We start from the raw sequence: 54,589 nt of genomic DNA, 5'->3' as shown, positions 1-54,589 counted from the left end.
CAGGATGCGAGCCTGCGCGCCCGTGTCGCCGCGTGGGAGGAGCGGCTTCTGCCGCTCGCCGAGACCATCCCGACCGCAACGCCTGCGCCGGAAACCTGGGCTGCCATCGAGGCGAGGACCGGTGGGGCGCGCGAGGAATTCGAACGGGCTCGCCTGGCCAAGCTCGAAAGGGGTTTGCTGCGCTGGCGGTTCGCGGCGGGGGCGGCGACCGCTCTGGCGGCCGGACTCGCCCTGTGGATCGCCATCGGCCCGCGCCAAGCGGTCGATGAAACGCGGTATCTGGCAGTGGTGGATCGGGGCGGTGCGCTTCCGGCCTTGATCGTGACGGTCGATCTCGGGGGTGGCACGGTTCAGGTGCGCAGCCTCGCCGCCGAAACGCCGCGGGATCACAGCCTGGAGCTTTGGTATGTCGGTGCGGGTGCCGCGCCGCGTTCGCTCGGGCTCGTCACGGATGCGACGGCTCGCCGACCGATTCCGGCTGCTCTGCGGGAAGGGGCCGAGGGCGGAAGCCTTGCTGTGTCGGTGGAGCCGAAGGGCGGCTCGCCGACCGGGGCCCCGACTGGGCCCGTGATCTATTCCGGCAAGCTCGTCCGCGAATGAGTGGGGCGGGCCCCGGTGAAACCGGGACCCGCGGCCGGATCAGGGCAGCAGCACGCCGTTGATGACGTGGATGACGCCGTTGGACTGGCGCACGTTCGGAATGGTGACCTTGGCCGTGTTGCCCTTGGCATCGGTGACCATGACGGCCTTGCCCTTGGTGGTGACGATGAGCGGCTCGCCCTGCACGGTCTTCAGCTCGGCCTGGCCGCCACCCTGCTTGACCGCAGCCATCAGCTCCTTGGCACCGTAGACGCCCGGGACGACGTGGTAGGTCAGGATGGCGGTGAGCTGCGCCTTGTTCTGCGGCTGAACGAGGTTTTCGACCGTGCCTGGCGGCAGTTGCGCGAAGGCGGCGTTGGTCGGTGCGAAGACGGTGAAGGGGCCGGGGCCGGACAGCGTGTCGACGAGGCCTGCCGCCTTCACGGCCGCGACCAGCGTGGTGTGATCCTTCGAATTGACGGCGTTCTCGACGATCGTCTTGTTCGCGTACATCGGCGCGCCGCCGACCATTGGGTTCTTGGCCATGGCCGGGGCGGCGGCGAAGGCGAGGCCGAGGGCGAGGCCGACGCGGAGAAGGGTCTTGGACATAGTGGCTCCCTGAATGAAGCGCCCGCATTGGGGCGTCAGGGGCGGTACGGAGGAAGGCCGCCGGAAAGTTTCAGCGGCCTTGAAAATTTTACGCTGCGGGAAGCTGGCTCGCGATGGCCGTGATGATGCGCGCATCGGATGGATCGACCGTGTGCGGGAACGATGCGAGCAAACTGCCGTCGCGGGCGACGAGGTACTTGTGGAAGTTCCAGCCTGGTGCCGAGCCCGGCTTTTCCGTCGCTGCCCAGCGATAGAAGGGATGGGCCGCGGGGCCCTTCACATGGACCTTCGACACGACGGGAAAGGTGACGCCATGGTTCTTGCGCGCCGCCTCCGCGATGGCGACGCCGTCCAACGGCTCCTGATTGCCGAAATCGGGTGACGGCACCGCGATCACCATGAGACCGCGCGACCCGAACCGGGTCCAGAGCCCCTGAAGCCCGACGAATTGTCCTGCATAGCCGCAAGCCGTCGCAGTGTTCACGACGAGGATCGGCTTGTCCGTGTAATCCGAGAGCGGCAGCACCCCGCCTTCTGGCCTTTCGAAGGAAAAGGTCGTCGCCTTCGTCTCGCCCGCCATCGCGCGGCCGACGCCGCCTGCCATGGCGGCGCCAACGAGGAGAAGCGCCTGACGGCGCTGGACGTTACCGGATACGAATGAGGTCATGGCTGGGCTCCCCGATCGTTTGGGATGCGCTGCTTTGCCTACAAAATCTAGGCGAGTTCCAGGGTCTGGCCAGAACCCGCGACCGCCGGTCACCGCGCCTTCGCAGCGGCCAACGAACCGGCGACGAGATCGGCGAGGATCGCCTCTGCGCCCCGCAAGACGGCTGGACTCGCCGTGGCGGGGCTTCCCGCATCGAACGGGGGCTGCGGCGCGTATTCCGCTACGAGCTGCGCAGTGCGAGCATACTCTTCCCCGCGCAGCCGCGCGGCCAGGGCCAGGGCGAAGTCGAGCCCCGCCGAGATGCCCGCTGCGGTGATCCGGTTGCGGTCGGTGACGATCCGGTCCGCCACGGGAATGGCACCCAACAGGGGCAGCACGCTGTCACGTACGCACCAATGACTGGTGGCGCGGTAGCCATCGAGAAGTCCGGCCGCGCCGAGGATCAACGATCCGGTACAAACGCTGGTGATGTAGCGAGCGCGGCTCGCCCGGTCGCGCAGGAAAGCGAGCGTCGGAGCGTGGCGCATTTGCGCTGGCGTCCCATCGCCGCCGGGCACGAAGAGGACGTCGAGGTCGCGCGGGCATTCCTCGAAGCTCGCGGTGGCGACCAATCCGAGACCCGTATCGCTCTGGATCGGACCCTTTATCTCCGCGACCAGAGTCAGGCTGCCCGCCGAAAGACCGGCCAGCAATTCCTGAGGTCCCACGAGATCGAGGGCCGTCATGCCGGGATAGAGCAGCATGACGATCGAGACCGGGCGCTCCTCCGCCCTCGCCGGCCGTGCCGCCAGCACGCTTGCGGCAGCGAGAGTCGCTGCGATCTCGCGGCGGCTCGGGGATGAAGCCATGCTGCACCTCAGGCTGCGGCCCGGCTACGCTCCGTCCGCTGGTCGAGGAGAAGGATGGTCGCGGCGAGCAGCTTATCCAGGGCGTCACAATCGCCTGGTGTTCCGGCGTAGGTGCCCTCGCGTCCGGCCGTCTCGATGGTCTTAAGCCGCTCGACCAGAATAGATGCGCCGATATTCGCGCTCATGGATTTCAGGCTGTGTGCCGCCCTCGCGATGGCTTGCTGGTCCGAAACGGCCACCGCCTCGCGCAAAGCTGCGAGAGCGACGGGTGTTTGGCTGCGATAGAGACCGACGATGCGGCTGAGGAATTCGCCATCCCCAAGGCTGAGCAGACTTTCGAGAACCTCCTCGTCCAGCAGCCCCTCCGGTTCCGCCCGCCCCTGCGGCGGCGTGACGACGATGCCTGAGTCGGCGTTCGCCCCCTCGGCATAGCGTTCGAGCAGGGCTGCGAGCTGCTTCAGCGTGAAGGGCTTGGCGAGGATCCCGTCCATCTGTGCTGCCTCGACGGCTTCAGCGGCATCGGCGAGAACATGGGCCGTCAGGGCGATGATCGGCGTGCGGCGGCTGCCCCAGGCGGATTCCTGCTCTCGGATGGTGCGGGCGGCGGTGAAGCCATCCATCACCGGCATGCTGCCATCCATGAGAATGAGATCGAAGATCTGCGCCCCCACAGCCGCGACGGCGGCGGCACCGTCCTCGACGGCTACCACATCGGTCACGCCGCAGCGGGACAGGGCTTCCAAGGCGACCTCGCGATTGACGGCGCTGTCATCGGCCACCAGCACTCGCATTCCAGGGAAGCGAGGCAGGACATCGGCTTGTGCGATGCGCGTGCCCGGCACCGCGAAGGCGCGGCCTTCGGCCAGAGCGGAGAGAACCGGCTGCCACTCCGCCTGTGTGACCGGCCAGCGGAGGATCTCGTCGGCGAGGCCTTGCCGCAGGGCATCGTCCGCCGCGCCCTCCCCCGGCTGTCCGAGGACCAGGATACGCGCTGCACCATCCGGCCGCCTGCGCCGGGCGACCAGGGCTTTCGCGTCGAGAATCCAATGGGCCGATCCTTGCCCGTCCATCTCGGTCGGAGCGAAACCGGCGGCCTTCAGGCTCGCCTTGAGAACCGCCCGCGTCGCGGAACCGCCCGCCTGAACGACGACGTTCATCGGCACATCGGGATGGCGCGCGATGTTCGCGGGCGCCTCGACCGGGTCGACGGGAATCCGGGCGAAGAAGGTCGAGCCGACGCCCACCTCACTGGTGACGCCGACGCTGCCGCCCATCGTCTCGACGATACGCTGTGCGATGGAGAGGCCGAGTCCCGTGCCGCCGAAGCGGCGGGTGGTCGATTGATCGGCCTGCGAGAAGGCCGAGAAGATGGTCGCGAGCTTGTCCTGCGGAATGCCGATGCCCGTGTCGGTGACGGCGAGTACGAGGAAGCCGTCGGCAGGATCGATGTCGAGCCGCAGGGCGACATGCCCCTGGGCGGTGAATTTCAGCGCGTTCGAGACGAAGTTGCTCGCCACCTGCCCGAGTCGAACCGGGTCGCCGAGAATCGCGCGGGGGACTTCGGGCGCGACATTCGCCGCGAGGTCGAGTCCGGCGCTGCGGGCCCTCTCGGCGAACAGCGTCACCACCGTGTCGGCCACCTCGGACGGGCTCACCGGCACGCGCTCCAGTTCGAGCTTGCCCGCTTCGACCTTCGCGAAGTCGAGAATATCGTTGATGATCGCGAGCAGCGATTTGCCGGAACGGGCGATGACGTCGGCGTAGCGGCGCTGGCGGGCGGGCAGGTCCGAACTCGCGAGGAGTTCAGCCATCACCAGCACGCCGTTCATGGGGGTACGGATCTCGTGGCTCATCGTCGCGAGAAAGGTCGACTTCGCGGCGTTGGCGCTTTCGGCCACCTGCTTGGCTTCGCTGAGGTCCGCCGTGCGGGCCCGGACCTCCTGTTCGAGATGGGCGCTATGGGCGGCAAGACGATCATCGCGCTCGTTCACCGCCGAGAGCAGGTCGTTGAAGGTGCGCGCGAGGCGCCCGACCTCGTCGTCCGCCGAGATGGGGGCGCGACGGGTGTAGTCGTGGCGCAGGCGCACGGCGTCCATGGTTCCCGCCAGTTGCGCCAGCGGGCGCGTGACGCTGCGCTGCATCTGCAGGGACACGCCGATGCCGATCGCCACGGCGAGCAGGGCGACCAGCAAGGTGCTCCTGGCCGCTTCCTTGATCCGGTCCGAGATGTACTGGGATTCGTTGATGAGGATCACGCGGCCGATGACGGCGCCGTTCTCTTTGATCGGCGCCTCGACCCGCAGGGTGCGCGTTCCGAACAGGCTCATCAGCGAGAGGTCATGGCCGTCGAGCGCGGCGTCCGAGCTCAGGCGCAGACCGAGGCCCTGCTCTCCCAGCACCGAGCCGTCCGGGCGCTCGATCGCTCCGTAGACGATGCCCTGCCGTCCGCCGATGGCACGCAGCGTCGCGTTCGCGGCGGCGGCGTCGTTCTCCAGGGCGGCGCGGGCGCTGCCGGCGGCGAAGACCTCCGCCATGGTGGTCAGGGCCGTTTGCTGCTCGTCGCCGATTCGGTCGAGTTCGCGCCAGACCGACAGGATCGAGGTGAGAACCAGAGCCGCCGTGACCGCCGCCGTCACGACGAGGGCGATGCGCCCGGCGATGGAGCGTCCCGGCTTCAGCCACGCCCGCTTCATGCTCCGCATTCGCCCGGTCCCGTCTCGTGAGTGGCATCGCCCGGGGGCGCTGGTCTCAGGCAGCCTGCGCCCAGGTTTTTTCGACGTCGTCCCACCCTTCGAGGAAGGCCGTGACGCAGCGCGGATCGAAATGCTGGCCCGATTGCTCGGACAGGAAGGCGCGCGCCCGCTCCAGCGGCCAAGCCTTCTTGTAGGGGCGCTCCGAAACCAAGGCGTCGAAGACATCCGCCACTGCGACGATGCGGCCGGAAAGCGGGATCTCCTCGCCCTTCAGGCCGCGCGGGTAGCCGGTGCCATCCCAGCGTTCGTGGTGGCTCTCTGCGATCTCGGCGGCGAGCTTCACGATGTCCGACTTGCTGCCTTCGAGGATCCTGCGCCCGCGCTCGGCGTGCTTCTGCATCTCCTCCCGCTCCTCGACGGAGAGCGGGCCCTGCTTGAGCAAGATGGAATCGGGCACGCCGATCTTGCCGACATCGTGCATGGTGGAGGCGAGTTTCAGCGTCCGCAGCCGATCGGGGTCGAATCCGAGGTTGCGGGCGATCACCCCGACATAGGACGAGACGCGGGCAATATGATCGCCGGTATCGGTGTCGCGATGCTCGGCGGCGCGCATCAGCAGGGCGATGATCTCCTGCTCGCGGGATTCGATCACCGCCACCGCCTTCGCCACCTCGCGGGCGAGCCAGGCGGCACGGTCCTGTTCCTGGCGATGGGCGGCGCTGATCTTCATCAGGTTGGTGATGCGAGCCTGAATCTCGATCGGATCGCAGGGCTTGCCGAGGAAATCCGTCGCCCCGGCCCGCAGCGCCTGGTGGCGCAGGCTGCGCTGGTCGAGGCTCGTGACCATGACGATCGGCACATGCGCGAAGCCCGGCACGGCCCGCGCGGCGGTGATGACGTCGAGGCCGGTGAGCTTCGGCATGTCGTAATCGGTGATCACCACGCCGATCCTGTCCGCGTTCTCGCGCAGATAGGCGATTCCCTTTTCCGGGCAGGTGAAGGTCACGGGCTCGCAATCTGCGACCGGCTTCAGCGCCTGCACCATCAGCAGGTTATTCATTTCGGCGTCGTCGAGAATCAGGGCCTGCACCACGAGCCTCCCGTCAGTCCGGCCGCGTAAGACAGCATCATTGCGACAGCACCACCCTGCCGTTGAGCGGGCCCACACCCTTTGGGACGGGTACGCTGGTCCCCTCGTAATTGGCGTTCAGATACAGGTTCGGTCCCTCGTAGAGATTGACCTGCCGGGCCACGACGACGGTGTAGGCCGACTGATCCGAGACCGGCCGACTCGCATCGATCACCAAACGGCCCGCCGGCAGGTATATCGTGCCGAGCATTGTGCGAGCATTGTCACTGATGATCCGGTAGTTGCGCATGGGCGTCGTGCTGCCGAGCGGTGGAGGCGTCAGCGAGACGGGATTGATCGGCAGAAGGGCGTTCAGGAGGATGGCCGGATCGAGGATGCTGCCGACCTGGGTATCCTCCATCATCAGGAGCCCGGCCATCACGCCCGTGGTCGGCGCCGTCAGACTGATGGTGCTGCCCTTGTTGAACAGCAGGCCGGTATTGTTGCCGCTGAAATAGAAGCCGACATCCGTGCCGCTGAACGTGGCCGAATTGGTCACGAGAAGCGGCCCTTCCTTGATGACGTAGATGCCCGGCTTCAGCGTGACATGCGCGTTGCCCATCACGTAGATGCCGCCGCAATAGGTGCCCGGCTCCAGGGTCGTGTTCGAGAAGATGCGCATCCCGCCGAGAAGCGGAGTCAGCAGTCTCGCCAGGGTGGAAGATGGGCACGAGGCAGACGGGGGTACGGGCCGGTCCTTGAGCGGATCGGCGATGGGCGGGCAACTCGTCTGCGGTGTCGGCGAGAAATTCGCGCGCACGCCGAGATAGCCGCCCGCCGAGCAGATCGTCTCGGCCCGCGCCATCGAACTGTCGCCGCCGACCATCCCGGCGGTGTTCTCGGAATCCGAATAGAGCGAGCAGCCCTGCGCGGTGACCTGAGCGTTCTTCTGCAGATTGAACGCGCCGGGCGCCATCGGATCGAGAGTGAGCATGCACAGGCGCATCTTGCCCACGATGCTCACCTTCGCCTGAGCCGCGACAGTCTGCGTGCCGAGGCCGACGAAACGGCCGAAGGACAGCGGTACGCTGTCGACGGCCCTGGCGAAGACGCTGGTCCTGTCGCCCCCTACCTCGACGGTGATCGTCAATTCGCGATCAGACGGCGTCCGCGCATTGGTGACGACCATCTGCTCGACGACGCCTTTGACCGAGGCGTCACTGGACGATGCGAGCTTGAGTGCGTTGCCGCCCGCCAGCACGCCCGTATCGACGGCGTTCTGCAATTGGGACCGCCGCGCGACGAGCGTCGCGTAGTCGATACCTCCGCCGACGAGACCGAGAAGCACCGGAAGCGACAGGCCGAAGATCAACGCGACTCCGCCGCGCCGCTCGCTCGCGAAGGCCTTGGTGGACGCGCGCGCGCGCCGGACGAGGTCCGGGAACGCGCCCCTCACACCCTTAGCGACACCCATCATCCCCACGATCCGGTTCGGAACCCCGGCCTCGTCATTTCATGGAAAGGTGGTGCGCTCGTTAATTGGGGGCATTGAAGGCGAAGTTGCGAACCGTTCTTTGAGCTATCTCCACAGCATTAAGTGCCACGCCTCTTTGCTCCGACGAATGGTTTCACGCTCTCGAACCGTGCATGACTTCGAGAAGCGCCAAAATCCCTGGGCGCCACATGGATACAACTTCAAGATGAAGTGAGGCGGCCGGCAACTTCGTTGCGCCGGAGGAATGGGATTGCGAAAGGCGGGTCGTAGCCGAGGAAGAAGGGTTGGCAGCACAACTTCTGATGAGCGGCGTTCAGCACCTCAACGAGAATGCGTTCTTGCTCGGCCCTGACCTGCGGCGAGGCGGTGCCGCTGAAGCGCAACGCGGCGATTCTTTCCGGCGGCACCTGCACGAGGCGCACGCCCGGCTCCGTGGGCGCGGGAGCTCCCGCTTCGGCCACATCACGCGGCAGAAAGAAACGCATCGTCCCCGATGCGCCCTGCTCGACCGGTACGGTCATGGCGATGCGTTGTCCGCTCGCCTCGACGGGCGCGGTCATCGCGATGCGTCCGCCCGTACGGTTGGCGCCGGTGATGTAACGGAACAGGCGGCCGAACGCCTCGCTATCCCCCTGTCCTCTCGCTTCGGTCTCGACCGCAAGCCGCCCCTCATAGGCTCGGGTCTCGACGCCCCGGTCGAGCCGCTCGACCACGGTGTAGCGCGGCTGCTCGTAGAGGGCCCGCACACCGAAGACCCCGAGCACGGATTCGAGCAAGGTGAGCGCGTAATAGAAGAACTTGTCCATGGCCGTGACATCCTGCGGCAACGGGCGAGGATGTAGGGTTGCGTTCGGCCTTGTCCCGACTGTGCGTCAGCCCGGCCGCGTGCCTGCGACGAGGGTCACACGCTCCGGCAGCGGGGCTTCCAGGGTGAAGACCACGCCGCCTACCGCATAGTCGATCTTCGCCGTGCCGCCGAGCTCAGCGGCCAGGGCACGCTCGATGAGGCGTGAGCCGAATCCGGTGCGCGCGGGGGCCGTGACGGGTGGTCCATCGACCTCTTCCCAACGCAGCATCAACTGGGCCGGATCGCTGCCCTCGACCTGCCAGCGCAGGGTGACGCTGCCGCAATCCACCGACAGGGCGCCGTACTTGACGGCGTTGGTGGCGAGTTCGTGAAGGGCCATGGAGAGGGCGAGCGTCAGACGCGGTGGCAGCCACACTTCCGGTCCCTCGACATGGAAGCGTTGTTCGGCGCCGCCGAGGAAGGGACGCAGGGCCGCGTCCACGATCTCGTTCAGCGGTGCGCCGACCCAGCTGATCCGCGTCAGGACGTCATGCGCCAGGGAGAGCGAGCGCAACCGCGCGTCGAGGGTCTTCTGCGCATCCTCCAGCGACCCGGCGTTGCGGAGCGTCTGGTGCGCGATCGATTGCATGGTCGCCATCGAGTTCTTGACCCGATGATTCAACTCGTCCGCGAGCAGCGCTCTGTGCTCCTCGGCGCGCTTGCGATCCGTAATGTCGATCGAGACGCCCGCCATGCTGACCGGCGTGCCATCCTCCGCATAGGAGGGCTGACCGCGGATCTGCACCCAGCGCACCTCGCCGTTCGGACAGCGGATCCGGTACTCGATGTCGTAATCGGCTTGTCCCGCAAGGGACGCCTCCACGGCCGCCTGCATCCTCGTCCGATCCTCGGGCAGGATGGCTGCGAGCAACTCCTCGTACGGGAACGGCAAAGCCGGATCGCGGCCGAAATTCAGCTTGCATCCCTCGGACGCGATGAGCTTCAGCCCGTCGATCTCCAGGGTCCAGGATCCGAGGCGGCCTGCCTCGAGGATGAAGCGAAGCCGCTCTTCGCTTTGCGTCAACTCGGTCGTGCGCCGCTCGACCTCCTGCTCCAGGGCGTCCCGATCGCGCTGGATGCGGGCCAGCTTGTCACGCTCCAGGGTCACATCGAATTGCGAGGCGAAGAAATAGGTTAGCTCACCGTCCCGGCCGAAGACCGGCGAAATGAGAAGGCGGTTCCAGAAGAGTTCGCCGTCCTTCTTGTGATTCAGCAGGTCGATCTCGATCGGCACACGCTGCTCGATTGCTTCGCGAATCCGGGCCACGTCGGCCTGATCGGTCTCCGGCCCCTGCAAGAAGCGGCAATTCCGTCCGACGATCTCCTCCCGGCTGTACCCGGAAAGACGCGAGAAGGCATCGTTGACGAAGACGATCGGGTTGTCCGGCTGGTGCGGATCGGTGATCACCATCGGCATGCGCGTGGCACGGACGGCCGAGACGAACGGGTCCGAACTCGCATCGCTACGGGCGAATTCCGTTTCGAAACGGGTACGATCCGGGTGGTTCGTCAAACTCCGCCGCCCCCCGCGCGACGACCGGCCAATGCACGTCGCCGCCGGTCTAGCGTGGCCTTATCGCGGAACGGTGAGGTTGCGCGCAAGCTCCCTGCGAGCACGATGCGGTGGATCGGCCCGAACGGGTGCGAGGGGCGTCTCGATGCGGTTTTACTTTATTTCCGCGACCCTTGTCATTGCGCCGCTGCGATAACTTGAGGAAGTGCCGGCTATTTGCATTCTGGCCTGCATGTTCAATCTCAGCTTCAAACCGGTGAGGATTCCGGCTGCGCGCAATTGTCCTGGGTCTGGGATCCAGATGTCTGCGGGGGCCACGCGCATGACGCGCTCCACGAACGCACGTGGGAGGCCGGCGGCTTGGTACGCGGCTCTCTCGGGCGCCGGATCGACTGCGAGCTTCCGTCCATCCGGCCCGATCTCGTAGGGCGCATGGAAGCCGAGGCGGCCCTCCGGCCCCAGGGTGCGCCTGCGCCCTTGCAGGAAGATCAGCGTGCAGGCCGAGGCACAGGCATCCGCGACATGCGTGGACAGGTGACGCTTGCGCACCAGTCGTCCGATATCGATGGCTTCCTCCACGAGCCCGCCATCACTGTCGAGGTGAAGGCTTTGGACCTCCGGATGCGATGACAGCAGGGCCGCGACCCGCACGGCGACGCCCTCTGTCAGGTCCCCGCTCAGGTGTAGCTCTCGCCCGCCGGGGGCGAGATCGAGGCGCGCTGGCACCTCGCGATCCTCGGGCGCGAAGGTGCTCGCCGGGGGCGGCACGGCAAGAGCAAAGTGCTGCGTTTCGGGCGGCGCAAGATGGCGGTTGTTCGTGGGAACGAGGGCGGCGAGCGTGAGCCCGAGGCCGAACGCAGCCACCCGAGCCGGGCGAGCCCGGCCGAGAGAGAAAATAGACATGGGAAAGAGTCCCTCAGCGGGCGGGAGAGGCCGAAGCGGGGCCTACTGAAGGTAGGAGACGAACATCTCCGAGACGGCGCGAGAGGCGTAGCTCTCGGGGCTCTCACCCCATCGCACCGGGAAAGCCTCGGCGACCCGGCGGCCAGCAAGGATGCGCGACACCTCGTCGGGCATCAGCCCGTCCTCAAAAGCGTTGGCGAGGGCGGCGCGCTCGAAACGCGGGTGAGTGTGAATAGCCTCCGGCAGAAGCGCGCCGGGGTCGAAGATCAGTTCCTGGGCGAAGTCATGAGACGGCATGATGGCGGTTCTCGTGTCGATGATGCTGCGAAATCTGGTTTTTCTTTTGCGAAGGCATGCAGGCACGACACGAGAATTTAGACATGGTCATCTCGAAACGGATCATCGTTCTTTCCTCTGAGGCCGACTAACTGTCGACACACAAAGAGTAGCCATAAGAGCTGAGAAAGTGCTGCCAAATGCAGGCTGGCGGCGAGGGAAACTCATTCGCCGACGCCGCAAAACGGAGCATAAGCGTCGGGGGGCTCAAAGCCGCACGAAGAGCGTCGTCAGCCCGTCCGAAGCGGCAGTCGATCGAGCGTGCGGCAGCGGAGAAGCGCGTCTGCGCGAATTGGATCATCAGCACGCGGCCGAAGACCATCAGCATCACCGCCGCAAGCAGCTTGAGGGGCGGAGCGGCAGAATGCACGGCGTCAGGAACGTTAAAACCCCGCGAGGATGACGAGGTTGCGGGGCGCGAAGGTTGCGTCAGCCCTGCGCCGTGCCGCTGAGAGGGTTGTCCGGGTCCCAGCCGTAATGCAGCGTCTCGAAACGCATGGAGCGGGCATCAACCATCAGGAGACGCCCGACGAGGGGTTCGCCGAAACCTGCCACGGCGCGGATCACTTCCATCGCCATCAGCGAGCCCATCACCCCCGCCAAGGCGCCCAGCACGCCAGCCTCCGCGCAAGGCGGCACCGTGCCGGGCGGGGGCGGGCTCGGGAAGAGGCAGCGATAGGTCGGGTTCGGGCGCCCATCCGCACCCTTCTCATGGGCACGGAGCGTCGTCAGCGTGCCATCGAACCGGCCGAGAGCCGCCGTTACGAGCGGGCGGCGAACCTGGAAGCAGGCATCCGAGACGCAATAGCGCGTGCCGAAATTGTCCGAGCCATCAGCGACGACGTCGTACTGCGCGATCAGGTCGGCAGCGTTGCCGGGGTCGAGCCGCACGGCATGTCCCTCGACGCGGACATGGGGATTAAGTCGGGCGACAGCCGCAGAGGCGCTCTCGATCTTCGGCCGACCAATATCGGGGGTGCCGTGGATCACCTGCCGCTGCAGGTTCGACAAGGACACGATGTCGTCGTCGGCAATCCCGATCGTGCCGATCCCCGCCGCCGCGAGATACTGAATGAGCGGCGCGCCGAGACCCCCGGCGCCGACCACGAGGACCCGCGCCGCCTGCAGCTTCGCCTGCCCCGGCCCACCGACTTCGGCAAGGACGAGATGGCGCGCGTACCGTTCGATCTCGTCGCTGTCGAAAGCCATTGAGCTCGGAATGAGGCTCGAAAAGATCACGCGCCGTCCGGGGGGACGGCGCGCCCTGCATGATGAGGCGACGCGATCAGCGCGGCGCGAGAATCATGATCATCTGGCGGCCTTCGAGCATCGGCTCGCTCTCCACCTTCGCGATCTCGGCGGTCTCATGCTTGACGCGTTCGAGGAGCTTCAGGCCCAGGTCCTGGTGCGCCATCTCGCGGCCGCGGAACCGCAGCGTGACCTTGACCTTGTCGCCTTCCTCGAAGAAGCGCTGCACCGACTTCATCTTGGTGTCGTAGTCGTGCTTGTCGATGCCGGGGCGGAGCTTGATCTCCTTCACCTCGACCGTCTTCTGCCGCTTGCGGGCCTCGTTCTGCTTCTTCTGTTCGTTGAAGCGGAAGCGCCCATAATCGAGCAGCTTGCAGACCGGCGGTACGGAGTTCGGCGCAATCTCCACGAGATCGAGGCCGGCTTCCTCAGCCAGGGCCAACGCGTCGAAGAAGGGCACGACGCCACGGTTTTGCCCGGTATCGTCGATCAATTGCACGTCTCGCACCCCGCGTATGTCGCGGTTGGCGCGCGGCCCATCCTTCTGCGGGGCCGGCATGGCTCTCATCGGTCTACGAATGGCTGTGGTCTCCTGCTTCAACGACAAACGGCGGCCGAGCTGAATCCCTCCCGGAATCCCCTGACCGCCAGCCGTTCCGGTCTTTCCCGGAAAAGACACCTTGACGCAACCGCACCAAGTGTCAACGGGGTTGCGTGACGAATTGGCTCACCGATCAGCGCGCGAAACGCTCATCGGTTCCACCGCATTCTTGATGTGTGGCCTGAGCGAGCGTGCTGCAAGGTTCGGCGTCAGCCGGTACGGCCGAGCAATTCCGCGTAGACCGCCAAGGTATCGCCCACCATCCGCTCCAGGGAAAAGTTGGTTTCCACATGAGCTCGGCAGCGGCGAGCCAGCGCATCGCGAGCGCTGGCCCCGAGCGACAAAGCGTCCGTGAGCGAGGCGGCGAGCGCAGCGGCGTCGCCCGCAGGCACGCGCCAGCCGGTCCGTTGGCCGGTGGGGACGTCGGGCGGGGCAAGAACCGTTTCCGGCACGGCACCGAGATCCGAGACGACCACGGGCGTGCCGAGGGCCTGCGCCTCGACTGCTGACCGGCCGAACGCCTCGGGCTCGATGGACGGCACCGCCACCACCGAGGCTGCGCGGAAGGCGGCGGGCATATCGGTGCAATGGCCCACCCGTCTCACGATGCCGTCGAGGCCGCGCGCCGCGACGAGGGCGTCGATCTCCCGCTCGTAACTGGTACGTCCCTGGGGGTCGCCCGCCAGGACGATAGCGAGATCCTGCACGCCCTGCTGGCGCATCAGCGCCGCCGCCTCGATCAGACAGCGATGTCCCTTCCAGGCGGTGAGCCGGGCAGCCAGAAGAACCACACGGTGATGCGGCTCCACGCCCCAGGCGCGGCGAAGGGCTTCCACCCGGCCCGGCCCCACCGCGTGCGGATTAAAGGCGCCGAGATCCGTGCCACGATAGATCACTCGCAACCGGTCCCCGGCCTCGGCAGGGTGCAATTGCTGAATGAGTTGCGCCGTGTAGCGGGAATTGGCGATCACCACATCGCCCCGCGCCATGACGGAATTGTACAGAACCTTCACGCCGGTCCGGCCGGAATAGCTGCCGTGGTAGGTGGTGACGAAGGGGATGCCGAGGCGGCGCGCGGCGCCGAGCGCCACCCAGGCCGGAGCGCGGGAGCGGGCGTGGATGAGGTTCACCCCCTCGCGACGGCACAGGGCCGCGAGGCGCAACGTGTTGATCGCCATGCGCAGCGGGTTCTTAGCGGCGGCCGGAAAGCGCAACCAATGGCCGCCCTTGGCCTGCAATTCGCCGACGAGACGCCCGCCCTCGGTTGCGACGAGCGCCCGTGCTCCCGCCGCAGCGAGCCCGGCGGCGACATCGACCGTTGTCCGCTCGGCACCGCCCGCATCGAGATCGGGGATGATTTGAAGCACGGTCGCCCCGGCAAGGCGGCCCTCGCCCATGGGAAAGCTCGGCGTCGCCCTCGCCTCCTCGGTCACACCCGGTCCTCCCGTGAGAAGCCGCTCAAAGGCGGCTGTTCGCTGCCACGTATCCACGTAAGAACCTGTCCCCATCGGCGCAGCATGGCGGTTGCGATTTACGGTCCCGTAAACGGACTCTGAAGCTCAACCGTTCGTTTCACATCTAATTCGCAAAGGAACCCGGAATGGCTGAATCCAGCGTCACGATGACTGTCGAGGGTCATGGCCCTGCGCGCGAGATCGCCGTGCGGGTGCGGGACGGGGCCGGTCCTCCGGTCGTGTGGCTCGGCGGCTTTCGATCGGACATGAACGCCACGAAGGCAGGCGCCATCGATGCCTGGGCGGAAAAGGCCGGGCGCCGGTTCGTGCGCTTCGATTATGCCGGCCACGGCATCTCAGGCGGGCGCTTCGAGGATTATGTCATCTCGTCCTGGCTGGACGATGCCCGCGCAGTGATCGCGGCCCATGCCGACGAGACGCCGGTCCTGGTCGGCTCATCGATGGGCGGCTGGGTCGCCTGCCTTGCCGCACGGGAGCGGGCGCGTCAGGGCAAGAAGACCGCAGGTCTGGTACTGATCGCGCCGGCGCTCGATTTCACCGAGGAACTACTGTGGGCCTCGATGGACGAAGACCAAAGAAGCGCGATGCAGGCGAAGGGCGGCATCAGTGTGCCGAGCGAGTACGATCCGCGCCCCACCGTCTTCACCATGGGACTGATCGAGGACGGCCGGAACAACCTGATGCTCGGTGGTCCGGTCGAACCGGGCTGTCCGGTCCACATCCTCCAGGGAGGGCGCGATCCGGACGTTCCCTCGTCTCACGCGTTCCGCTTACTCGAGCGCCTGCCCGCCGAGGGCACGGTGCTCACCTTCATCGCGGATGGCGACCACCGCCTATCCCGGCCGCAGGATATCGAGCGGCTCGTTTCGGCGGTGGCCGGAATTGCCTGAGCTTAGTGCAGGCTGACCGTGTGCAGGTCCTGCGCAAGGGCGTTGGCCAACACGGTCTCGCGGGAATCGGCGAGCATGATCGGCGCGCCGCTCGCGGAGAGCAGAGCGAACAGGTCCAGCCCAGGTGTCAGGGCCGGTGCCTGCGGGAAGAAGCGGCGCACCTCCTCAGACCGAATCGGGCGGACATAGGCGATGTGTCCTTCGCCCAGGACGGCGAGATCCGCCGGCTGAAAAGCCGATGCGTCGAGGTCGGCGGGGGTCAGGGGTGCGGTGTTCAGTTCGGACATGGATGCCCTCCTTCGAGGCAGAGCGTCGGTCCCGGCCCCAGATGGCGACCGGGGGGTACGATCCCGATGTGGGGACGGCCCCCGATACGATCAATCTCCCCGCGTTCAGTCGCGGGCGAGGATGTCGATCCGCCGCACGACCCGCTCCGGCTCCGGCCGCACGAGGTCGATGGAGAGCAGGCCATTCGAGAGGTCGGCGCCCAGCACCTCCATCCCGTCGGCCAGGAGGAAGACCCGCTGGAACTGGCGCGCCGCGATGCCACGGTGAAGAAAATGGCGCTCCCGCTCGTCGACCTGACGACCGCGCACCACGAGTTGATTTTCTTCGAGCATCACATCGAGCTGGGCACGGGTGAAACCCGCCACGGCCAGGGTGATGCGCAGACGCTCCGGCTCCTGCTCAGTCCGAGCCAGCCGCTCGATATTGTAGGGTGGATAGCCATCGCCCGCAGCCTTCGACACCCGGTCGAGGGCCTGTTCGATCTCATCGAAGCCAAGCAGGAAGGGGTGCCCGAAGGGCGACGGTCGTGACATCGCGGGACGTGTTCCCTCAGTGCGAAGCCTCAGACCTGCGGGCGTCCCGCGCCCGGCAAGCCGGTGAGCGCTCCGGCGCCACGGAGCCCGCGCAAGGCAGCACTCCGCCCGGCGGGCCCGCCGGGACAGTCGAGATATGGCCGAGCGGTTCCGGGCCATCAAGGGATCGCCCGGTCGCTGTTATGCGTCTCCGAGCGAAAGGCGGGAAACCGACGCAAGGGCCAGCGGCGCTTGAGGAATTCGCGGGGTGAAATCGGCCGATTGCCGAATGATCCCGCTAACAGTTTGGAACCGCTCTGATTTTTGCTCCGGCCCTTGATGCGCCGACCCGTTCCCGATACCTCCCGAACCGCAACGCGGCGCCATCCCCGGCCGCTCTTTCTCAGGAGGTGCGATTGCAACCGTCGATCCCGCCTACCAACAATCCGATGCGCCGGGTCGCCGAGGCCTGCCGGGATGAGGCCGAGATCCTGGCTCTGTCCGTCGCTCGATTCGTCGCGGCGGGATACATGACAGGGGATATCGCCTGCTGGGATGCCGCCTTCAACGGCGCCGAGGAGTTGCTCGGTTCGCACGAGGGCGGCCGCTTCGTGGCCGGCATGGTCGGCATCGTGCGCGCCCTGCGGATCGAGCGTGACGGCGACTGGTCGTTCATGCCCGCGAGCTGCTGCCGCCTGACCGGCCATGAATGCGCGCTCGTCGCCCTGATCGGGCGCGGCCGACGCGGCGCTTGGGACGAAGTGGCGCAGGACGCTGCTGCCCTGGCCGGGCGAGAGGCGCCGCGTCTGACGGCCGCCGTCCGCGCCGCCGCCGGAACCATCGATGCGGCGGCCACTCGCCTCGCACCCACCTATCCCCGGTCGAGCGTCCTCCATTGAGGCGGGCCGGATCTGACAAGAGGACCTTTCGACCGTGATTGACCGGAGTTTCTCGTCCAGCCGCATCGGCGCGGCGCTCGTTTCGGGCTTCGTCGCGATGGCTCTCGCCGGTCCAGCGATCGCCCAGGAAGCGGCGGCCGACAAGGCCGCGCCGGTCAAGCTTCAGCTCAACAAGACTGAAAGTGCGGGCGACGCGTGCCGGATCACCATGGTGGTCGACAACAGCAAGGGTCCGGCGATGAAGACCTTCAAGGTCGATCTCTTCGCCTTCGACACCGACGGCGTCGCTCAAAAGCGCGTGGCCGTGGAACTCGCGCCGATCGCTTCGAATAAGACCAGCGTCAAGATCTTCGACTTCCCCGGCATCGCCTGTGGGAAGGTCGGGCGCATCCTCCTCAACGACGTGCTCGCCTGCGACGGCGGCGAGGGCGCGCGCGAAGCCTGCCTCGCTCGGACCGAGACCGAGAGCAAGGCCGGAATCTCGTTCGACCGCTAGCGCGGTCGAACCGACACGATCACCCCGGCGTCCGGGCGGCTTCCGCGCGGGCGCAGTCGGCTTTGACGGCGCACGAAGACGTGGGTCGCAGGGCCGGTCGCAATCACCCGACGTGAGGAGCCCGACATGGATCCGACCCAGGCCGCCCCGATCGAAGCCCACGATTTCTCGTTCCTCGGCCTGTTCCTGCAAGCCGACCCGATCGTGAAGGGCGTGATGATCCTTCTCATCGTCGCCTCCATCGCCTGCTGGACGGTGGTGTTCGAGAAGATCGTGCGGCTCGCGGCGGCGCGTCGCCAGGCCAAGGCATTCGACACCATGGTCCGCTCCGGCGGGGCGCTGGATCAGACCTTGAAGGGCGTGGCCGGGCAGGTGGTGTCGGCGGCGATCGAAGCGTGGCGTGATCAGGACTCGACCGAGACCCGCGCCGAGCGCCGGGAGCGGATCGAGCGGGCCATGCGCGTTGCGCTCGGCATCGAGATGAAGCGCCTGCGCACGGGCCTTTCGCTGCTCGCCACCTCGGGTTCGACCGCGCCGTTCGTCGGCCTGTTCGGCACGGTCTGGGGCATCATGAACTCGTTCTCGTCCATTGCCCGCAGCCAGGACACCTCGCTCGCCGTGGTGGCGCCGGGCATCGCGGAGGCCTTGTTCGCCACCGCCATCGGCCTTGTCGTCGCGATCCCGGCGGTGATGGCCTATAACAAGCTGACGGGTGACGCAGGCAGCATCCAGAGCTCCTTCACCTCCAGCATCTCCATCCTCGGCAACCGCCTCGCCCGTGACCGGGCGGGCCAGCACCGCGCCGCGGCCGAATAAGGCCGACTGAGCGGCAGCGCGACGGAAGCTTGGAGGACAGCCGATGGCAATGGGATCGATCAAGGCGGGCAGCGACGACGAGGACGGCCTCGACGCGGCCCCGATGGCCGATATCAACGTCACACCCATGGTCGACGTGATGCTGGTGCTGCTGATCATCTTCATGGTCGCTGCGCCACTGATGACGACCGGCGTGCCGGTGCAGCTGCCCAAGACGAGTGCGCAGAAGGTCGCTCAGGCCAAGAAGCCGCTGGAAATCACCGTCGATAAGGACGGCAATCCGTCCATCGCCAAGGAGGTGTTCACGATGGACAGCATCGTGCCGCGCCTGCGCGAGATGGCCGCCGAGAACAAGGACCAGGTGATGCTGGTGCGTGGCGACCGTGATGTGCCCTACGGCAAGGTGATGGAAGTGATGGGCCTCGTTGGGCAGGCGGGCTTCTCCAAGGTTTCGCTCATCGCCCAATCGCCCGGCGGCGCCGCGCCCGCCCCCGCTGCCAAGACCGCTCCCTGATCGAGCCGATGACTTCGCTGACTTCGACGTCCTTGCCTCCGCGCCGCCCGACCGGGTTGGTTGCCGCCTTCCTCGTGGCCATCGGCCTGCATGCCCTGGCCCTGGTGGGGATGATGTTCATGCGGTTGACGCCCCCGGCGCCGCCCGGCGAGCAGCAGGTGACGATCGACCTCGCCCCCGTGATGACCGAGGCGCCGACCCAGGCTCCGGCGGAGCAGGCGGCCATGGCGGCCGCACCGCCCGAGGCCAAACCGCTCGAGGAGCCCATCGAGGAGGCGACCCAGCCACCCCCGCCCACCGAGATGGTGCAGGCGCCGCCGGAGGAGAAGCCGATCCCGCCGGAAGAGACGAAGCCGGTGGAAGCCGTCGAGGCGAAGCCCATCGAGCCGCAGGATCAGGTCGTCACCTCGACGGCCGAACAGGCCGAGCCGCTCGCCGCGCCTCCGGAGCAGATTGCCAAGCCGGTCGAGCCCGAGAAGCCGAAGGTCGACCTTGCCAAGCTGAAGGCCGAAAAGGAGGCCAAGCTGCGCAAGGCGCGCGAGGAGAAGCGCAAGGAAGAAGAGCGGCGCGAGCGGCTGGAAGAGATCCGCGAGGCCAAGGAGGCGAAGGCCAAGGCCGCCCGCGAGTCCCGCACGAAGGCGGCTCAGGCGCGCCAGGGTGAGACCCGCGATTCCGCTGCCGCCTCGCGGCAGAGTTCGCAGGGACGCGCTGCCGCAGGCAGCGACCCTAGCGCCATGCGTCAGTGGACCGGGGCGATCAGTGCCGCGATCCATAGCCGCATGAACCCCGGCGCGGCTTCCGGCACGGCGGGGGGGACGGCGGTGGTGCGCTTCACCGTGATGCGCTCCGGCTCCGTGTCGGCAGCCGGGCTCGCCCGTTCGAGCGGTGTCGGCCAGATCGACAGCGCAGCTCTTTCGGCGGTGCGCGGCAGCCTTCCGGCGGCCCCTGCCGGAGTGACGCAGCAGAGCCTTTCCATCACCATCCCACTGAATTACCGGGTGCGTTGAGCAGTCTTCGGGGCTTGGAGGATTCGCCAGACCCCGTGCCGGCATGCTAAAGGCTTTAACATTCCGTCTCGAAAGGGCCGTCACCCGGCGGTTTTGTAGAGGCGGACCATCCGGCCATCCCTCTGCCCTCCTCGAACCGGCCGGGCCCGCCCTGATAGCCGCGCCAGCCTCGATGCGGCTTGCACCCCTTGAGCGGGACGAAAGGGACACAATGAGCGACGACATCGAAACCGACCTCGACGAGGCGGAAGAGATCCGTGCGGCGGAGACCGAGGCGCGTGTGAAGGCCGAGAACAAGGCCGAGCGCGCGGAACGGGCCGAGCGTATGGCCCGCGAAGGCGCCCAGGCCATGGCCGAGCATCTGGCTTCCCAGGTGGCTGTCGATGAGCGCACGAAGCGCCTGCGCGCCCTGCGGCTGGCCAAGGAAGCGGCCGATGCCCAGACTGCCGCGACTGCCAAGAAGGAGGCCGACGAGGCCAAGGCGGCCAAGGATCGCGCCCGGAAGACCGCTGCGCGCAAGTCGGCCAAGAAGGATTGAGACCTGCCATGGTGGAGAGCCGCGACCGCCGCCGCCCAACCGACGCCCGTGCGGCGGCCGAGGCGGCTTTCCGCAAGGCGACCACTAAGCCGGCCGCCGCCCCTGCGCCAGCGGCACCCGCTGCTGCGGCGCCGGGTGTGCGCGAGATGGTGAGCTTACGCCTCGACAGTGCTGTGCTGGAGCATTTCCAGAAGGACGGTCCTGGTTGGCAGGACCGCATCAACACCGCTCTGAAGGCCATCATCGCCCGCGAGGGTTGAGGCCACCCTCCCCCACAGACCAAACCGTCTCAACGAGCGCGGGCGGCCTTGAGTGGCGCCGCGTTCGTGCTGTTGGCCGCCTCGGCGAGAGCCGGGCCGCGTTCCAACGTGGAGACCGCCTGTGGCGCGCCCCGTCCCCGCAGGGCATGCGAGCCCAGCGAGCGGGCGCGAATATTGGCGGGGAGGCCCCCGAGCCGATCCAGCAGATCCTGCGAGATCAGGATGCCGACGCCGAGCGGCCGGCACAGGGCCTCTATTCGCGACGTCACGTTCACGGCATCGCCGAAATACGCGATCTTGTGCCGGTCGACCCCGACTTCAGCCGTTACCACCGGGCCGCCATGCAGGGCGGCGCGCAGACGCGGCACCGTGCCGAACCGCGCCTTCCACGCCTCGGCATCGGCTTCGATCCTGTCGAGGACGGCGAAGAGGCACGAGACGCATTTGGCGTCGGCCAAGCCACGGTCCATCGGCCACGTGATCATGGCGAGATCGCCGATGTAATCATCCACCGATCCGCTGTGCCGCCGCACCGGCTCCGCGAGCGCCGCGAAGACGGCGCCGAGATATTCCTGCGCCCGGAGATCGCCATGGGCCTCCGCGAAGGCGGTGGACCCGACCACGTCGAGGAAGAGGAAGATTCGCTCCTCCTCCACGGGGCGGTGGTAGCGGCCGATCATGAAGTTCACGAAGACCTCGCCGCCGATGAGGTCGCGCATACGGATGATGAAGACGAGCATCGCCGAGACGCCCAGCGAGTAGGCAAGCACCCGCGGCGTCAGCTTCGTTGCGGTCGAAAGGTCGTCCGTCGTGAGCCCGAGCGCCCAGACGACCAAGCCGCCGAGCGCGCAGCCCGCCGCGATCATCAGCACGTAGGCCGCCTCCGCTGCCGGGACGTAGGCCCATGCGGGCCAGCGGCGGATTCGGGCCTGCAAGCCGGCCAAGATGAGCCCCCGGTCGAAGGCGAGCACGGCCACGCCCATGCACAGGCCGTAGGTGAGCCCGGCGAGCGGCGAGGCGCCCGCCGCGAAGATGAAGTTGTAGAGGAGCCCGGCTGCGCCCGCCGCAAGGACGATCAGCACCCAGAACCAGCGGTGAGGCGGCAGCATCAGCGCACCTCGCGATTTGCGTCGAGCGCAGAGGACACGGCTTCGACCCTAGCCTAAAGTCTACGGATGCGCGTAGCGTCGGGTTCTTGCTCACCCGGCCATGATGGCGTGAGTAAGGCGCGACGGTAAGCCGCCGTTCGAGCGGTGGATCGGGGAGACGGCGGCATGCACGCGAGGGGCTTCGGGGCGGCACGCGTGTCGGTGCCGGTCATCGGCCAGGGTACATGGCGGATCGACGGCGCCGACCGGGCAGAGGCGGTGCGGGCCCTGCGCGCGGGCGTCGATGCGGGCATGACCCATATCGACACCGCCGAAATGTACGGCGAGGCCGAAGCCATGGTCGCCGATGCCATTTCCGATTGCCGGGAGGAGATCTTTCTCGTTTCGAAGGTGGTGCCGAGCAATGCGACGCGCCGGGGCGTGGTGCGAGCCTGCGAGGCCTCGCTTCGCCGCCTAAGGACCGACCGGATCGATTGCTACCTGTTGCATTGGCCGGGAAGCCACCCGCTGGCCGAGACGGTGGCGGGGTTCGAGGATCTCCGGCGCGACGGCAAGATCCTGTCCTGGGGCGTCAGCAATTTCGATGTCGATGACCTCGAACAGTTGCTCGCCATCGCGGGGCCGGACCGCATCGCCTGCAATCAGGTCTACTATTGTCCGACCGAGCGGGCCATCGAGCATGCGGTGCTGCCCTGGTGCACGGCTCACGGCGTCGCGCTCGTCGGCTATTCCCCGTTCGGCAGCGGCGACTTTCCCGAGCCTGCGAGTCCCGGCGGGCGCGTCTTGCAGAGCATCGCCGATGCGCATGGCACCTCGCCCTACGCGATCGTGCTCGCCTTCCTGCTCCGCCTGCCGAACACCTTCACCATTCCGAAGACGGTGCGGGCCGAACGCGCCGTCGAGAACGCGGCGGCGGCCGAGATCCGCCTCGACCCCGCCGAGATCGCGCTGATCGAAAGCCACTTCCCACGCGGGCCCAGGCCGCGCGTGCTGCCGATGCTGTAGATCGCATTCCGACGAAGGGGATACCGGTTCGTCGCAAGACTGCGCGTCACAACCACGAGCGAGCGCCGTCGGCCTGATGCGATCAGGTCGGATACGGCTCTCGTCAGGATCACTCGTTGATGCCGAACAGCTTCTCGAAGAAGTTCGGCTCGGCGCGCTGCTGCCGCTGGCGGCGAACGGGGGCCTCGGGCTGAGGCGCGGGGGTCAGGCCGTCGATGATCTGGCCGATCACGTCAGCCGGTCCCGCATTCGCGACCGAGGCGGTCGTCTCCGGCGCCCTGCGCCAGCGGTTGATGTTGGGCAGCGGCACCGGGTTCTGACCCTTCAGGGCCTGGACCATGTATGTCTTCCAGACCTCCGCAGGCAGGTTGCCGCCCGTCACCTTCTTGGTCAGTTCGCCATCGTCGTTGCCGAGCCAGACCCCCGTGACGAGGCTGCCTGAGAAGCCGATGAACCACGCGTCCCGGTAGTCCTGGGTGGTGCCGGTCTTGCCGGCAAGGTCCCAGCCCGGGATGTCGGCCTTCTTAGCGGTGCCGCTGACGAAAGTCTCATGCATCATGGCGTTCATCATGCCGTCGGCCTCCGGGCTCATGACCCGGCCGAGACCGCTCTCGGTGCGCTTGTAGAGGAACTTCCCGTCCGACCCCTTCACGGAGGCGACCACATAGGGAATGACGCCCGTGCCGCCGTTGGCGAAGGCGCCGTAAGCTCCCACCATCTCCAGAAGCGTCACTTCCGACGTGCCGAGGGCGATGGAACCGTTGGCCTGCAACGGTGAGGTGATCCCGAGCCGTTGGGCGGTCTGAACGACGGCCTTCGGGCCGACCTCTTGGCCAAGTCGGACCGCGACCGTGTTCAGAGAATGGGCTAGCGCCGAGCGAAGGGTGACCGCGCCCTCGTAACGGTGCGAGTAATTCTCCGGCGCCCAATTGCCGATCTTGATCGGCGCATCCTCACGCACCGAGTCGGGCGTCGCCCCGCGCTCGACGGCAGCGAGGTAAACGAAGGGCTTGAACGAAGAGCCGGGCTGGCGCTTCGCCGTGGTCGCCCGGTTGAACTGGCTCTGTGCGTAGTCGCGGCCACCGATCAGCGCGCGGATCGCTCCATCCGGCCGCATCGAAACCAGGGCGCCTTGGCTGACGTTGAAGCGTGAGCCCTGCTTGTTCAACTCATCGACCAGCGACCGCTCGGCCGTGGCCTGCAGCGAGGGATCCACCGTGGTCTGCACGGTGATGTCGCTCTCGAACTTGCCGACGTAATCGTCGAGCACGTCCATCACGAGGTCGGCGACATAGTTGGCGGATCCACCGCCACGCACGCTCGCGGGCCGGGCGGGCTGAGCGAGAGCGACCTTCACGTCCTGGGGCGCCGCGAAGCCGAGTTCCTGCATCGCCGCCAGCACCTGGGCCGCGCGTGCCTGCGCTGCGGGCAGGTTGCGGTTCGGCGCCAGCCGCGACGGCGCCTGGACGAGGCCGCCGAGCATTGCGGCCTGGGCGAGGCTGACATCCTTGGCGGGCTTGCCGAAGTAACGCTGCGCCGCTGCCTCGACGCCATAGGCGCCCGCGCCGAAATAGACGCGGTTGAGGTAGAGCTCGAGGATCTCATCCTTTGTATATTTGTGCTCCAACCAGAGGGCGAGAATCGCCTCCTGGATCTTGCGGGACGCGGTGCGCTCCTGCGTGAGGAACAGGTTCTTGGCGAGCTGCTGCGTCAGGGTCGAGCCGCCCTGGGCCACGCCCCGCCGGGTCAGGTTCTGGCCGATGGCCCGTACGATACCGACGGGGTCGATTCCCATGTGGCTGTAGAAGCGCCGGTCCTCGATCGCCACGAAGGCGCGCGGCAGGTAGGGCGGCAATTCCTTGATCGAGACAACGCGTCCGCCCGTCTCGCCCCGGTTGGCGAGGAGCGTGCCGTCGCTCGCCAGGATGGCGATGTTCGGCGGACGCTTCGGCACGGAAAGCTGGTCGATCGGCGGAAGTTGCGACGCGTGATAGGCGATCAGCCCCGCAAGACCGATCACAGCCCACAGGCCCAGCACGACGCCGCCATAGACGATGCGACCGAGCCATGAGCGGCGGCGCTTCTGGCTCCGCCCGCCGCCCCGGCCCGACGAGCCCCTGCCCCCGGACGAACCGCGGGATGGAGAGGATCGCTTGCCCGTCTGCTTGCTCACGCGACCCTCGCTCCCTGTGCCGCCGCCGCCCGCCCGGTCCTCCCGGGAGAGGCGCAGGTCGAGGTCGCCGCGCTGTCCGGGCCGACCTTCCGGCACGTCGAAATTCGGCTCGGCCCTGCCACGCTTCTGCGCCATCGACACCCGCTACGAAGCTCGCTCGCCCGCGCACGAGACCGCGCAACCCGAGGTCGAAACGACATCGCGGCGGCCCTTCGGACGCATTCTGAGACGCTGTAAATGCGGCGGTTTAAGGGGCCGTTAAGGGAGCCGAACGCGATGCAAAAAGCTTCGGATTTTGTGGCTCGTAGCAATATTCGGCAGGCCGCCTCTGGTTTCGGCGAAAGTCCATCCGTATGGTGCCGCGCGTTTCAGAGGGGGAGAACGGACTGGTGCGGGCAGCAATCCTCGTCGCGGCGGCGGCCATCGGTTTCGGGAGCTTTCCCGCGCTCGCCGAAATCAAGCTGGATACGGTGAACACCGTCCCCTGCGCCGAAGAAGGCGGCGTCTGCAAGATGCCATACCCGACGAACGTTTATTTCGGCGTGCCGGGGAAAACCAATGGCCGCCCCTTCCCCCAAGGCGGTTCGGTGCCTTGCAACGTCCAGAGCTTCGGTGACCCCGCTCCCAACCAGCGCAAGACCTGCTGGTACGCGCCGCGTCTGACGGACAGCGGCGGAGTCGGCCGCTATCGCAACGATGACCGTGGCCGGGACGATGGCCGTTACCGCCGCGATGAGAGGGACGATGGCCGGTTCCGCGACGGCTACCGATCGCGCGACGGCTATCGCGACGACGACCGCCCCAGCCGCGACTACGAAAGGGATTACGACCGCCCGCGCCGTTCCTACGACGATGACGGGGCGGTGCGCCGCCGGTATCGCACCGTGCCGGACGATGAGTGATCCGGCCGCGCTGCCGGATCGGCGCTGAGCGAGGCAGATCATGTCCGAGGAACGGCGCGGTTCGTACCGTCGCAATGCCTTTACGTTCGGCGCTGTCGAGGGTGAGGACGGCGAGATCGATTGCCTCGTCTGGGACGTGACCGAGGCAGGCGCGTTGATCGAGATCGAACGATCGGTCGATCTGCCCGAGCAGGTGTTGGTGCGCCTCTCACCGGAGACGGCGATGCGCGAGGCTAACGTGGCTTGGCAGCGTGGAAAGCGGGCGGGGCTGATTTTCGTCTCGTCGTGATTCAATCCCTCCGCCGTCCGCCCCTCCGGTCCCGCGTCATGCGGGTCGGGGCGTAGAAGTCGTCCGGTTTCGTGCGGACCCATTCCACGAAGCGCGCGAGTTCCGGGTCCGCCCGTAACGCATCGACGTCGGCGAGGCGCCGGGCGATCTCGGCTTCGCTGTAGCGGGCGTGGATCGCCGAGTGGCAGACTTGATGCAGCCGCACCGTGCCGCGATGCGTCCCGCCCTTCAGCTTGGGCGTCAGGTGATGCAGGCTGGATTTCGCGCCGTGCGGGATCGGCCGCTCGCAGAGCGGGCAGATGACCGGCGGCGCGGCCTGGGGCCCATGCGTCGTCGGATCGTCGTCGCGCCACAGGCGGTCGCGTCTGCCCAAGTCGTTCCCTCCATGAGGCGTCCGGTGGGCGAGGACAGGGCGCTGTCACTCGGCTCCACGCGGCGGCATTGACAAGACAAGGCAAACCTCGGAGGTTCGAACCGTTCCGAGGGGGGCCCGTAAGGGGCTGAGATTGGGCGGAAATGCCCTGACCCTTGAACCTGATCCGGTTCGTACCGGCGGAGGGACAGGAACTCTGCGGCTTCTTCGGCGAGGCCGCACCTTCTCCCTATCGTCGTCGCGCAATTGGACCGCTCCAGCGCCAGGAGAGGCCAGATGAACGCACCCGTGCTGCCCAAGGATGTGAAGGGAAGCCCCGAGACCGTGACCACCGGTCCGGTCACCGGCTCGCGCAAGGTCTACGCGCCAGTCGCCGGCCGCGAGGATATCCGCGTCCCCTTCCGAGAGATCGTGCTGACCGATCCGAAGGAAGCGCCGGTGCGGGTCTACGACCCGTCTGGTCCTTACACCGAGACCGACGCCCGCATCGACCTCGCCGCCGGCCTTCCGCAGGTCCGCGCCCCGTGGATCGAGGCGCGCGGCTACGAGGCGGCGACGCCCCGCGAAGTGAAGCCCGAGGATAACGGCTTCGCCTCCGCCGAAAAGCTCGTCGCCCCCTGCCCCGCCGAGCGCGTGCTGCGCAAGGCGGCACCCGGCCAGATGGTGACGCAGTACGAGTTCGCTCGTGCCGGGATCATCACCGAAGAGATGATCTACGTCGCGCACCGCGAAAACCTCTGCCGCGAGCAGATGTTGGAGCGGGCCGAGGCGGCCCTCGCCGACGGCCAGAATTTCGGTGCCTCGGTGCCGCCCTTCATCACGCCGGAATTCGTGCGGGACGAGGTGGCACGCGGACGGGCCATCATTCCGGCCAACATCAACCACACCGAACTTGAGCCGATGGCCATCGGCCGCAACTTCCTCGTGAAGATCAACGCCAATATCGGCAACTCGGCCGTGACCTCGTCCGCTGCAGAGGAAGTCGAGAAGCTGGTCTGGTCGATCCGCTGGGGTGCGGACACGGTGATGGACCTCTCCACCGGCCGCAACATCCACAACATCCGGTCCTGGATCGTCCGTAATTCGCCCGTGCCGATCGGCACCGTGCCGATCTATCAGGCGCTCGAGAAGGTCGGCGGCGATCCGCTCAAGCTCGATTGGGAGGTCTTCAAGGACACGCTCATCGAGCAGGCCGAGCAGGGCGTCGATTACTTCACGATCCATGCGGGCGTGCGGCTCGCCCATGTGCCGCTCACCGCGCGCCGCGTGACCGGCATCGTCTCCCGCGGTGGCTCGATCATGGCGCGCTGGTGCCTCGCCGGGCACCGCGAATCGTTCCTCTACGAGCGGTTCGATGAGATCTGCGACATCATGCGGGCCTACGACGTGTCGTTCTCGCTGGGTGATGGCCTGCGCCCCGGCTCCATCGCCGATGCCAACGACGCCGCTCAATTCGCCGAGCTGGAGACGTTGGGTGAACTCACCAAGATCGCCTGGGACAAGGGCTGTCAGGTGATGATCGAGGGCCCCGGCCACGTGCCGATGCACAAGATCAAGGTGAACATGGAAAAGCAGCTTCGCGAGTGCGGCGAGGCGCCTTTCTACACCCTCGGTCCGCTGACGACGGACGTGGCTCCCGGCTACGACCACATCACCTCCGGCATCGGTGCGGCGATGATCGGCTGGTTCGGCACGGCGATGCTCTGCTACGTTACCCCGAAGGAGCATCTCGGCCTGCCGGACCGCGACGACGTGAAGGTCGGCGTGATCACCTACAAGATCGCCGCCCACGCCGCCGACCTCGCCAAGGGCCACCCCGCCGCGCAGCTGCGTGACGATGCGCTCAGCCGCGCCCGGTTCGATTTCCGCTGGGAGGATCAGTTCAATCTGAGCCTCGATCCGGATACGGCCCGCGCCTACCACGACGAGACCCTGCCGAAGGACGCTCACAAGGTCGCGCATTTCTGCTCGATGTGTGGTCCGAAGTTCTGCTCGATGAAGATCACCCAGGATCTTCGTGCCGAGGTGCTGGCGATGGAAGAGGCGGGTCAGGTTATCGGCCAAGCCCCCGCCATGTCCAAGGCGGAGGCGGAGGCCGGGATGCGCGAGAAGTCTCGCGAGTTCCTGGCCGAGGGCGGCAAGCTCTACGTCGACGCGGCGGAGTGAGAATGGTCGACGCGCCCGTCAGAGGACGGGCGCGTCACACCGGGGTTTGACGGTTTTCGTAGCAAACTATGATTTATCGCAGGCGCGATAAAGCGGATTTGACTTGGGTCGGTAACCCGATCTTCATCGCGAGTCTGGAACCCGCTGTCGAAGACTGGCGCGGCACGCGGGCATTAAGCCCCGCTTAATGCGATAGGCGCGTAATCCGTCCATCACAGGATCGTAGGAGCCTGTCATGGATGTTCGAAGTGTTACCAGTCCGGCCTCTGGACCGCAGGGCCTCGAAGCCCTCGGCGCCACCGCCGCCCCTCAGCCCCGTGAACCCGAGACGCCTTCAAAGGCGCTCGAACCCGCGGTGAAGCTCGATATCGGGACGAATTCGCGGGAGACGCGGTTCATCCGCGACACCGATACCCGTGCCATTGTCTTCCAAGTCGTGGATCCCGGATCCGGGGACGTGCTGGCGCAGTTGCCGAGCGAAACGGCCCTGCGCAACCGCGCCTATGCGAATGCAGGCACGCAGAACACCGCGAACGGCAACGTCACCCGCGTGGCCTGAATCCGTTCAGGCCGTTCTCGCTGTGACCGGCGAGGCGGTGACGGCGTTGCGGCGTCTGTCGCGCAGCTTCGTCAGCGCGCGGATTGCCACCAGCGCGATGCGTGCGAGGCGGATCTGCCCCGGCAACTGGCGCGGGCCGATCGGGCTGTAGGCGAGTCGTGGACTGGCCTTTTCAGCCTCGGAGATGGCATGGCCGAGGGGAAGGCCGGCGATGCGGGCAGCATCCGCTTTGGAGAGGCCGAGCCATTCGGCCCAGGCGCTGTCCCGCGCAAGGGCGCCGGTCGCGTGCAGATGCCGAAATTTCGCCCGCCACAGGTAGCGGCGCACGCACCGGGGGAATGTCTCCATCCGCGCGTCGCACAGGGCGTCGGGCTCCTCGCAGCGCGACCGGATCGTATCTGCAACACCGCCCGGCGCCCGGCCGGTGAGCCGCGCCGAGATCGTTACGCACACATCTGTCGCGTGTCGCACGCGCTTCCCATGCGCGATGAGCCTCGCGATGAAGGCGCCGTCCTCCCCGAGGGGAATCTCCGGCATGCCGCCGACGGCCAGATACGCCTCGCGGGTAACGGCCAGCGTCGCGCCGATGGTGGTCCGGTGACAGGGCCAGGGATCGTGCGGATCGGGATCGATCCGCGCTTCGGCTTCGGTGATCAGGGCGTCATAGATATCCTCCAGACGACCACGTGCATGAAGCATATCCGGCAGGAGCTTGCCCTCTTCCACGTCGAGTTCCACGCGTCCCGCGACGGCGTCCGCCCCGGCGGCGATGGCGGCCTGCGTACGCGCCACCCAATTCGGCGGGACCCGGCTGTCGGCGTCGGTCGAAAGAATCGCCCCACCGGCTTCTCCGAGCCACGCGGCGGCGGCATCCATGGCCTTCCGTCGCGCCCACCCGGCATGGGCGCCGGAATAGTTCTCGTTCAGCACTTTCACCGGCACCGAGAGGGTCGGGACCAGATCGGCGACGATCGACTCCGTCCCGTCCGTGCAATTGTTCAGGAACAGCACCACCCCGAGTGAGCCGGGGCTCAGGCCTTCCTGCGCATCCAGAGCGCGCAGGCATGCGGTGATCCGCTCGGCCTCGTTGCGCACCGGAACCGCGACCACGGCGGTGGGATTCGACATCGGACTTGTCTCGTCAGCGCCGACGATGGCGCGCGGTCGCTTATCCTCCGGACGACCTGAACGGAAACCGAAAGCCGCCGATCAATGCGTCTTCTCGACCAGACCCTCGATCCATTCGGGTTGGGTCTCGCCGACGGAACGGCCAACCTCGGTCTCGCCTTTGAAAGCGATGAGGGTGCTCTGCATCCGGGCATTGAAGGCCTTGAGCACATCCTTGCGGCTGTCGAAATCGACGTCGAAGACCAGAAGATCCTTGAAGCGCGGATCCTGCGTCAGCTTCGCGATGATAGGCTTCTGCGCCTTGCAGATCGGGCACCAGGGTGCGCTGACCTCAATGAGGATCGGCTTGCCCGCCTTCTGCGCGGCGTCGAACGCCTCTTGCTGGAATGGCACAGGATCGACCGCCATGGCGGGGGAGATCGACAGGGCGAGCCAAGCGACGGCGAGGAGTTGGCGGCGTGTGGTCATGGGCGTTTCCGTGGACTCTTATGGTCTTGCCTCGATCCTACACGCGAGAATGAACGGAACGCATCGCCATCACGCCGCACCCGGCGAGCCTGCCTTCTCCTCCTCGACCAAGGCCGCGATGTCCGCATCCGTCACATCCTCCATCACCTTGCGGACGCGCAGGGCGCGGGTCGGCTGACCGACGCGCATCACGAGAACGATCGTCTCCATGTCCGGGCATCCCGGATCGGCGCAGGCGATCTCGTTGACGGACAGGGAATCGTCCGGTCCGAGCCCCAGGGCGGGGGCGATCTCGGCCTTGAGGCGTGCGGCCAGGGCCGAGCGTTCGGCGGATCTGGCACGCCACGCCTTGAGGCTCACGAAGGCCATTGGATCCTCCCGCGCGGCTTGTTCGAACGCGTCGCGCTTGAAACAATGTTACGTCAGGTCCGTCAAATCAGGCTCGCGTGAGCCACGGGTTCGAGGGCGGTTTTTTCGTTTTCCCCCACTGCTTGCGGCCGTTCGGAAGGTTGTGTTGCAACAAACCGGCCCCTCGCCCGTAATGCACTGCGGGTCCGCTGGTACAGGCGGATAGTCCGGGGTCTGTAGCGGGAGAATCGGTGTCTTGCGACACTGGCGGGATGGGCCGGGCGACCGGCGCAATTATCATCACGGCAATCTCAAAGAGGCTTTGGTCGAGGCCGCACGGCGCTTTATCGCCGAGCGCGGCATCGGGGGCTTCACCCTGGTCGAAGCGGCACGCCTCGTCGGCGTGACGCCCGCCGCGCTGTATCGCCACTTCCGGGGGCGCGAGGCGCTGCTCGAAGAACTGGCCGGGCGCGGCTTCAATGAACTGGCGAGCCGCCTCGCCCGCGCCCTCACCTCCCGCGGGACACCGCTGGAGCGATTCACTCGCATGGGCGAAGTCTACCTCGCCTTCGCTGAGGAAGAGCCCGCCTATTACGCGGCGATCTTCGAAACACGCGGCATCCACGCGGCGGAGATGCCGGAGGGTCGGCCGAGCCCGTTCGATCTGCTGGTCGAGGCGTTGCAGGCGACTTTCACGGATGGTTTCGGAGGGGTGACGCCGCGCTTCATCGCTCTTGAAGTGTGGGCGCTTGCCCACGGTCTGGCGACCCTTTCGGCTGCCGGGCACCTGCCCACCGGCCCCGGTATTCCCGACAAATATGAGTTGCTGCGCGCAGGCGTGCTGGCCCTCGTCCACGGTGCGTCACGGCGCGAATAGCGGCCGGCCTCGGCTGCCCTTGAAAGCCCCGGCTTCAATCCGCATGTTAACGCTGTTCACATGAGATGCGGAGCTTGCCCGTGAACACGACCTCGACCCCTCCCTATGCCACCGGCCGTCCCTGCCGGACTGGTCCATTCCCACGCCGATCGATCGAGATCGGCGCCATCGTCCTCGGTTTCATCTACTGGTGGCCGGTGGGACTCGCGTTGCTCGCGTGGAAGCTGACGGGCTACCCAGCCTTCGGTGAGATGCGCGATGCAGCTCGGCGCAACTTCGGGACCTGGGACGAGGCGCGTCCCGTGTCGCGCTTCGCCCGGGCCTTCGAGGCCGCCAATCGCGGCACCGGAAACGCGGCTTTCGATGAGTATCGCCGCGCCGAACTCGACCGGCTCGAAGCCCAGCGTCGCGCCCTCGAAGAGGAAAGCCGCGCCTTCACCGCCTTCGTAGAGGAGCTGAAGCGCGCCAAGGACCGCGAGCAGTTCGACGCCTTCATGGCCCAGCGCCGTGCCGGTGGCCAGGAAGGCCCGCGAAACGTGTGAGTCCACAGGCCCCACTCCCCTCTCCCCGTCCGCGGGGAGAGGGAATGAGGTTGATCCCGTTGCGCCCGCACTCCGCCTCCGGCAATGCTCACGCCGGATCGCTGAGGGAGTGAGAATGTCGGGCGGGCGAGTCACGGTGGTCGATCACCCGCTGGTGCAGCACAAGCTCACCCTGATGCGGGATAAGGATCGCTCGACGCAGGGTTTCCGCCGCCTGCTCAATGAGATCGGTATGTTGCTCGCCTATGAGGTGACACGCGATCTCCCCCTCGAAGACATTGATATCAAGACGCCCATCGGACCGATGTCCGGCCGTCAGATCCAGGGCAAGAAGCTCGTCCTTGCCCCGATTCTCCGGGCGGGCGTCGGGTTTCTCGATGGAATGCTGTCGCTCGTGCCGTCGGCCCGGGTCGCCCATGTCGGGCTTTATCGTGATCCCGAGACACTCGAAGCCGTCGAGTATTACTTCAAGGCGCCGTCCGATCTCGCCGACCGTACCGTGCTGGTGCTCGATCCGATGCTCGCCACCGCGAATTCGGCGGTTGCGGCCCTCGACCGGCTGAAGGCGCGCGGCGCCGTCGACCTTCGCTTCGTCTGCCTGCTCGCGGCGCCGGAGGGGCTGGCCCGTCTTGCGGCGGCTCATCCCGACGTGCCGGTTTGGACGGCGTCCATCGACAGCCACCTCAACGATCACGGCTACATCGTACCCGGCCTCGGCGATGCCGGCGACCGGATGTACGGCACACGCTGATCCGGCCTTGCCGGAACGCGCATCGCCGACACTTATCTCCCCGATTGCTCGGAGACCTGACATGGCCAGCGCCACCCTGCCCGAAACCATGCGCCGGATCCGCTACGACGGTAAGGGCGGCCCGGAGATCATCGCCGTCGAGACGGCGCCCGTTCCGCAGCCGGGACCGGGCCAGGTGTTGATCGAGGTCGTCGCGGCGGGGGTGAACCGGCCGGATGTCGCCCAGCGCGCGGGCAGCTATCCGCCGCCGCCCGGCGCCACCGAGATTCCTGGCCTCGAAGTGGCAGGGCGCATCGCCGCTCTCGGGGAAGGTGTGCAGGGCTTGTCCGTGGGTGATGAGGTCTGCGCCCTGGTCATCAGCGGCGGCTATGCCGAATTCGCCGTGGCCGAGGCGGGCCATTGCCTGCCGCGCCCGGCCGCCATCTCGCTCGTCGATGCGGGTGGCCTGCCGGAGACGTTCTTCACGGTCTATTCCAACGTGATCCAGCGCGGACGCCTATCCGAGGGTGAAAGCTTCCTCGTCCATGGCGGATCGAGCGGCATAGGCGCCACGGCCATCCAGATGGCGAAGCTATTCGGTGCCACGGTCTATGCCACGGCGGGCTCGGCCGAGAAGTGCCGCTTCTGCGAGGAACTGGGGGCCAAAGCCGCTATCGACTACAAGCAGACCGACTTCGCGGAGGAGATCCAGCGCCTCACAGACAAGCGCGGCGTCGACGTGATCCTCGACATGATTGGCGCGAGCTATCTTCAGCGCAATCTCAAGTCGCTTGCCCGGGACGGTCGCCTCGTGATGATCGCGCTGATGGGTGGCTATAAGGTCGATGGGCTGAACATCACGCCGATCATGACCAATCGTCTGACCTTCACCGGCTCGACGCTGCGTCCGCGCTCGAAGGAGGATAAGGCCGCCATCGCTGCTGGCTTGCGCAAGGATGTGTGGCCGCATCTCGAAAATGGGCGCATCCGCACAGTGACGCACGCGACCTTCCCTTTGGACCGTGCCCGCGAGGCGCATGAGATGATGGAATCGAGCGCCCACCTCGGGAAGATCATTCTGACCACCGGCCGCTGAGGTTCGCGGACACCGGAACTCCCCTCCCCGCCCTAGCGTTGCCGACCGACAACAGTTTGAAGTTGCGGACGGCGTCGCGAGCGCGCCGCGTAACGTGAGCGAGGGATCCCGATGGTCGAAAAACTTACCCCCACCGAGGGCCGTCAGGCCCAGCGTGGCAAGCCCGTGCTTTACGTGCTGCTCGGCAGCCTCGCGCTGCTCGCTGTCGCCATGGTTGGCCTGCTGACATGGAACGGCGCGAATTCGCCGAAGGATTGGGCCTCGCAGAGCCAGGACGCGTCGCGCAAGGAGATCACCGGTTCCGTGACCGGCACGTCCAGCCCGTCGTCGGGCAATGCAACGTCGGTGCCGAGCGACAATCCGGCTTACCCGCAGCCCGCGCAGAAGGGTGCGAACGGCGAAGCCAAGTAAGATCGGACGTCAGAGTGGCTCTCGCGATCCCAGGATCGCGGGAGCCGTTTGCTGTCCGGTTCAGCGCGTCGGGACGGGGTTTACGCCCCGGTAGTCGTAAAAGCCGCGCTTGGTCTTCCGACCGAGCCAGCCAGCCTCGACATACTTCACCAGAAGCGGACACGGCCGGTACTTCGAATCGGCCAGCCCTTCGTACAGGACCTGCATCACCGACAGGCAGGTATCGAGGCCAATGAAATCCGCCAATTGCAGCGGACCCATCGGATGGTTGGCGCCGAGCTTCATGGCGGTGTCGATCGATTCGACCGAGCCCACGCCCTCGTACAGCGTGTAGATCGCCTCGTTGATCATCGGCAGCAGGATGCGGTTGACGATGAAGGCCGGGAAATCCTCCGACATCGTCGCCGTCTTGCCGAGCTTACCGATGAAGCCCTTGGCCGACTCGTAGGTCTGATCTTCCGTCGCGATGCCGCGAATCAGCTCCACGAGCTGCATCACCGGCACCGGGTTCATGAAGTGGATGCCGATGAACCGCTCGGGCCGGTCGGTCGCCGCCGCGAGGCGGGTGATCGAAATGGACGAAGTGTTGGTGGCCACCATCGTGTCGGGCCCGAGCACCGGACAGAGGCTCGTGAAGATGTCTCGCTTGGTTGCCTCGTTCTCGGTGGCGGCCTCGATCACCAGATCGCAGGGCGCGAGGCCCGCGAATGTGTCGATGGAGGTGATGCGCTCGCGAGCGGAGCGGCTATCCGTCTCCTCCATGGCGCCCTTCGACACGAGACGGGCATACCCCTTCTCGATCGAATCGATACCGTTGGCGAGCCGTGCCGGGTCACGATCGTTGATGTAGACGTCGAGGCCGGCCGCGGCACAAACCTGCGCGATGCCGCTTCCCATCTGGCCCGCGCCGATGATGCCGACCCGCTTGATCTCGATGCCCATCTGAAGACCTTGCCCCCGATCCGTGCCTGCCCCTCCGACGGCCCGCGGTTCGACCGAGAGCGCTGGGGCGGCACGTTGAATTCAATGCCGTCTCAGCTTTCTAGACCAATCGCAAGGGATGAAGGAACCCAGGGAAGGCGTGCAGTGCAATAATCCGGTCCCCGCGTCGCTCGGAGTGCGCGTGAGGACCGGCGGCGCCTGGATCCGCCCTTACTTGGCCTTGGCGATCTCGGACTGCAAATCGGGCACGACTTGGAAGAGGTCGCCCACGAGCCCGTAATCCGCCACTTGGAAGATCGGAGCGTCCTCGTCCTTGTTGATGGCGACGATGACCTTTGAATCCTTCATGCCGGCGAGGTGCTGGATCGCGCCGGAAATGCCGACCGCCACATAGAGATCGGGAGCCACGACCTTGCCGGTCTGGCCGACCTGCCAATCGTTCGGGGCGTAGCCCGCATCCACCGCAGCACGCGAGGCACCGACGGCCGCGCCAAGCGTATCGGCCAGGGGCTCGATCAGCTCCTTGAACTTGTCGGCCGAGCCAAGCGAGCGTCCGCCGGACACGATGATCCTGGCCGAGGCCAGTTCCGGACGGTCCGACTTGGCGATCTCCTCGCTTTTGAAGGTCGAGCCCGCAGCCGAGGCCGTGGCCGAGACCGGCTCGACGGCGGCGGCCGAACCACCCTCGCCTGCCGCTTTGAAGGCGGCCGTGCGGACGGTGATCACCCGCTTCGGCCCGGGAGCCTGCACGGTCTGGATGGCATTGCCCGCGTAGATTGGGCGCTCGAACGTATCGGCCGAGACGACCTTGATGATGTCCGACACCTGGGCGACGTCGAGCAGCGCGGCCACGCGCGGTAGGACGTTCTTACCGGTGGTGGACGCCGCCGCGACAATGGCGTCGTAGGGCTCGGCTACGGACTGGATCAGCGCCGAAACCGGCTCGGCGAGGTCATGGTCGAAGGCCCCATCTTCAGCCACCAGCACCTTCTCGATGCCTTCGAGCTTTGCCGCGGCCTCGGCAGCGGCCTTCGCGCTGCTGCCTGCCACCAAGGCGTGCACCGGGCCGCCCATCTGATTGGCTGCCGAGAGCGCCTTCAGCGTCCCGTCCTTGATCCGTCCGTCGGCATGCTCGACGTAGAGAAGCGTGGTCATGTGCGGAAAATCCCCGTTGCGTGGAAGCCGCGCTCGACCCTGAGAGGGAGCGCGGCTCGGCGTGACGTAAGGGTCAGATGACGCCTGCTTCGATCTTGAGCTTCTGCACCAGCTCGGCGGGCGAACCCACCTTCACGCCAGCGGAGCGGCCCGGGGGCTCGGCGGTCTTCAGCACCGTCAGCTTCGGCGTCACGTCGACACCGAGAGCCTCGGGAGAGTGTTCGTCGAGGGGCTTCTTCTTCGCCTTCATGATGTTCGGCAGCGACGCATAGCGCGGCTCGTTGAGGCGAAGGTCGGTCGTGACGATGGCGGGCATCTGAAGCGCGACGGTCTGGAGGCCGCCATCGACTTCACGGGTCACGTCGATCGTGCCCTCGCCCATTTCGAGCTTGAAGGCGAAGGTGCCCTGCGGCCAGCCAAGAAGGGCGGCGAGCATCTGGCCGGTCTGGTTCGAATCGTCGTCGATCGCCTGCTTGCCGAGGATGACGAGCTGCGGGCTCTCCTTCTCGACGACGGCCTTCAGGAGCTTGGCGACGGCCAACGGCTCGCAATTGACGTCGGTCTTCACGAGGATCGCGCGATCCGCGCCCATGGCGAGGGCGGTGCGAAGGGTCTCCTGCGCCTGCTGCGGGCCGATCGACACCGCCACGATCTCGGTCGCCTTGCCCTTTTCCTTCAGCCGGATCGCCTCTTCCACGGCGATCTCATCGAAGGGGTTCATCGACATCTTGACGTTCGCCAGCTCCACGCCGGAGCCGTCCGCCTTCACGCGGATCTTCACGTTGTAGTCGACCACCCGCTTGACGGGCACCAGAACCTTCATGGGGATCGTATCCTTCCCGCTGTTATTCTTGGTGAACGGGGATTGGTGCGGCGCTGAGCGCGTGCGACAGCCTCCCCGCGAAAGGCGGGCGGACCGTAACGGCCACATTTCTGCCTTGTCAACGCGGCGTGGCAGAGCAGCCCCGATCCGCTGCGATACCGTCAGCGGTTCGCGCCGGGCACCCAGAGAACGTCGTCGGCCCCGTTGTTGTTCGCTGCGCGGCTCGCGACGAACAGGAAGTCCGACAGGCGGTTCAGGTACTGGATCGCCTCGGGGGATACGACCTCGCCTTCGGTCGCGGCGAGGTGGACCGCGAGCCGCTCGGCCCGGCGGCAGACGGTACGCGCGAGGTGCAGGTAGGCCGCGCAGGGTGAGCCGCCCGGCAGCACGAAGGACTTGATCGGCGGGATCGTCGCGTTCAGCGCGTCGATGTCCCGCTCAAGCCGCTCGACCTGTGAGGCAACTATCCGCAGAGGCTCGTAGGGCAGCGGCTCCGGCCCCTCGGGCGTCGCGAGGTCGGCGCCGAGATCGAACAGGTCGTTCTGCACGGCACTCAACATGCGGTCGAGGTGCTCGTCCGCATGCAACCGGGCGAGACCGATGCAGGAATTCGTCTCGTCCACGGTGCCGTAGGTTTCGACCCGCAGGTCGGCCTTGGACCGGCGTTGGCCATCGGCCAGGGCCGTCGTGCCCTTGTCGCCGGTGCGGGTGTAGATCCGGTTCAGCTTGACCAAGGGGTGCTCCCGCCCGTCCCCCGGCGAAGCGGCCGGAGGCTCTTAGAAAGTGTAGCCGATTTTGCCGCCGTAATTCGTCAGGCCGCGGTTGTTGGCGCAGAGGCCCGCGTTCGACATGTGCTCGACGGTGGCCATGATGCTCCAGTGCTCCGTCAGGCGATAGCCGAGAGCGGCGGCCTCACGGAAGAGCGGCGAGCAGCCGAGGGTGTTGAAACCGTAGGGCGTTCCTGCCTTCGGGCCGGTATAGCCGTTATGCGCGGCGCCGCCGAAGAAGCCGTCGATGAACACCTTGCGGCCCAACGTCTCCGGGAACACCTCGATAGTCCAGGTGGCGCCGAGATAGGCGTAGCTGGTGCGGCCGCCGGTATTGTAGCTGCCGCCGATGGTCGCCCTCGGGATGAAGGCCTGCCAGAAGGGATCCTGGAATACGAGCGGCTTGGCGAACAGGATTTCGCCGTTGATGTTCTCTTTCGAAAAGCCGCGTGCCTTGCCCTCCGCGCTGCCGGGGTCCTGCACCGCGCCGCCGATACGGATTTCCGACACGATGCTGAGCGGCTGCACCGGGGGCGCGTAATAGGACGGCGCCGGGGCGGTACGGAGATCCGCAGCAGAGGCGGGCGCCAGGGCCGAAGCCGTGACGAGGCCGGCAAGGAGGGCGCGGAAGGTGGCGGTCATGCGGGCTCGGTCGGCGTCGAAGCTACTGTTCGCCGAGAGCGTATCACGGAGCTGAGCCGTTGGGCCGCGCTTCATCCGTCGCAACTTTGAAAACCGGCGCCTGCGGCACCTCGGTCACAGTGTAGGTCAGGCGGACCGCCACCAGACCACGCCCATGATCAGAACGATGGCGACGAACTGAAGCAGAACGCGCAGGCGCATCAGTCTTTGGGAGACGCTTGCACTGCCCCCGCGCATCATGTTCGCGAGGCCGAGCAGAAGGACGACGGCCACGGCGAGGCAGGCGACGAGGACAAGGCTGTTGGACGACATCGCAAAGGGTCCCGGTCGGCGCATCCCTGAAGGGCTTGCGTGAAACCCTATAGCGGTCGTCGCGCGCCCGCGCAGCCCGGTGCCCGCAGCGGAGTGTCGCGGCTCAGCGCTTGTCCGTTGCGGCGTCGGCGAAGCGAAGCATCACGGCCCGGCCCTGCGCGGGCGGATCGGTGAGTTTCGCATGGAAGCGAGCCGACTCGCCGTTTGCGAGGTTCGGCCGCGGCGCCGGTGCTGGGAACGACTTGATGATCCTGCCGGCGGCATCGCTGATGTCGATACGGAGTCCCGGTACCGGAGCATTGGCCCGTCCGACGCCGACGAGATCGCCCTCCACCACCAACTCGGCAGAGCCTTCATCCCCGCCGGGATTCTGGAAGGCGACGACGTCACGGATCTCCAGTCCCCGCCGGTTCACCGGCAAGCCGATGGCGGCAAAGGCCGAGGCCGTTTGCGGAACGAGGCCGACGAGACCGGTGCGGGCAAGACACGCAACCGGCAAGGCGGCCAGCAGTGTGAGGCCCAGGATCGCGGGCGGCGACAGGAAGGCCTTGGCGGCAAAGGGTTTCGCCTTCGGCTTTTTCATACCCTTCTTCGGCGAAGCTTTGCGCTTGCCGGGCTTCGGCTCCTCCGGGGGAGCTTCCGGCTCGGCCGTCTCGCGCACGGCGGCGGCGGCTTCGGCCCAGGCCGCGTCGGAAACGTCATCGGAGGGGCTGAGGCCGGGTTCCGGCGCTTCCTCGACGGCCGCATCGGGGGTAAGGAACCATGTCTCCCGGCAGGCGGCGCAACGCACCGAGCGTCCCTCCGGCCCGATCTTCGCCGCATCGATGCGGTAGCTGCTGGCGCAGGTCGGGCAGGTGATCAACATCGGCGAGAACTCGACGCGGCCGCCCCTGCCCTCGCAAGAGAGGCGTGGGGGAGAAAACTCTTGAGAAATGGTGCCCGAACGGGGTTAACCTCGCGTGAAGCCACGAGGGCTGGCCCCACCCCCCGCGCGGTCAGGCCCGCGCGGCGAGCTTTCAGAACCTAGCCTTCGGGCGTAGCGGCGGGACGGCGTTGAACGTTCAGGCAACCATGAAGAGCCTGCTGCCGGGTGCCGAACGGCCCGTGGTGCAGTTCGAGCATGTCGGGATGCGCTACGGCCTCGGGCCGGAGGTGCTGTCGGACGTGAGCTTCCGCATCGCGCCTCATTCCTTCCAATTCCTCACCGGCCCATCCGGCGCGGGCAAGACGACGCTGCTGCGGCTGATCCTGCTCTCCGTCCGCCCGACGCGCGGCACCGTCGCCATCTTCGGCGAGGAAGTCTCGGGCATTTCGAGCGAAAAGCTCACCATGCTCCGGCGGCGGATGGGGGTGGTGTTCCAGGATTTCCGCCTGCTCGACCATCTCACCACCTACGAGAATGTCGCCCTCCCCCTCCGCGTGCAGGGCCGGGCCGAGACGAGTTACCGCGCCGAGGTGGTGGAGTTGCTGCGCTGGGTCGGCCTCGGTGAGCGCATGCACGCGCTGCCGCCCCTTCTCTCCGGCGGAGAGAAGCAGCGCGCGGCCATTGCCCGCGCCCTGATCGCCCGGCCGGATCTGCTCCTGGCCGACGAGCCCACCGGTAACGTCGATCCGGCCCTCGGCCGTCGGCTGCTGCGGCTCTTCCTCGAGCTGAACAAGCTCGGGACCTCCGTGATCATCGCCACCCACGATTTCGGCATCATGGATGCCGTCAATGCCCGCCGCATGGTGCTGAATGCGGGCCGCCTTCGGATCGAGGAATGAACATCGCCGCCAGGGCCCGGGCACGCGCTGCGGCGGCGTTCCCGGCGGACCCGACCCTCCCCGCCAACCTGAGGCGCAACGCGCCTCTCGTCCCGACGGACACCGCCGCAGGTCGCTCGCTCGCGGCGGTCATCGCCATTCTCACCTTCCTCGCCGGGCTCTGCGCGGGGGCTGCCGAGATGGTTGCCGCCAATGCCGGACAATGGCAGGCCAGCGTGGCGCAGGAGGTGACGATCCAGGTCCGCCCCGGGCCCGGCCGGGACGTCGATGCCGATGTCGCGCGCGCGGACGGCATCGCTCGCGCGGAGCCGGGCATCGCGCGCACGCGAATCTTCTCCAAAGCCGAATCGGAGCGGCTACTCGAGCCGTGGCTCGGCACCGGGCTCGACCTCACCGACCTGCCGGTCCCGCGCCTCATTGCGCTCAAGATGTCCGGTGACACCGCCGACCTCACCCGCCTGCGCACCAAGTTGACGGACGCCCTGCCGGGCGTTGCCAGTCTCGACGATCACGCGCTGTGGTTGCAGCGGCTGTCCACCGCCGCCAACGCCTTCGTGGGCGCGGGCATCGCGCTGGTGATGCTGGTCCTGGTGGCGACCGGCCTCGCGGTCACTTTCGCGACGCGTGGCGCCATGGCGGGCAACAAGGAGGTGGTCGAGGTTCTTCACTTCGTCGGCGCGGGGGACGACTACATCGCCCGCGCGTTCCAGGCCCGCTTCTTCGGCCTGGGTCTGCGGGGTGGCGCCATCGGCGCAGCCTGCGCCATTCTCGCCTTCCTCATCGCCGGGCTCATCACCGGATCGTCGTCGTCCGGGCCGGCGGGCCAGGAGATCGAGGCGCTGTTCGGGTCCTTCCAGATCGGCTGGAGGGGCTTTGCGAGCATCGCCTTGATCGGGGGAATCGCATCCCTCGTCACCGGGGCCGTCTCGCGCATCACTGTGCGGAGATACCTCGCGTAGTTGCGTCCAAGAGCAATCACGCAATTACAGGCGGCGAACTGCCGACGATTCTTAAGTGTTTGGCAACCAGTTGGGAGAGTGATCTGTGGGCAGCCGGAGCGGCTGCCTCCACGGCGCCTCATTCGGCGCTAGGCTCCGGAGGATGAACACGCGGATGACGCGCGCTCCCGTCTCTCTCGCGACCGATGCCATTGGCTGGGTCTGGAACGAGCAGGTGCCCGCCTCCCCGGCCAAGGGGACGGGCCATAAGTCCGGCGGGAAGCCGGGCCGGACGAGCCGGGGGTTGGTCTATTACTGCGGCGCTGCCGTCGCGGGCTTCTCCTTCGTCGCCTTTATCGCGGGGTTCCTGGCCTTCGCCGGACACCTCGCCCGGCAGGAGCGCACGCCAGAGGGTCGCACGGACGGCATCGTGGCTCTCACCGGTGGGGCACAGCGCATCGGCGACGCCATCGACCTTCTGGCCGCAGGCTATGGCCGCCGCCTCCTTATTACCGGAGTGAACGAGCGGACGAGCCGGGAGGAGATCGCCCGCCTCAACCCGACCCAGCGCCAACTCATCGATTGCTGTGTCGATCTCGACTACCGGGCGCGCAACACGATCGGCAATGCCATCGAGACGCGTCGCTGGATGCGGGCGCACCATTTCAGCACCGTCGCGGTGGTCACGTCGAACTACCACATGCCGCGCACGCTGATCGAACTCGACCACGCGTTGCAGGAAAACGAGCGCATCGTTCCGCATCCGGTGGTGACCGGGGGATTCAATGTCGATGCGTGGTGGCACAACCCCTGCGCGGCGAAGCTCATCGCCTCGGAATACGTGAAATTCCTCGTGAGCTGGGTTCGCACCCGCTTCGAGGATGATCCCGAACGGTCGCGGGCCGCGATCCTGATCGGCCGCCGCAAACCCATCAAGATGGTCGCGGAGCCGATGCTGCGTCGGCTCGATTGAGCGGGGGCTATTGCCCCTTGCAGCGCGTGCGGATCGCCTCGGCGAATTCCTTCTCGGAGCCCTGCACCTGGGCGAGGCCCGCATTCCGCTCACCCCCGGAGAGGCAGCGGCCGTAGACGGCCGCGACCCGGCGCATGGTGTCGACATGGCGGCGCCAAACGCGGCAACTCTTGGTGATGTCGCTCAGCTCGGCCTGTTCCAACTGGTCCAGCGCCTGCCGTTGCATCGATTGCGCCACCACCACATCGCGGGGGCAGGTCGCATCGCCACCCTGCGCAAGGGCGGGCGCCGTCGCGAGGCTCAGGGCCAGCACGGTAAAAGTCGAACGTCTCATCGGCATCAGGCGGCCTGGGGCGCAGCGTTGCGGGTCAACAGCGCGTAGAGGGCTGCCTCGTCGCGGGCCGCCCGAATGCTGCCGAGCATGCCCGGCTCGCGCAGAACGCGCGCCACTTGCGCCAAGGCCTTGAGATGGTCCGCCCCCGCCCCTTCCGGCGCGAGGAGCAGGAACGCGATATCGACGGGCTCACCATCGAGCGCCTCGAAATCTACGGGGCGGTCGAACCGGGCGAACAGGCCGAACAACCGGTCGAGCCCCGCGAGCTTGCCGTGGGGAATGGCAACGCCTTCCCCGATCCCCGTCGAGCCCAAGCGCTCACGCTGAAGAAGCGTTTCAAACACCGCCCGGTCCGCGAGCATCGGCAGGCGTTTCACGGACTGGCTCGCCAGGTCCTGCAGCACCTGCTTCTTCGAGCGGGCGCGCATCGGGGAGACCACCGCATCGGGGGCCAGAAACTCGAGAAGTGGCATGGAACGATCGTTGCCCCGCCGCCTAGCTCCCCCGGGGAGCCGGCCCCCTCAAGATCGCCGTAGCCGCCCCAGAGACGGAAACGCTCCTGTCCAAGTGTCGGACGTGGAGAGCGGTTCCGGCCCCATTCTGGCAACCCGATCGAGATCAGGCGCCGCTTGTCGGAGGATCGACCCAGCCGATCGCCCCATCACTGCGCCGGTATACGACGTTGATGCGGCCGGTGCCAGCGTGGACGAAGACAACGACGGGGGATCCTGTCATGTCCAGGGCGGTCACCGCCTCACCCACCGTATGGCGCTGGAGGGACTTGGTGCTCTCGGCGACGATCGGCGGATGGGCGTCACCCTCGTCCTCCGGCTCGGCATCCTCGTCGTCCGGTGCAGCGAGGACCGCGTAGGCCGCCTCCATCGCCGCGTCATCGCGGGAGGCCGTCGCATGCTCCTTCAGGCGATGCTTGTAGCGGCGCAGGCGGGTTTCCAGCCGATCCGCCGTTTGCTCGAAGCTCGCCCTCGGGTCATGCGCCGCGCTCACCGCCTCGATCGTCAGGCCGGAGACGAGATGGAGCACGCAATCCGTTCGGTAGGCGCTCCCGTCTCGGCGCAGTGTGACGTGGCCGGTGCATCCGTCCTGCATGTGGGTGTCGAGGTATTTGGACAGCGTCGCGGCCATCCGTTCCTCGACCCTGGTGCGCAGGCTTTCACCGAGATCCACCCCGTGGCCGGTGACGCGCAGAGACCTCATGCTCCCTCCCGTGCTTGTCGAAGCGGGGAAATTAGAGACCGCTTTTCGTGATAGTCAACGGACGAGCGACGGTTTCGGCTGCCACCTCAAGCGGTGCCGGATGGTAAGAGTTGCAAACCGTTAACCATTCCGTCCTTACGGTCGTCACGCCCCGGTTGGGAATTCGCGATGACCCTGTTGTTCATCTTCGCCGTCGTTCCCCTCACCGTCGCCATCGTTCTGGCGCGCGGCGAGCCCGTCAGGACCATCAGCTGCCTCGGTGCCATGAGCGTCGGCTGCTTGATCGCCTTCTACAGCCTCTTCGGCTTCGTCCGCGCTCGTTTCTTCGGCGCCCTGCGCTGACGCGGAGCCCTCGTTCCACGCGATGTCGAGGCCCCTTGTAAGGGCGACGCAGCCTCGCATGGCCGACAGCGTCGAGCGCAGGGCCTCTTCCAGTTCCACGACCCTTGCCGTCAGCACAGCAGCGGCGGCTTCGGCCGCATCGGCCGCCTGACCCTGCTCCCTCAGAGAGGCGAGAATTTCCTGAGTCGCGGCCCGCGCTTCCCGGCGCTCCCGCTTCAGCCGCTCGACCTCGCCTTCGGCCTCCTCAGCCCGGCGTTGCCAACCGCTGGCCGCGACGTTGGCTTCCAAGGACGCGACGCGCCTGCGGGCATCATCGAGCTGTGAGCGCAGGCGAGCGGCATCCGTTTCGGCCGAGGCGGCACGGAACTCCGCATCATGCACTTCGGCCAGCGCGGCGCGGATGTTCTGGGCATCGAGGAGGATGCCGTCATCGGCAAAGCATTCGGCCAGCGCCACGAGCGACTGACGCTGCGCCTCGGTCAGCACCGACCCATCCCAACGGAAGACAGCATGGATACGGAGTAGTCGCCCCGCCCCGCCGATGTCGAGCGTTATAGCGACAAAAGCGCGACGATGCTGTGGGCGCAGCCATCCGCCGATCACGCACCCGGACGGCAGGATCCACGATCGTCCGATCGAGAGAGATGACCGATCGTTGAGGGCGACCATCACTACGCGGAGACGATCACTCATCGCCGCGTAGCGAGGACAACTAGCAGGCGGCGATCATGCCAGATGCCGCCTTCGAGAGCGCCGTATTGCAGATAATGCAGCAGCGGATCGATATGCGCCGCCGCCACGTCGGCATTGGCCGCTAGATACGTGCTCGTGTCGAAGGAGGGTCCTGGGTTGCGTCCCTCCTTCCAGCCAAACTGGTCGTAATGCGCCAATGGGTCCATGTGGGCAGCGGCTACATCTTGATAGTGCGCAAGATAGTAGGTGGAATCGAAATAGGCATTGCCCATCCGGCCTCCCTGCCAACCCTCGCTGCTGTAATGCTGATAGGCGAAGGCGAACGTATCTTTACCCGACTGCAAGGCAGCCTTCGCCACATCAGGATTGGCTAACAGATAATATTCAGGATCGAAGGAGCCGTGAATAAAATCGGAGGCTTTTCCGATTGCAGAATAAGTCTGGCGTCCTTCGGCTTTGCCGTGTTGCAGGTAGTGTGCGAGCGGATCCATACCATCCGCCTTCACATCGGGATTATGAAGGAGGTATAAATCGGTATCAAAGTTTGCTCCGGGATCTCGTCCTTCCTTCCACCCGAACCGGTCGAAGTGATTTAGCGGATTGATTCCATTTTTTGCGACGTCAGCGTTGGCTGCGAGATAGCCAGCGGTCGAAAAGAAATCATTCGGATCTCGATTTTCATGCCAGCCGTACTGATTGTAATGCTTGAGCGGGTCAGCATGGGCTCGCCATGCATCTGAATATTTATAGTAATAAAAAAGATTATCAATAAGTGGCGAGCTTGATTTCAAATCAACAGTGCCGTCACTAAATTTGTAATGCGTCATCCCAGGGATGCCTTGATGCAAGCCATCGGGACCGCTGACCGTGATGCCTTTGGCGTTGGCGCTGAGATGTGCGTCGGAGAATTTAAAGTCGAAAGTCTGTGTCGTGGTGAGAGTGTAAGAGACTAGCGCCGATCCAATGTTTCCAGCTTGGTCCTCGACGTTCGTTGTAAATTCATACGCTCCGGATCCCCGGAGGGAGAGACGGGCCGACCAAGTTTTATCAGAATTCACTGAAACATTGCCAAGGTAATAATTCCCAAATTTTATCGACATCGGATAACTAAAGTCGGTCGAAACTGGAGCTGAGCCGTTGGTATCATCGATGGTACCATCGATTCTAATTTCTCCCCCGACGAAGGCATTCAACGGGGCGTCGGAGACGGAAAGAGTAACAATATTTGCGATTTTAATGATTGGCTTTACAGTAGTGTATGTGACTTTGACGGGGCCAGTTGCGAAAAAAGGATCGGTTTCACCCGTCGATGAATAGTCTGTGGCTGTGAACGTTTGAGTTTGCCCTGTTGTCGTGAACAGATGGGCGTCATCTAATAGAATGCTCCATGTCCAGTCTTTGCCAACAGTATCGCTAGTGCCAACTAAATTGTTGTTTTCGTCGGTCACTCGGACGGTTGTGCCAGGTGTTGCGTAGCCGTGGAGAGTTTGACTGTTGATATATTTCGACGTCTTCGCATATAACAATGCCGTTCTCCCCTGTTATGACTCGAATAGGCGCGGACGATATGCGTTTTAATGGCATGTTTTGTTTCATATCAAGCTATTTCGCGTCCGGTTGCGATTTTTGCGATCGATTTGTTGCGTCTTGCGCGCTTGAGCGTCGTTGCAAAAAGTTATATGTGTTCGAAAACAAGAATTTTGTACAACCTGCGGTGGCTATATGCGCGCAAAATACAGGTGAACATTCACATAAACATCAATAATATATTTGTTTAATCAGCGAAGCACGCTGAATGTTGCCCGCGTAGCCGTGCAAACTACCGTATTGGGGCGAGCAGAGTATATCGATTGTCTTCCGACTTCGGCATCATCGGCCGCGCTTCGCTTCGCTTCGCTTCGGCGCAGAAGCGACGGCAAAAATCCCGAGCTGTGACGTCCGCGGATTGTTCGTTGAACAACGGCAAATGAGAATGCAGCGAGGTCGTTGGACAGAGCAGAGAGCGATTGCTTGGAACGGCACGTAGGATGATAAAGGCGATATGCGCTGCAAAATCAGCGCTCCGCTCAAAACATCAAACCGATGTCGTGCAGAACTCGGGAATTTTGGTCGGAGTGGCAGGATTTGAACCTGCGACCCCCACGTCCCGAACGTGGTGCGCTACCAGACTGCGCTACACTCCGAAGGCCGGTGGGCGCTGTGCGCGACCGGCGAGGCGGCTTATAGCGACGCCTTTCTCAGGCTGCAAGCGCCTCGATCATCATTTCGCATCGAACCCGTCCGTCCACTCTGTCGGAAGCGCGCGGTGTGCGATGGCGAGACCGGGTGCGGTGATCGCGGCCGTGGCGAAGACGTCCGGTCCCAGACCGAGGCTCGCCAGCGACCAACTCCTTGTTCCTTCTGCCATTCGCAGCATTTCTGGCGGCTGGGGCGGGACGGTGACCGAGAAGCTCGAGAGCGGTCGCGACAGACCGGCACCGAGCGCTTTCACCACCGCTTCTTTTCGTGTCCACAGGCCGAAAAAGGCGGCCTCCTGCTCGGAAATGAGAAGAGCTTCGAGCGCGCGGGCCTCATCGGGGGCGAAGTGGCCGCGCGCGATACGAAGCGCATCCGGCAGGGGCCTGCGAATTTCGACATCGACGCCGATGCGCCCTTCACGGGTGAGACCGATGAGGGCGATCTCGCCCGAATGCGAGAGATTGAAATCCAGCCCCGAGTCCGAGGGCGCGCTCAGGTGCGGCCGCCCCGTTTCCTCGCGCCCGAAACGGAGCTCGCCGGGCGGCAGGTCGAGTACGTGGCCCAGCACGACGCGCAGCGCGGCATGGCTCGTGATGAAGCGGTCCCGGTCCGCCTGCCGCAGGAACCGCGCGGCACGCCGCGTCTCGTCCTCATCGAGCAAGGCGGTGCAGCGAGCGAGGCGCCGTGGATCGAGGCCGAGAGCGACGATGACGACCTCGCTGCTCACCGCATCCGCCCTCTCCACTCGCGGCCTGATGCGCTAGAAGCCCGGCATGGCCGCCGCACAATCCGAACCGTCCCGCATGACCGCCGAAGAGGCCCGAGCCGCGCACGCCGACCTGTCGGAGCGGATCGCCGAGGCGGATCGCCTGTACCATCAGGAGGATGCGCCGGAAATCTCCGACGCCGAATACGACCAGCTCCGCCGACGGCTCGAAACCATCGAGGCCGCTTTCCCCGAACTGGCCGGGACAGGCGCGGCCAGCATCGCGGTGGGCGCCAAGCCGTCAGAGAAATTCGCCAAGGTGCGGCACGCAGTGCCGATGCTGTCGCTGGGCAATGCCTTCGCGGACGAGGAGGTCGCGGATTTCGTCGCCCGCGTCCGCCGGTTCCTGGCCTGGCCGGAGGATAAACCCCTCGCCTTCACCGCCGAGCCGAAGATCGACGGCCTGTCCCTGTCGCTGCGCTATGAAGACGGCATGCTGGTCACGGCCGCGACACGAGGCGACGGCGAGGTGGGCGAGAACGTCACCGCCAACGCGCTGACCGTGAACGACATTCCCCGCAAGCTGAAGGGCAGCGGCTGGCCGAGCGTTTGCGAGGTGCGTGGCGAGGTCTACCTTTCGCATGCCGACTTCGCGGGCATCAACGCGCGGCAGGAGGCGGCGGGCAAGCCGCTCTTCGCCAACCCACGCAATGCCGCGGCGGGATCGTTGCGTCAGCTCGACCCGGCGGTGACGGCCTCGCGGCCCTTGCGCTTTTTTGCCTATGCCTGGGGCGATGTGTCCGAGCCGCTCGCCGACACGCAGACAGGCGTTCTCGAGCGCTTCGCCACCTGGGGTCTGCCGGTAAATCCGCGCACGCGGACCTTCACCGATACGGAGGGCATGCTGGCCCATTACCGGGCCATCGCCGCCGAGCGGGCCGATCTCGGCTATGACATCGACGGCGTCGTCTACAAGGTCGATGACATCGCCCTTCAGAAGCGCCTCGGCTTCGTCTCGCGCTCGCCCCGCTGGGCGCTGGCGCACAAGTTCGCCGCCGAGGAAGCGACGACGGTGCTGGAAGACATCGTGATCAATGTCGGTCGCACCGGCTCCCTCAACCCGTTGGCGAAGCTGCGTTCCGTCACGGTCGGGGGTGTCGTGGTGTCGAACGCCACCCTGCACAACGAAGGTTACGTGAGAGGCGTCGGCGCCGATGGCGAGCCGATCCGCGAGGGGCGAGACATCCGCATCGGCGACACGGTGACGGTCGTCCGCGCGGGTGACGTGATCCCCAAGGTGATGGATGTCGACATTGCCAAGCGTCCCGCCGAGTCGAAACCCTTCGAGTTTCCCGACCATTGCCCCGCCTGCGGCAGCCGCGCGGTGCGAGCGGTGAACCCGCGTACGGGCAAGCTCGATGCGGTGCGCCGCTGCACCGGCGGGCTGATCTGCCCGGCCCAGGGTGTCGAGCGGCTGAAGCACTTCGTCTCACGCAACGGCTTCGACATCGAGGGGTTCGGCGAGACCTATATCGAGGTGTTGTTCGAGGCCGGGCTCGTTCACCAGCCCGCCGACCTGTTCCGCCTGGATTTCGATAAGCTCAAACAGGCCGTGGTGGCTCGTCGCGAAGCCCTCTCCGCCGAGCGCCGGGCCGGGGCCGAGCCACCGAAGAAGGCAGCCAAGAAAAAGGGCGACGACGAGGACAAGGCGATCAAGAACCTCCTCGCCGGGGTCGAGGCGCGCCGCGCTCTGCCGCTCAACCGCTTCATCTTCGCCCTCGGCATTCCGCAGATCGGCGAAGCGACGGCCAAGGCCCTCGCCAAGCGCTTCGAGGACATGCAGGCGCTGATCGGGGGAATCGACGCGGCGGCGAAGGCCCAGGGCGGCCCGGACTGGATCGAAATCTCGTCCGTCCCGCGCATCGGGCCGACCACCCGCGACAGGCTGCTCGATTCGGGGTTGCCGCCCGAGGCCGGGGAAGCCGCAACCGGGGAGCGCGTGCGCCTGACATCGACCCAGCGCGAGAGCCTCATCACCCATTACGGCGATCTCGATACCGCCCGCTTGGCCCTGGAACGGGCGGCGGGACAGCGCCCCGGCGACGCCTATCGTGCCTTTGCCGATGACGGAGAGGTCGGCCCCGTCGCGACCGACGCGCTGATCCAGTTCTTCGCGGAGCCGCATAACGCCTCGGCGGTGGGCGAACTTCTCAAGGAGGTCCGCACCGAGCCGATGGAGCGCGCGGGCGCCGCGAGCCCCTTCGCGGGCAAGACGCTCGTCTTCACCGGAAGCCTCGAACGGATGACCCGCAACGAGGCCAAGGCCATCGCCGAACGGCTGGGGGCGAAGGTATCGGGCTCGGTCTCCGCCAAGACCGATCTCGTCGTGGCCGGTCCGGGCGCGGGCTCCAAATTGAAGGACGCCGAGAAGCACGGTGTGAAGGTTGTCAGCGAGGCCGATTGGCTTGGCCTCGTGGAGCAGGGATGAGCCGGGAGCCTTCGGCATGATCACCCTCGCCCTCGACTTCGAGACGGCGAACGAGCGGCGTGACAGCGCCTGCGCGGTAGGCCTCGCCTGGGTTGCGGACGGGCGTGTGGTGCGGCGGGAGAGCCACCTGATCCGCCCGCCGGAGATGCGCTTCTCTCCCGGCAATATCCGCGTTCACGGCATCCTGCCCGCCGACGTGGCGAACCGGCCCGGCTTCGCTGAGGTGATGGCTCCCTTTCTCCCGGATCTCGCGGGTGGGGTCATCCTCGCGCACAACGCCACCTTCGATATCGGCGTGCTTCGCGCCGGGCTCGGACGTGCCGGGCTTCCCGTGCCGGACCTGTCCTACCTCTGCACGGTGCAAGTGGCCCGGCGGGTCTTTCCCGCGCCGGAGGGTTGCGGCCTCGGCAAGGTGGCAAGGCGGCTTGGGATTACGTTCGAACACCACGATGCGGGTGAGGATGCCTATGCCTGTGCACGTATCGCATTGGCCGCCATGGCCGAAACGTCCGCGGGCGACGTCCACGGCCTCGCTGCAGCTATCGGCGTGCCGGTCACGGCGGTGCCTGGCGAATCGGCTCGGCCCGCGCCGGGGCGGGGGCCGATCAGTGGGCGGGCCATGGCGGGGTTCGCGCCGCCCGCGTCCGCGAGCCTCAGCTTTCAGATGCGTGGCTCCACCGGCAACCGGTACACGGTGACCGTGGAGGAGCGCACGAGCGGAGCCGTCCTGCGCTGCACCTGTATGGCTGGCCGATTCGGGCAGCGGTGCCGACACGTGAAGGCGCTGGAAGTCGGCGATATCACCGACCTCCTGTCCGACAACCATTCCGATCTCGCTGCCCTCGCCAAAAGGCTCGCCGGGGCGGCGTGAGCCTACGCCGCCCCATCCAGGCAGCGCCGAAAGGCGATCAGCGCTCGCGGGATGTCGGCGGGTTCGATGTGCCGATGGGTGACGAGGCGCAGGCGGTTCGTGCCCAAAGGCCGGACGCGTAGGCCCGCCGCATCGAGATCGGCCACCCAACTCTCGGCATCGCGGCCCGTCCGCGAGACGTCGACCTGCACGATGTTGGTTTGCGGCGTCTGTGCCGTGAGGGGAGAACCGAGGGCCGTGATGCCGTCGGCGAGTTCCCGCGCGCGGGCGTGATCCTCGGCGAGTCGCGGCACCATCGTCGTCAGCGCTTCGAGCCCGGCAGCCGCCGCGATCCCGACCTGCCGCTGTGTGCCGCCGATCATTTTGCGAAGGCGGCGGGCGGCGTCGATCACCCGCGCACTGCCGACCAGCACCGCGCCGACCGGCGCGCTCAGGCCCTTCGACAGGCAGATCGAGATCGTATCGAGTGGCTCGGCCACGATCGCGGGATCGACGCCGAGGTGGATCGCAGCGTTGAACAGCCGGGCACCATCGCAATGGACCGGAATGCCCGCCTTCCGCGCCATGTCGGCGACCGCCGCCATATGCGACAGGGACGGGACCATCCCGCCGGCCGCGTTGTGAGTGGTCTCTACGGCGACCAGTGCCGTCCGCAGGGGGCTGGCGGATGGGCGCAGGGCATCGTCCAGCCGGTCGAGGTCCAAGGCGCCGTCATGACCCGGTAGCCCGAGGAAGAAGGCACCCGTCAACGTCGCCGCCCCCCGCTCGGTCGTGATCATGTGGGCCGAGGCTTCGAGCAGGATTTGCTCGCTGCGCTGGACCTGCACCAGGACCGCCAGAAGGTTGGCCATGGTGCAGCTCGGCACGAAGAGCGCAGCTTCCTTGCGAAGGAGTGTCGCTGTCGTCTCTTCGAGCTCGTAAGCGGTCGGATCGTGATCGAGCCCGTCGTCGCCGAGCTTCGCGCTTACCATTCGCCCGTACATGGCCGGGGTCGGACGCGTGAGCGTGTCGCTCCGCAAGTCGATCCCGTCGTCTCCGTCGAAGTCGATCACCGGTAGGCCGCCTCGTCGCCCGAATCGGTGGGATTGGCGAGAGCGCGCTTCAGAACGTCGCTCATCGGCAGTTCCAGATTGATGCCCTTGGGCGGAATGGGCTGCTCGAAGTACTTCCGGTAGAGGCCCGCCACGGTGCCGTCCCTGATGAGTTCCACGACGGCCTTATCGACCGCTGCCTTGAAAGCCGGGTCGTCCTTCGGTTCGAGAATGCCGTAGGGCGCGAATTCGAGCCCCTTCGTGCCGATCTTGAAATCCTTCGGCTGCTTGGCCCCCGCGACCGTCGCGTGAGCCAGGGCATCGTCGTTCGCCGAACCCGCGACGCGGCAGGTTTCGAGAAGCAGAAAGGCCTCGGCCGTATCCTTCGCTGGCACGACCTGGATGTCGAGCTTGTCTTGCGCGCTCTCGCGGACCACCACACGCTGCGTTTGCCCCCCGGCCTGAGCCGAGATCGACTTGCCCTTGAAGCTGGACAAGTCGTTGACATCGACTGCCGAGTCCTTGCGGGCGACCAGCACCACCTGCGTAACGAAGGTCGTCGGGGCGAAGGAAACCAGCTTATGCCGTTCCGGCAGGTTGGTGGCGGTTCCGCATTCGAGGTCGATCGTGCCGTTTCCGATGAGCGGAATGCGCGTCGCCGACATGACGGCGGTGTAGCGCACCTCGAGGGCCTTCAGGCCGAGATCGTCCTTGAGCTTTCGAGCGACATGCTCGCATATCTCAAGAGTATAGCCCACCGGCTTGGCATTGCCGTCGAGGAAAGCGAAGGGCGGCGAGGCGTCCGGAAAGCCAATGTCGATCTTCCCGGTTTGTCGGATCTTGTCGAGCCGGCTGCCGCCTTCCGCCCACGCAGGTTGCGCGATGAGTGATCCGAGACCACAAGCCACTGCCGCGGCGACAAGTTTTTTCACCGTTCGACCCCCTCTCGTTCCAGGGCGGCAGGTCCTCGGCGCGAGACCAGCCTCCAGGAGCTTGACCATTCGATGGTAAGCTGGCTGCAAAACGCGCGTCCAATTCCGATTCACCACGCAGCTATACAGAACTGATATGCCGAA

The 54,589-nt window shown here is 66.4% G+C and carries 60 protein-coding genes, 1 tRNA gene and 1 riboswitch (1 of these 62 cut by a window edge); of the genes, 24 read left to right on the top strand and 37 right to left on the bottom strand.

Annotation, left to right across the window (positions count from 1 at the left end):
• A protein-coding gene (locus J4O73_RS11370) for an anti-sigma factor (RefSeq protein WP_426217339.1) crosses the window boundary here: on the top strand, window positions 1–600 show its 3' portion. The gene continues 108 nt to the left of window position 1, outside the view; only the last 600 of its 708 coding nucleotides appear in the window; its start codon lies off the left edge, out of view; it ends in the stop codon at window positions 598–600.
• 39 nt (window positions 601–639) lie between these two features.
• On the opposite strand, the gene J4O73_RS11365 is transcribed toward J4O73_RS11370, so the two are convergent.
• From J4O73_RS11365 to J4O73_RS11305, 13 genes are all read right to left on the bottom strand, one after another.
• A complete protein-coding gene (locus J4O73_RS11365; protein ID WP_426217337.1) occupies window positions 640–1,188 on the bottom strand; it encodes a fasciclin domain-containing protein in 549 nt (182 codons plus the stop codon).
• An 88-nt stretch (window positions 1,189–1,276) separates the two neighbouring features.
• Window positions 1,277–1,855: a glutathione peroxidase gene (locus J4O73_RS11360; RefSeq protein ID WP_426217335.1), complete on the bottom strand. Its 579-nt coding sequence runs from the start codon at window positions 1,853–1,855 to the stop codon at window positions 1,277–1,279.
• 89 nt (window positions 1,856–1,944) lie between these two features.
• The gene (locus J4O73_RS11355) at window positions 1,945–2,703 is read right to left on the bottom strand and encodes a DJ-1/PfpI family protein (protein WP_426217334.1); all 759 of its coding nucleotides are present in this window, start codon (window positions 2,701–2,703) and stop codon (window positions 1,945–1,947) included.
• A gap of 8 nt (window positions 2,704–2,711) precedes the next feature.
• Window positions 2,712–5,405 carry an ATP-binding protein gene (locus tag J4O73_RS11350; protein ID WP_426217332.1) on the bottom strand — a complete coding sequence of 898 codons (2,694 nt, stop codon included), beginning with the start codon at window positions 5,403–5,405 and terminating at the stop codon, window positions 2,712–2,714.
• A 46-nt stretch (window positions 5,406–5,451) separates the two neighbouring features.
• Window positions 5,452–6,486 carry an HD-GYP domain-containing protein gene (locus J4O73_RS11345; RefSeq protein WP_426217330.1) on the bottom strand — a complete coding sequence of 345 codons (1,035 nt, stop codon included), beginning with the start codon at window positions 6,484–6,486 and terminating at the stop codon, window positions 5,452–5,454.
• Window positions 6,487–6,523: 37 nt separating this feature from the next.
• Window positions 6,524–7,942, bottom strand: coding sequence for a TadE/TadG family type IV pilus assembly protein (locus tag J4O73_RS11340; RefSeq protein ID WP_426217328.1), 1,419 nt, complete (start codon window positions 7,940–7,942; stop codon window positions 6,524–6,526).
• A 218-nt stretch (window positions 7,943–8,160) separates the two neighbouring features.
• Window positions 8,161–8,766 carry an SOUL family heme-binding protein gene (locus tag J4O73_RS11335; RefSeq protein WP_426217326.1) on the bottom strand — a complete coding sequence of 202 codons (606 nt, stop codon included), beginning with the start codon at window positions 8,764–8,766 and terminating at the stop codon, window positions 8,161–8,163.
• A gap of 66 nt (window positions 8,767–8,832) precedes the next feature.
• Window positions 8,833–10,320, bottom strand: a complete 1,488-nt coding sequence (locus J4O73_RS11330) for a PAS domain-containing protein (RefSeq protein ID WP_426217324.1) — start codon at window positions 10,318–10,320, stop codon at window positions 8,833–8,835.
• A 153-nt stretch (window positions 10,321–10,473) separates the two neighbouring features.
• Window positions 10,474–11,223 carry a hypothetical protein gene (locus J4O73_RS11325; RefSeq protein WP_426217323.1) on the bottom strand — a complete coding sequence of 250 codons (750 nt, stop codon included), beginning with the start codon at window positions 11,221–11,223 and terminating at the stop codon, window positions 10,474–10,476.
• A 42-nt stretch (window positions 11,224–11,265) separates the two neighbouring features.
• The gene (locus tag J4O73_RS11320) at window positions 11,266–11,520 is read right to left on the bottom strand and encodes a hypothetical protein (protein WP_426217321.1); all 255 of its coding nucleotides are present in this window, start codon (window positions 11,518–11,520) and stop codon (window positions 11,266–11,268) included.
• A 468-nt stretch (window positions 11,521–11,988) separates the two neighbouring features.
• Entirely contained in the window at window positions 11,989–12,768 is a 780-nt protein-coding gene (locus tag J4O73_RS11315; protein ID WP_426217319.1) for a HesA/MoeB/ThiF family protein, read from the bottom strand.
• Between the two features lie 76 nt (window positions 12,769–12,844).
• Window positions 12,845–13,366, bottom strand: a complete 522-nt coding sequence (infC, locus tag J4O73_RS11310) for a translation initiation factor IF-3 (protein WP_243929520.1) — start codon at window positions 13,364–13,366, stop codon at window positions 12,845–12,847.
• A 251-nt stretch (window positions 13,367–13,617) separates the two neighbouring features.
• Window positions 13,618–14,805: a glycosyltransferase family 4 protein gene (locus J4O73_RS11305; RefSeq protein WP_426217731.1), complete on the bottom strand. Its 1,188-nt coding sequence runs from the start codon at window positions 14,803–14,805 to the stop codon at window positions 13,618–13,620.
• A gap of 203 nt (window positions 14,806–15,008) precedes the next feature.
• On the opposite strand from J4O73_RS11305, the gene J4O73_RS11300 reads away from it, so the two are divergent.
• A complete protein-coding gene (locus J4O73_RS11300; RefSeq protein ID WP_426217317.1) occupies window positions 15,009–15,773 on the top strand; it encodes an alpha/beta fold hydrolase in 765 nt (254 codons plus the stop codon).
• A gap of 2 nt (window positions 15,774–15,775) precedes the next feature.
• On the opposite strand, the gene J4O73_RS11295 is transcribed toward J4O73_RS11300, so the two are convergent.
• The gene (locus J4O73_RS11295) at window positions 15,776–16,060 is read right to left on the bottom strand and encodes a DUF1150 family protein (RefSeq protein ID WP_426217315.1); all 285 of its coding nucleotides are present in this window, start codon (window positions 16,058–16,060) and stop codon (window positions 15,776–15,778) included.
• A gap of 105 nt (window positions 16,061–16,165) precedes the next feature.
• Window positions 16,166–16,594 carry an Hsp20 family protein gene (locus J4O73_RS11290; RefSeq protein WP_426217314.1) on the bottom strand — a complete coding sequence of 143 codons (429 nt, stop codon included), beginning with the start codon at window positions 16,592–16,594 and terminating at the stop codon, window positions 16,166–16,168.
• 395 nt (window positions 16,595–16,989) lie between these two features.
• On the opposite strand from J4O73_RS11290, the gene J4O73_RS11285 reads away from it, so the two are divergent.
• The 7 genes from J4O73_RS11285 to J4O73_RS11255 all read left to right on the top strand — a co-directional run bounded on the left by J4O73_RS11285 (window position 16,990) and on the right by J4O73_RS11255 (window position 21,103).
• On the top strand, window positions 16,990–17,472 hold the full coding sequence (locus J4O73_RS11285) for a hypothetical protein (protein WP_426217312.1): 483 nt from the start codon (window positions 16,990–16,992) through the stop codon (window positions 17,470–17,472).
• Between the two features lie 34 nt (window positions 17,473–17,506).
• The gene (locus J4O73_RS11280) at window positions 17,507–17,968 is read left to right on the top strand and encodes a Tat pathway signal protein (RefSeq protein ID WP_426217310.1); all 462 of its coding nucleotides are present in this window, start codon (window positions 17,507–17,509) and stop codon (window positions 17,966–17,968) included.
• 126 nt (window positions 17,969–18,094) lie between these two features.
• Entirely contained in the window at window positions 18,095–18,784 is a 690-nt protein-coding gene (locus tag J4O73_RS11275) for a MotA/TolQ/ExbB proton channel family protein (RefSeq protein ID WP_426217308.1), read from the top strand.
• Window positions 18,785–18,827: 43 nt separating this feature from the next.
• A complete protein-coding gene (tolR, locus tag J4O73_RS11270; RefSeq protein WP_426217306.1) occupies window positions 18,828–19,298 on the top strand; it encodes a protein TolR in 471 nt (156 codons plus the stop codon).
• A gap of 8 nt (window positions 19,299–19,306) precedes the next feature.
• A complete protein-coding gene (gene tolA / locus J4O73_RS11265; RefSeq protein ID WP_426217304.1) occupies window positions 19,307–20,305 on the top strand; it encodes a cell envelope integrity protein TolA in 999 nt (332 codons plus the stop codon).
• A 211-nt stretch (window positions 20,306–20,516) separates the two neighbouring features.
• Entirely contained in the window at window positions 20,517–20,843 is a 327-nt protein-coding gene (locus J4O73_RS11260) for a hypothetical protein (protein WP_378971004.1), read from the top strand.
• Window positions 20,844–20,851: 8 nt separating this feature from the next.
• Window positions 20,852–21,103, top strand: coding sequence for a BrnA antitoxin family protein (locus J4O73_RS11255; protein WP_426217301.1), 252 nt, complete (start codon window positions 20,852–20,854; stop codon window positions 21,101–21,103).
• 29 nt (window positions 21,104–21,132) lie between these two features.
• Here J4O73_RS11255 and J4O73_RS11250 read toward each other — a convergent pair whose 3' ends face one another.
• Entirely contained in the window at window positions 21,133–22,212 is a 1,080-nt protein-coding gene (locus J4O73_RS11250) for an adenylate/guanylate cyclase domain-containing protein (protein ID WP_426217300.1), read from the bottom strand.
• Window positions 22,213–22,377: 165 nt separating this feature from the next.
• Between J4O73_RS11250 and J4O73_RS11245 the strand changes: the two genes are divergently transcribed.
• Complete coding sequence (locus tag J4O73_RS11245; protein ID WP_426217298.1) at window positions 22,378–23,217, top strand: aldo/keto reductase; 840 nt, start codon at window positions 22,378–22,380, stop codon at window positions 23,215–23,217.
• Between the two features lie 109 nt (window positions 23,218–23,326).
• Here J4O73_RS11245 and J4O73_RS11240 read toward each other — a convergent pair whose 3' ends face one another.
• Complete coding sequence (locus tag J4O73_RS11240; protein ID WP_426217296.1) at window positions 23,327–25,525, bottom strand: transglycosylase domain-containing protein; 2,199 nt, start codon at window positions 25,523–25,525, stop codon at window positions 23,327–23,329.
• A 218-nt stretch (window positions 25,526–25,743) separates the two neighbouring features.
• Between J4O73_RS11240 and J4O73_RS11235 the strand changes: the two genes are divergently transcribed.
• Entirely contained in the window at window positions 25,744–26,292 is a 549-nt protein-coding gene (locus J4O73_RS11235; protein ID WP_426217294.1) for a hypothetical protein, read from the top strand.
• 40 nt (window positions 26,293–26,332) lie between these two features.
• Window positions 26,333–26,581 carry a pilus assembly protein PilZ gene (locus tag J4O73_RS11230; RefSeq protein WP_426217292.1) on the top strand — a complete coding sequence of 83 codons (249 nt, stop codon included), beginning with the start codon at window positions 26,333–26,335 and terminating at the stop codon, window positions 26,579–26,581.
• A 1-nt stretch (window position 26,582) separates the two neighbouring features.
• Here the strand turns inward: J4O73_RS11230 and J4O73_RS11225 are convergent, their stop codons facing one another.
• Window positions 26,583–26,954, bottom strand: a complete 372-nt coding sequence (locus J4O73_RS11225; RefSeq protein WP_426217291.1) for a restriction endonuclease — start codon at window positions 26,952–26,954, stop codon at window positions 26,583–26,585.
• A gap of 99 nt (window positions 26,955–27,053) precedes the next feature.
• Window positions 27,054–27,159, top strand: a riboswitch (TPP riboswitch).
• 71 nt (window positions 27,160–27,230) lie between these two features.
• On the opposite strand from J4O73_RS11225, the gene thiC reads away from it, so the two are divergent.
• Together thiC and J4O73_RS11215 are read left to right on the top strand one after the other, a co-directional pair.
• Window positions 27,231–29,120 (top strand): phosphomethylpyrimidine synthase ThiC, encoded by a 1,890-nt coding sequence (gene thiC / locus J4O73_RS11220; protein WP_426217289.1) that lies wholly within the window; start codon window positions 27,231–27,233, stop codon window positions 29,118–29,120.
• Window positions 29,121–29,355: 235 nt separating this feature from the next.
• Window positions 29,356–29,679, top strand: coding sequence for a hypothetical protein (locus tag J4O73_RS11215; RefSeq protein WP_426217288.1), 324 nt, complete (start codon window positions 29,356–29,358; stop codon window positions 29,677–29,679).
• 6 nt (window positions 29,680–29,685) lie between these two features.
• Here J4O73_RS11215 and J4O73_RS11210 read toward each other — a convergent pair whose 3' ends face one another.
• From J4O73_RS11210 to J4O73_RS11200, 3 genes are all read right to left on the bottom strand, one after another.
• The gene (locus J4O73_RS11210; RefSeq protein ID WP_426217287.1) at window positions 29,686–30,807 is read right to left on the bottom strand and encodes a glycosyltransferase; all 1,122 of its coding nucleotides are present in this window, start codon (window positions 30,805–30,807) and stop codon (window positions 29,686–29,688) included.
• An 81-nt stretch (window positions 30,808–30,888) separates the two neighbouring features.
• Complete coding sequence (locus J4O73_RS11205; RefSeq protein WP_426217285.1) at window positions 30,889–31,275, bottom strand: thioredoxin family protein; 387 nt, start codon at window positions 31,273–31,275, stop codon at window positions 30,889–30,891.
• 69 nt (window positions 31,276–31,344) lie between these two features.
• A complete protein-coding gene (locus J4O73_RS11200; RefSeq protein WP_426217284.1) occupies window positions 31,345–31,644 on the bottom strand; it encodes a hypothetical protein in 300 nt (99 codons plus the stop codon).
• Between the two features lie 235 nt (window positions 31,645–31,879).
• On the opposite strand from J4O73_RS11200, the gene J4O73_RS11195 reads away from it, so the two are divergent.
• From J4O73_RS11195 to J4O73_RS11175, 5 genes are all read left to right on the top strand, one after another.
• On the top strand, window positions 31,880–32,500 hold the full coding sequence (locus J4O73_RS11195) for a TetR/AcrR family transcriptional regulator (RefSeq protein WP_426217282.1): 621 nt from the start codon (window positions 31,880–31,882) through the stop codon (window positions 32,498–32,500).
• 80 nt (window positions 32,501–32,580) lie between these two features.
• Window positions 32,581–33,042, top strand: a complete 462-nt coding sequence (locus tag J4O73_RS11190; protein ID WP_426217280.1) for a DUF2852 domain-containing protein — start codon at window positions 32,581–32,583, stop codon at window positions 33,040–33,042.
• A gap of 115 nt (window positions 33,043–33,157) precedes the next feature.
• On the top strand, window positions 33,158–33,793 hold the full coding sequence (gene upp, locus J4O73_RS11185; protein WP_426217279.1) for a uracil phosphoribosyltransferase: 636 nt from the start codon (window positions 33,158–33,160) through the stop codon (window positions 33,791–33,793).
• Window positions 33,794–33,854: 61 nt separating this feature from the next.
• Window positions 33,855–34,868, top strand: a complete 1,014-nt coding sequence (locus tag J4O73_RS11180; protein ID WP_426217277.1) for an NAD(P)H-quinone oxidoreductase — start codon at window positions 33,855–33,857, stop codon at window positions 34,866–34,868.
• A 111-nt stretch (window positions 34,869–34,979) separates the two neighbouring features.
• The gene (locus J4O73_RS11175) at window positions 34,980–35,279 is read left to right on the top strand and encodes a hypothetical protein (RefSeq protein ID WP_426217276.1); all 300 of its coding nucleotides are present in this window, start codon (window positions 34,980–34,982) and stop codon (window positions 35,277–35,279) included.
• Between the two features lie 60 nt (window positions 35,280–35,339).
• Here the strand turns inward: J4O73_RS11175 and J4O73_RS11170 are convergent, their stop codons facing one another.
• The 7 genes from J4O73_RS11170 to J4O73_RS11140 form a co-directional block, all read right to left on the bottom strand.
• Complete coding sequence (locus J4O73_RS11170; RefSeq protein ID WP_426217274.1) at window positions 35,340–36,221, bottom strand: 3-hydroxybutyryl-CoA dehydrogenase; 882 nt, start codon at window positions 36,219–36,221, stop codon at window positions 35,340–35,342.
• A gap of 210 nt (window positions 36,222–36,431) precedes the next feature.
• Complete coding sequence (locus J4O73_RS11165) at window positions 36,432–37,376, bottom strand: electron transfer flavoprotein subunit alpha/FixB family protein (RefSeq protein WP_426217272.1); 945 nt, start codon at window positions 37,374–37,376, stop codon at window positions 36,432–36,434.
• Window positions 37,377–37,449: 73 nt separating this feature from the next.
• Window positions 37,450–38,199: an electron transfer flavoprotein subunit beta/FixA family protein gene (locus J4O73_RS11160; protein WP_426217270.1), complete on the bottom strand. Its 750-nt coding sequence runs from the start codon at window positions 38,197–38,199 to the stop codon at window positions 37,450–37,452.
• A gap of 161 nt (window positions 38,200–38,360) precedes the next feature.
• On the bottom strand, window positions 38,361–38,933 hold the full coding sequence (locus J4O73_RS11155; RefSeq protein WP_426217268.1) for a cob(I)yrinic acid a,c-diamide adenosyltransferase: 573 nt from the start codon (window positions 38,931–38,933) through the stop codon (window positions 38,361–38,363).
• Window positions 38,934–38,975: 42 nt separating this feature from the next.
• A complete protein-coding gene (locus tag J4O73_RS11150; RefSeq protein ID WP_426217266.1) occupies window positions 38,976–39,608 on the bottom strand; it encodes an acyloxyacyl hydrolase in 633 nt (210 codons plus the stop codon).
• Between the two features lie 126 nt (window positions 39,609–39,734).
• Window positions 39,735–39,920, bottom strand: a complete 186-nt coding sequence (locus J4O73_RS11145) for a twin transmembrane helix small protein (RefSeq protein WP_378970958.1) — start codon at window positions 39,918–39,920, stop codon at window positions 39,735–39,737.
• Window positions 39,921–40,023: 103 nt separating this feature from the next.
• Window positions 40,024–40,785 carry a zinc-ribbon domain-containing protein gene (locus J4O73_RS11140; RefSeq protein WP_426217264.1) on the bottom strand — a complete coding sequence of 254 codons (762 nt, stop codon included), beginning with the start codon at window positions 40,783–40,785 and terminating at the stop codon, window positions 40,024–40,026.
• 206 nt (window positions 40,786–40,991) lie between these two features.
• On the opposite strand from J4O73_RS11140, the gene ftsE reads away from it, so the two are divergent.
• The 3 genes from ftsE (at window position 40,992) to J4O73_RS11125 (ending at window position 43,595) form a co-directional block, all read left to right on the top strand.
• Window positions 40,992–41,684: a cell division ATP-binding protein FtsE gene (gene ftsE, locus J4O73_RS11135; RefSeq protein ID WP_378975486.1), complete on the top strand. Its 693-nt coding sequence runs from the start codon at window positions 40,992–40,994 to the stop codon at window positions 41,682–41,684.
• On the top strand, window positions 41,681–42,643 hold the full coding sequence (locus J4O73_RS11130; RefSeq protein WP_426217262.1) for a cell division protein FtsX: 963 nt from the start codon (window positions 41,681–41,683) through the stop codon (window positions 42,641–42,643). The genes ftsE and J4O73_RS11130 overlap by 4 nt, the downstream gene beginning before the upstream one ends.
• A 154-nt stretch (window positions 42,644–42,797) precedes the next feature.
• Entirely contained in the window at window positions 42,798–43,595 is a 798-nt protein-coding gene (locus J4O73_RS11125; RefSeq protein WP_426217260.1) for a YdcF family protein, read from the top strand.
• A gap of 7 nt (window positions 43,596–43,602) precedes the next feature.
• Here J4O73_RS11125 and J4O73_RS11120 read toward each other — a convergent pair whose 3' ends face one another.
• The 7 genes from J4O73_RS11120 to J4O73_RS11090 form a co-directional block, all read right to left on the bottom strand.
• The gene (locus J4O73_RS11120) at window positions 43,603–43,929 is read right to left on the bottom strand and encodes a hypothetical protein (RefSeq protein WP_426217258.1); all 327 of its coding nucleotides are present in this window, start codon (window positions 43,927–43,929) and stop codon (window positions 43,603–43,605) included.
• Window positions 43,930–43,934: 5 nt separating this feature from the next.
• Window positions 43,935–44,402, bottom strand: coding sequence for a PTS IIA-like nitrogen regulatory protein PtsN (ptsN, locus tag J4O73_RS11115; protein WP_426217256.1), 468 nt, complete (start codon window positions 44,400–44,402; stop codon window positions 43,935–43,937).
• 145 nt (window positions 44,403–44,547) lie between these two features.
• A complete protein-coding gene (gene hpf, locus J4O73_RS11110; RefSeq protein WP_378970947.1) occupies window positions 44,548–45,144 on the bottom strand; it encodes a ribosome hibernation-promoting factor, HPF/YfiA family in 597 nt (198 codons plus the stop codon).
• A 144-nt stretch (window positions 45,145–45,288) separates the two neighbouring features.
• On the bottom strand, window positions 45,289–45,972 hold the full coding sequence (locus tag J4O73_RS11105) for a hypothetical protein (protein WP_426217253.1): 684 nt from the start codon (window positions 45,970–45,972) through the stop codon (window positions 45,289–45,291).
• A gap of 203 nt (window positions 45,973–46,175) precedes the next feature.
• Window positions 46,176–47,627, bottom strand: a complete 1,452-nt coding sequence (locus J4O73_RS11100) for a hypothetical protein (RefSeq protein WP_426217252.1) — start codon at window positions 47,625–47,627, stop codon at window positions 46,176–46,178.
• Window positions 47,628–48,285: 658 nt separating this feature from the next.
• A tRNA-Pro gene (locus J4O73_RS11095) sits at window positions 48,286–48,362 on the bottom strand.
• A 77-nt stretch (window positions 48,363–48,439) separates the two neighbouring features.
• Window positions 48,440–49,144: a 4'-phosphopantetheinyl transferase family protein gene (locus tag J4O73_RS11090; protein WP_426217250.1), complete on the bottom strand. Its 705-nt coding sequence runs from the start codon at window positions 49,142–49,144 to the stop codon at window positions 48,440–48,442.
• Window positions 49,145–49,190: 46 nt separating this feature from the next.
• Here J4O73_RS11090 and ligA point away from each other — a divergent pair, with 46 nt between their 5' ends.
• Together ligA and J4O73_RS11080 are read left to right on the top strand one after the other, a co-directional pair.
• The gene (gene ligA / locus J4O73_RS11085; RefSeq protein WP_426217249.1) at window positions 49,191–51,611 is read left to right on the top strand and encodes an NAD-dependent DNA ligase LigA; all 2,421 of its coding nucleotides are present in this window, start codon (window positions 49,191–49,193) and stop codon (window positions 51,609–51,611) included.
• Window positions 51,612–51,627: 16 nt separating this feature from the next.
• Window positions 51,628–52,482: a 3'-5' exonuclease gene (locus tag J4O73_RS11080; protein ID WP_426217247.1), complete on the top strand. Its 855-nt coding sequence runs from the start codon at window positions 51,628–51,630 to the stop codon at window positions 52,480–52,482.
• Window positions 52,483–52,484: 2 nt separating this feature from the next.
• Here J4O73_RS11080 and J4O73_RS11075 read toward each other — a convergent pair whose 3' ends face one another.
• Together J4O73_RS11075 and J4O73_RS11070 are read right to left on the bottom strand one after the other, a co-directional pair.
• Window positions 52,485–53,534 carry a GntG family PLP-dependent aldolase gene (locus J4O73_RS11075; RefSeq protein WP_426217245.1) on the bottom strand — a complete coding sequence of 350 codons (1,050 nt, stop codon included), beginning with the start codon at window positions 53,532–53,534 and terminating at the stop codon, window positions 52,485–52,487.
• Window positions 53,531–54,445, bottom strand: a complete 915-nt coding sequence (locus J4O73_RS11070; protein WP_426217243.1) for an amino acid ABC transporter substrate-binding protein — start codon at window positions 54,443–54,445, stop codon at window positions 53,531–53,533. Before J4O73_RS11070 ends, J4O73_RS11075 begins: the two co-directional genes overlap by 4 nt.
• Window positions 54,446–54,589: the final 144 nt, after the last annotated feature.

This window comes from Methylobacterium sp. NFXW15, assembly GCF_049887755.1.
Taxonomy (GTDB): Bacteria; Pseudomonadota; Alphaproteobacteria; order Rhizobiales; family Beijerinckiaceae; genus Methylobacterium.
The sequence above is the reverse complement of the archived record's forward strand: the minus strand, read 5'-3'. Positions and strand labels throughout refer to the sequence as shown.

Excerpts from the sequence above, each read along its gene's own strand:
- J4O73_RS11365 (WP_426217337.1), bottom strand. The coding sequence starts at position 1,188 with ATGTCCAAGACCCTTCTCCGCGTCGGCCTCGCCCTCGGCCTCGCCTTC.
- J4O73_RS11360 (WP_426217335.1), bottom strand. The coding sequence starts at position 1,855 with ATGACCTCATTCGTATCCGGTAACGTCCAGCGCCGTCAGGCGCTTCTC.
- J4O73_RS11355 (WP_426217334.1), bottom strand. The coding sequence starts at position 2,703 with ATGGCTTCATCCCCGAGCCGCCGCGAGATCGCAGCGACTCTCGCTGCC.
- J4O73_RS11350 (WP_426217332.1), bottom strand. The coding sequence starts at position 5,405 with ATGCGGAGCATGAAGCGGGCGTGGCTGAAGCCGGGACGCTCCATCGCC.
- J4O73_RS11340 (WP_426217328.1), bottom strand. The coding sequence starts at position 7,942 with ATGATGGGTGTCGCTAAGGGTGTGAGGGGCGCGTTCCCGGACCTCGTC.
- J4O73_RS11335 (WP_426217326.1), bottom strand. The coding sequence starts at position 8,766 with ATGGACAAGTTCTTCTATTACGCGCTCACCTTGCTCGAATCCGTGCTC.
- J4O73_RS11325 (WP_426217323.1), bottom strand. The coding sequence starts at position 11,223 with ATGTCTATTTTCTCTCTCGGCCGGGCTCGCCCGGCTCGGGTGGCTGCG.
- J4O73_RS11320 (WP_426217321.1), bottom strand. The coding sequence starts at position 11,520 with ATGCCGTCTCATGACTTCGCCCAGGAACTGATCTTCGACCCCGGCGCG.
- J4O73_RS11315 (WP_426217319.1), bottom strand. The coding sequence starts at position 12,768 with ATGGCTTTCGACAGCGACGAGATCGAACGGTACGCGCGCCATCTCGTC.
- infC (WP_243929520.1), bottom strand. The coding sequence starts at position 13,366 with ATGCCGGCCCCGCAGAAGGATGGGCCGCGCGCCAACCGCGACATACGC.
- J4O73_RS11305 (WP_426217731.1), bottom strand. The coding sequence starts at position 14,805 with ATGGGCGAGGGCCGCCTTGCCGGGGCGACCGTGCTTCAAATCATCCCC.
- J4O73_RS11300 (WP_426217317.1), top strand. The coding sequence starts at position 15,009 with ATGGCTGAATCCAGCGTCACGATGACTGTCGAGGGTCATGGCCCTGCG.
- J4O73_RS11295 (WP_426217315.1), bottom strand. The coding sequence starts at position 16,060 with ATGTCCGAACTGAACACCGCACCCCTGACCCCCGCCGACCTCGACGCA.
- J4O73_RS11290 (WP_426217314.1), bottom strand. The coding sequence starts at position 16,594 with ATGTCACGACCGTCGCCCTTCGGGCACCCCTTCCTGCTTGGCTTCGAT.
- J4O73_RS11275 (WP_426217308.1), top strand. The coding sequence starts at position 18,095 with ATGGATCCGACCCAGGCCGCCCCGATCGAAGCCCACGATTTCTCGTTC.
- tolR (WP_426217306.1), top strand. The coding sequence starts at position 18,828 with ATGGCAATGGGATCGATCAAGGCGGGCAGCGACGACGAGGACGGCCTC.
- tolA (WP_426217304.1), top strand. The coding sequence starts at position 19,307 with ATGACTTCGCTGACTTCGACGTCCTTGCCTCCGCGCCGCCCGACCGGG.
- J4O73_RS11260 (WP_378971004.1), top strand. The coding sequence starts at position 20,517 with ATGAGCGACGACATCGAAACCGACCTCGACGAGGCGGAAGAGATCCGT.
- J4O73_RS11255 (WP_426217301.1), top strand. The coding sequence starts at position 20,852 with ATGGTGGAGAGCCGCGACCGCCGCCGCCCAACCGACGCCCGTGCGGCG.
- J4O73_RS11250 (WP_426217300.1), bottom strand. The coding sequence starts at position 22,212 with ATGCTGCCGCCTCACCGCTGGTTCTGGGTGCTGATCGTCCTTGCGGCG.
- J4O73_RS11245 (WP_426217298.1), top strand. The coding sequence starts at position 22,378 with ATGCACGCGAGGGGCTTCGGGGCGGCACGCGTGTCGGTGCCGGTCATC.
- J4O73_RS11240 (WP_426217296.1), bottom strand. The coding sequence starts at position 25,525 with ATGGCGCAGAAGCGTGGCAGGGCCGAGCCGAATTTCGACGTGCCGGAA.
- J4O73_RS11235 (WP_426217294.1), top strand. The coding sequence starts at position 25,744 with ATGGTGCCGCGCGTTTCAGAGGGGGAGAACGGACTGGTGCGGGCAGCA.
- J4O73_RS11230 (WP_426217292.1), top strand. The coding sequence starts at position 26,333 with ATGTCCGAGGAACGGCGCGGTTCGTACCGTCGCAATGCCTTTACGTTC.
- thiC (WP_426217289.1), top strand. The coding sequence starts at position 27,231 with ATGAACGCACCCGTGCTGCCCAAGGATGTGAAGGGAAGCCCCGAGACC.
- J4O73_RS11215 (WP_426217288.1), top strand. The coding sequence starts at position 29,356 with ATGGATGTTCGAAGTGTTACCAGTCCGGCCTCTGGACCGCAGGGCCTC.
- J4O73_RS11210 (WP_426217287.1), bottom strand. The coding sequence starts at position 30,807 with ATGTCGAATCCCACCGCCGTGGTCGCGGTTCCGGTGCGCAACGAGGCC.
- J4O73_RS11205 (WP_426217285.1), bottom strand. The coding sequence starts at position 31,275 with ATGACCACACGCCGCCAACTCCTCGCCGTCGCTTGGCTCGCCCTGTCG.
- J4O73_RS11200 (WP_426217284.1), bottom strand. The coding sequence starts at position 31,644 with ATGGCCTTCGTGAGCCTCAAGGCGTGGCGTGCCAGATCCGCCGAACGC.
- upp (WP_426217279.1), top strand. The coding sequence starts at position 33,158 with ATGTCGGGCGGGCGAGTCACGGTGGTCGATCACCCGCTGGTGCAGCAC.
- J4O73_RS11180 (WP_426217277.1), top strand. The coding sequence starts at position 33,855 with ATGGCCAGCGCCACCCTGCCCGAAACCATGCGCCGGATCCGCTACGAC.
- J4O73_RS11175 (WP_426217276.1), top strand. The coding sequence starts at position 34,980 with ATGGTCGAAAAACTTACCCCCACCGAGGGCCGTCAGGCCCAGCGTGGC.
- J4O73_RS11170 (WP_426217274.1), bottom strand. The coding sequence starts at position 36,221 with ATGGGCATCGAGATCAAGCGGGTCGGCATCATCGGCGCGGGCCAGATG.
- J4O73_RS11165 (WP_426217272.1), bottom strand. The coding sequence starts at position 37,376 with ATGACCACGCTTCTCTACGTCGAGCATGCCGACGGACGGATCAAGGAC.
- J4O73_RS11160 (WP_426217270.1), bottom strand. The coding sequence starts at position 38,199 with ATGAAGGTTCTGGTGCCCGTCAAGCGGGTGGTCGACTACAACGTGAAG.
- J4O73_RS11150 (WP_426217266.1), bottom strand. The coding sequence starts at position 39,608 with ATGACCGCCACCTTCCGCGCCCTCCTTGCCGGCCTCGTCACGGCTTCG.
- J4O73_RS11145 (WP_378970958.1), bottom strand. The coding sequence starts at position 39,920 with ATGTCGTCCAACAGCCTTGTCCTCGTCGCCTGCCTCGCCGTGGCCGTC.
- J4O73_RS11140 (WP_426217264.1), bottom strand. The coding sequence starts at position 40,785 with ATGTTGATCACCTGCCCGACCTGCGCCAGCAGCTACCGCATCGATGCG.
- ftsE (WP_378975486.1), top strand. The coding sequence starts at position 40,992 with ATGAAGAGCCTGCTGCCGGGTGCCGAACGGCCCGTGGTGCAGTTCGAG.
- J4O73_RS11130 (WP_426217262.1), top strand. The coding sequence starts at position 41,681 with ATGAACATCGCCGCCAGGGCCCGGGCACGCGCTGCGGCGGCGTTCCCG.
- J4O73_RS11125 (WP_426217260.1), top strand. The coding sequence starts at position 42,798 with ATGACGCGCGCTCCCGTCTCTCTCGCGACCGATGCCATTGGCTGGGTC.
- J4O73_RS11120 (WP_426217258.1), bottom strand. The coding sequence starts at position 43,929 with ATGAGACGTTCGACTTTTACCGTGCTGGCCCTGAGCCTCGCGACGGCG.
- ptsN (WP_426217256.1), bottom strand. The coding sequence starts at position 44,402 with ATGCCACTTCTCGAGTTTCTGGCCCCCGATGCGGTGGTCTCCCCGATG.
- hpf (WP_378970947.1), bottom strand. The coding sequence starts at position 45,144 with ATGAGGTCTCTGCGCGTCACCGGCCACGGGGTGGATCTCGGTGAAAGC.
- ligA (WP_426217249.1), top strand. The coding sequence starts at position 49,191 with ATGGCCGCCGCACAATCCGAACCGTCCCGCATGACCGCCGAAGAGGCC.
- J4O73_RS11080 (WP_426217247.1), top strand. The coding sequence starts at position 51,628 with ATGATCACCCTCGCCCTCGACTTCGAGACGGCGAACGAGCGGCGTGAC.